The 55,627-nt window shown below is 62.7% G+C and carries 56 protein-coding genes and 1 pseudogene (2 of these 57 cut by a window edge); 25 read left to right on the top strand and 32 right to left on the bottom strand.

Annotated features, from left to right (window positions below; all coding sequences use genetic code 11):
* A protein-coding gene (gene gtdA / locus RX328_RS41990) for a gentisate 1,2-dioxygenase (RefSeq protein WP_213251246.1) crosses the window boundary here: on the bottom strand, positions 1–161 show its start. The gene continues 880 nt to the left of window position 1, outside the view; 161 of the gene's 1,041 nt are visible here — the first part of the coding sequence; it begins with the start codon at positions 159–161; the stop codon falls past the left edge of the window.
* A gap of 105 nt (positions 162–266) precedes the next feature.
* Between gtdA and maiA the strand changes: the two genes are divergently transcribed.
* Positions 267–899, top strand: a complete 633-nt coding sequence (gene maiA, locus RX328_RS41985; RefSeq protein ID WP_213251245.1) for a maleylacetoacetate isomerase — start codon at positions 267–269, stop codon at positions 897–899.
* Entirely contained in the window at positions 889–1,398 is a 510-nt protein-coding gene (locus RX328_RS41980; RefSeq protein WP_213251244.1) for a MarR family winged helix-turn-helix transcriptional regulator, read from the top strand. The genes maiA and RX328_RS41980 overlap by 11 nt, the downstream gene beginning before the upstream one ends.
* 108 nt (positions 1,399–1,506) lie before the next feature.
* Here the strand turns inward: RX328_RS41980 and RX328_RS41975 are convergent, their stop codons facing one another.
* The 4 genes and pseudogenes from RX328_RS41975 to RX328_RS41960 all read right to left on the bottom strand — a co-directional run bounded on the left by RX328_RS41975 (position 1,507) and on the right by RX328_RS41960 (position 5,283).
* Positions 1,507–3,120 (bottom strand): benzoate-CoA ligase family protein, encoded by a 1,614-nt coding sequence (locus RX328_RS41975; RefSeq protein WP_213251243.1) that lies wholly within the window; start codon positions 3,118–3,120, stop codon positions 1,507–1,509.
* A complete protein-coding gene (locus tag RX328_RS41970) occupies positions 3,117–4,256 on the bottom strand; it encodes an FAD-dependent monooxygenase (protein ID WP_213251242.1) in 1,140 nt (379 codons plus the stop codon). The genes RX328_RS41975 and RX328_RS41970 overlap by 4 nt, the downstream gene beginning before the upstream one ends.
* Positions 4,257–4,511: 255 nt before the next feature.
* Positions 4,512–4,862 (bottom strand): annotated as a pseudogene (locus RX328_RS41965) (hypothetical protein); the annotation flags it as partial.
* Positions 4,863–4,971: 109 nt separating this feature from the next.
* A complete protein-coding gene (locus tag RX328_RS41960; protein ID WP_249726331.1) occupies positions 4,972–5,283 on the bottom strand; it encodes a hypothetical protein in 312 nt (103 codons plus the stop codon).
* Between RX328_RS41960 and RX328_RS41955 the strand changes: the two genes are divergently transcribed.
* Positions 5,192–6,298: an efflux RND transporter periplasmic adaptor subunit gene (locus tag RX328_RS41955; RefSeq protein WP_249726307.1), complete on the top strand. Its 1,107-nt coding sequence runs from the start codon at positions 5,192–5,194 to the stop codon at positions 6,296–6,298. The genes RX328_RS41960 and RX328_RS41955 overlap by 92 nt on opposite strands.
* Positions 6,299–6,307: 9 nt before the next feature.
* Positions 6,308–9,463 (top strand): efflux RND transporter permease subunit, encoded by a 3,156-nt coding sequence (locus RX328_RS41950; protein WP_213251240.1) that lies wholly within the window; start codon positions 6,308–6,310, stop codon positions 9,461–9,463.
* 113 nt (positions 9,464–9,576) lie between these two features.
* On the opposite strand, the gene RX328_RS41945 is transcribed toward RX328_RS41950, so the two are convergent.
* The 3 genes from RX328_RS41945 to RX328_RS41935 all read right to left on the bottom strand — a co-directional run bounded on the left by RX328_RS41945 (position 9,577) and on the right by RX328_RS41935 (position 12,981).
* Positions 9,577–10,578, bottom strand: a complete 1,002-nt coding sequence (locus RX328_RS41945) for an NADP-dependent oxidoreductase (protein WP_213251239.1) — start codon at positions 10,576–10,578, stop codon at positions 9,577–9,579.
* A gap of 88 nt (positions 10,579–10,666) precedes the next feature.
* On the bottom strand, positions 10,667–11,983 hold the full coding sequence (locus RX328_RS41940) for a bifunctional folylpolyglutamate synthase/dihydrofolate synthase (protein ID WP_213251238.1): 1,317 nt from the start codon (positions 11,981–11,983) through the stop codon (positions 10,667–10,669).
* The gene (locus tag RX328_RS41935) at positions 11,983–12,981 is read right to left on the bottom strand and encodes a hypothetical protein (RefSeq protein ID WP_213251237.1); all 999 of its coding nucleotides are present in this window, start codon (positions 12,979–12,981) and stop codon (positions 11,983–11,985) included. Before RX328_RS41935 ends, RX328_RS41940 begins: the two co-directional genes overlap by 1 nt.
* 289 nt (positions 12,982–13,270) lie before the next feature.
* Between RX328_RS41935 and RX328_RS41930 the strand changes: the two genes are divergently transcribed.
* From RX328_RS41930 to RX328_RS41920, 3 genes are all read left to right on the top strand, one after another.
* Complete coding sequence (locus RX328_RS41930; RefSeq protein WP_213251236.1) at positions 13,271–14,044, top strand: ferredoxin--NADP reductase; 774 nt, start codon at positions 13,271–13,273, stop codon at positions 14,042–14,044.
* Positions 14,045–14,279: 235 nt separating this feature from the next.
* On the top strand, positions 14,280–15,152 hold the full coding sequence (locus RX328_RS41925; protein WP_213251235.1) for a patatin-like phospholipase family protein: 873 nt from the start codon (positions 14,280–14,282) through the stop codon (positions 15,150–15,152).
* Between the two features lie 174 nt (positions 15,153–15,326).
* A complete protein-coding gene (locus tag RX328_RS41920) occupies positions 15,327–16,958 on the top strand; it encodes an FMN-binding glutamate synthase family protein (protein WP_213251234.1) in 1,632 nt (543 codons plus the stop codon).
* A 184-nt stretch (positions 16,959–17,142) separates the two neighbouring features.
* Here the strand turns inward: RX328_RS41920 and RX328_RS41915 are convergent, their stop codons facing one another.
* The 3 genes from RX328_RS41915 to RX328_RS41905 all read right to left on the bottom strand — a co-directional run bounded on the left by RX328_RS41915 (position 17,143) and on the right by RX328_RS41905 (position 20,864).
* On the bottom strand, positions 17,143–19,056 hold the full coding sequence (locus RX328_RS41915) for a carbohydrate porin (protein ID WP_249726306.1): 1,914 nt from the start codon (positions 19,054–19,056) through the stop codon (positions 17,143–17,145).
* A 588-nt stretch (positions 19,057–19,644) separates the two neighbouring features.
* Positions 19,645–19,902, bottom strand: a complete 258-nt coding sequence (locus RX328_RS41910; protein ID WP_028351026.1) for a hypothetical protein — start codon at positions 19,900–19,902, stop codon at positions 19,645–19,647.
* Positions 19,903–20,054: 152 nt separating this feature from the next.
* On the bottom strand, positions 20,055–20,864 hold the full coding sequence (locus RX328_RS41905; protein ID WP_213251232.1) for a creatininase family protein: 810 nt from the start codon (positions 20,862–20,864) through the stop codon (positions 20,055–20,057).
* A 139-nt stretch (positions 20,865–21,003) separates the two neighbouring features.
* On the opposite strand from RX328_RS41905, the gene RX328_RS41900 reads away from it, so the two are divergent.
* The 7 genes from RX328_RS41900 to RX328_RS41870 all read left to right on the top strand — a co-directional run bounded on the left by RX328_RS41900 (position 21,004) and on the right by RX328_RS41870 (position 27,166).
* Positions 21,004–22,023, top strand: coding sequence for an ABC transporter substrate-binding protein (locus RX328_RS41900; RefSeq protein WP_213251231.1), 1,020 nt, complete (start codon positions 21,004–21,006; stop codon positions 22,021–22,023).
* Between the two features lie 4 nt (positions 22,024–22,027).
* Positions 22,028–22,840 carry an ABC transporter ATP-binding protein gene (locus RX328_RS41895; protein WP_213251230.1) on the top strand — a complete coding sequence of 271 codons (813 nt, stop codon included), beginning with the start codon at positions 22,028–22,030 and terminating at the stop codon, positions 22,838–22,840.
* Positions 22,837–23,625, top strand: a complete 789-nt coding sequence (locus RX328_RS41890) for an ABC transporter permease (protein WP_213251229.1) — start codon at positions 22,837–22,839, stop codon at positions 23,623–23,625. Before RX328_RS41895 ends, RX328_RS41890 begins: the two co-directional genes overlap by 4 nt.
* Positions 23,625–24,614, top strand: coding sequence for a 2-hydroxyacid dehydrogenase (locus RX328_RS41885; protein ID WP_213251227.1), 990 nt, complete (start codon positions 23,625–23,627; stop codon positions 24,612–24,614). Before RX328_RS41890 ends, RX328_RS41885 begins: the two co-directional genes overlap by 1 nt.
* Positions 24,614–25,315: an AprI/Inh family metalloprotease inhibitor gene (locus RX328_RS41880; RefSeq protein WP_213251225.1), complete on the top strand. Its 702-nt coding sequence runs from the start codon at positions 24,614–24,616 to the stop codon at positions 25,313–25,315. Before RX328_RS41885 ends, RX328_RS41880 begins: the two co-directional genes overlap by 1 nt.
* 143 nt (positions 25,316–25,458) lie before the next feature.
* On the top strand, positions 25,459–25,857 hold the full coding sequence (locus RX328_RS41875; RefSeq protein ID WP_213251223.1) for a YciI family protein: 399 nt from the start codon (positions 25,459–25,461) through the stop codon (positions 25,855–25,857).
* A gap of 31 nt (positions 25,858–25,888) precedes the next feature.
* Complete coding sequence (locus RX328_RS41870; RefSeq protein WP_213251221.1) at positions 25,889–27,166, top strand: RNA polymerase sigma factor; 1,278 nt, start codon at positions 25,889–25,891, stop codon at positions 27,164–27,166.
* 2 nt (positions 27,167–27,168) lie between these two features.
* Here RX328_RS41870 and RX328_RS41865 read toward each other — a convergent pair whose 3' ends face one another.
* Entirely contained in the window at positions 27,169–27,480 is a 312-nt protein-coding gene (locus RX328_RS41865; protein ID WP_213251219.1) for a putative quinol monooxygenase, read from the bottom strand.
* 177 nt (positions 27,481–27,657) lie between these two features.
* Here RX328_RS41865 and RX328_RS41860 point away from each other — a divergent pair, with 177 nt between their 5' ends.
* Positions 27,658–28,035: a hypothetical protein gene (locus RX328_RS41860; RefSeq protein WP_213251217.1), complete on the top strand. Its 378-nt coding sequence runs from the start codon at positions 27,658–27,660 to the stop codon at positions 28,033–28,035.
* Positions 28,036–28,047: 12 nt separating this feature from the next.
* On the opposite strand, the gene RX328_RS41855 is transcribed toward RX328_RS41860, so the two are convergent.
* On the bottom strand, positions 28,048–28,656 hold the full coding sequence (locus RX328_RS41855) for a TetR/AcrR family transcriptional regulator (protein WP_213251215.1): 609 nt from the start codon (positions 28,654–28,656) through the stop codon (positions 28,048–28,050).
* A 119-nt stretch (positions 28,657–28,775) separates the two neighbouring features.
* Here RX328_RS41855 and RX328_RS41850 point away from each other — a divergent pair, with 119 nt between their 5' ends.
* The gene (locus RX328_RS41850; protein ID WP_213251213.1) at positions 28,776–29,246 is read left to right on the top strand and encodes an ester cyclase; all 471 of its coding nucleotides are present in this window, start codon (positions 28,776–28,778) and stop codon (positions 29,244–29,246) included.
* Positions 29,247–29,274: 28 nt separating this feature from the next.
* Positions 29,275–29,772: a DUF3237 domain-containing protein gene (locus tag RX328_RS41845; RefSeq protein WP_249726305.1), complete on the top strand. Its 498-nt coding sequence runs from the start codon at positions 29,275–29,277 to the stop codon at positions 29,770–29,772.
* A gap of 11 nt (positions 29,773–29,783) precedes the next feature.
* On the opposite strand, the gene RX328_RS41840 is transcribed toward RX328_RS41845, so the two are convergent.
* From RX328_RS41840 to RX328_RS41790, 11 genes are all read right to left on the bottom strand, one after another.
* Positions 29,784–30,467 carry a DUF6064 family protein gene (locus tag RX328_RS41840; RefSeq protein WP_213251211.1) on the bottom strand — a complete coding sequence of 228 codons (684 nt, stop codon included), beginning with the start codon at positions 30,465–30,467 and terminating at the stop codon, positions 29,784–29,786.
* Positions 30,467–31,387 carry an aldo/keto reductase gene (locus RX328_RS41835; RefSeq protein ID WP_213251209.1) on the bottom strand — a complete coding sequence of 307 codons (921 nt, stop codon included), beginning with the start codon at positions 31,385–31,387 and terminating at the stop codon, positions 30,467–30,469. The genes RX328_RS41840 and RX328_RS41835 overlap by 1 nt, the downstream gene beginning before the upstream one ends.
* A gap of 165 nt (positions 31,388–31,552) precedes the next feature.
* Positions 31,553–33,007, bottom strand: a complete 1,455-nt coding sequence (locus tag RX328_RS41830) for a GntP family permease (RefSeq protein WP_213251324.1) — start codon at positions 33,005–33,007, stop codon at positions 31,553–31,555.
* A gap of 14 nt (positions 33,008–33,021) precedes the next feature.
* Complete coding sequence (locus tag RX328_RS41825) at positions 33,022–34,050, bottom strand: patatin-like phospholipase family protein (RefSeq protein ID WP_213251207.1); 1,029 nt, start codon at positions 34,048–34,050, stop codon at positions 33,022–33,024.
* A 50-nt stretch (positions 34,051–34,100) separates the two neighbouring features.
* A complete protein-coding gene (locus RX328_RS41820; RefSeq protein ID WP_213251205.1) occupies positions 34,101–34,319 on the bottom strand; it encodes a hypothetical protein in 219 nt (72 codons plus the stop codon).
* A 57-nt stretch (positions 34,320–34,376) separates the two neighbouring features.
* Positions 34,377–34,952 carry an HdeD family acid-resistance protein gene (locus RX328_RS41815; protein WP_213251203.1) on the bottom strand — a complete coding sequence of 192 codons (576 nt, stop codon included), beginning with the start codon at positions 34,950–34,952 and terminating at the stop codon, positions 34,377–34,379.
* A gap of 216 nt (positions 34,953–35,168) precedes the next feature.
* Complete coding sequence (gene radC / locus RX328_RS41810) at positions 35,169–35,882, bottom strand: RadC family protein (RefSeq protein ID WP_213251201.1); 714 nt, start codon at positions 35,880–35,882, stop codon at positions 35,169–35,171.
* A gap of 144 nt (positions 35,883–36,026) precedes the next feature.
* The gene (locus RX328_RS41805; protein ID WP_213251199.1) at positions 36,027–36,554 is read right to left on the bottom strand and encodes a hypothetical protein; all 528 of its coding nucleotides are present in this window, start codon (positions 36,552–36,554) and stop codon (positions 36,027–36,029) included.
* A 169-nt stretch (positions 36,555–36,723) separates the two neighbouring features.
* Positions 36,724–37,683: an MBL fold metallo-hydrolase gene (locus tag RX328_RS41800; RefSeq protein ID WP_213251197.1), complete on the bottom strand. Its 960-nt coding sequence runs from the start codon at positions 37,681–37,683 to the stop codon at positions 36,724–36,726.
* 239 nt (positions 37,684–37,922) lie between these two features.
* Complete coding sequence (map, locus tag RX328_RS41795; RefSeq protein ID WP_213251195.1) at positions 37,923–38,747, bottom strand: type I methionyl aminopeptidase; 825 nt, start codon at positions 38,745–38,747, stop codon at positions 37,923–37,925.
* 115 nt (positions 38,748–38,862) lie between these two features.
* On the bottom strand, positions 38,863–40,173 hold the full coding sequence (locus tag RX328_RS41790) for a mechanosensitive ion channel family protein (RefSeq protein ID WP_213251193.1): 1,311 nt from the start codon (positions 40,171–40,173) through the stop codon (positions 38,863–38,865).
* Between the two features lie 224 nt (positions 40,174–40,397).
* Here RX328_RS41790 and RX328_RS41785 point away from each other — a divergent pair, with 224 nt between their 5' ends.
* A complete protein-coding gene (locus RX328_RS41785) occupies positions 40,398–42,191 on the top strand; it encodes a potassium/proton antiporter (protein WP_213251191.1) in 1,794 nt (597 codons plus the stop codon).
* A 58-nt stretch (positions 42,192–42,249) separates the two neighbouring features.
* Here the strand turns inward: RX328_RS41785 and RX328_RS41780 are convergent, their stop codons facing one another.
* Both RX328_RS41780 and RX328_RS41775 read right to left on the bottom strand, forming a co-directional pair.
* Positions 42,250–42,477, bottom strand: coding sequence for a dodecin (locus RX328_RS41780; RefSeq protein WP_213251189.1), 228 nt, complete (start codon positions 42,475–42,477; stop codon positions 42,250–42,252).
* Positions 42,478–42,675: 198 nt separating this feature from the next.
* A complete protein-coding gene (locus RX328_RS41775; RefSeq protein WP_213251187.1) occupies positions 42,676–42,957 on the bottom strand; it encodes a hypothetical protein in 282 nt (93 codons plus the stop codon).
* A 276-nt stretch (positions 42,958–43,233) separates the two neighbouring features.
* On the opposite strand from RX328_RS41775, the gene RX328_RS41770 reads away from it, so the two are divergent.
* The 6 genes from RX328_RS41770 (at position 43,234) to RX328_RS41745 (ending at position 50,154) form a co-directional block, all read left to right on the top strand.
* Positions 43,234–44,163: a glycine/sarcosine/betaine reductase selenoprotein B family protein gene (locus tag RX328_RS41770; protein ID WP_213251184.1), complete on the top strand. Its 930-nt coding sequence runs from the start codon at positions 43,234–43,236 to the stop codon at positions 44,161–44,163.
* A gap of 151 nt (positions 44,164–44,314) precedes the next feature.
* Positions 44,315–45,508, top strand: coding sequence for a CaiB/BaiF CoA transferase family protein (locus tag RX328_RS41765; RefSeq protein WP_213251182.1), 1,194 nt, complete (start codon positions 44,315–44,317; stop codon positions 45,506–45,508).
* 135 nt (positions 45,509–45,643) lie between these two features.
* Complete coding sequence (ilvD, locus tag RX328_RS41760) at positions 45,644–47,488, top strand: dihydroxy-acid dehydratase (RefSeq protein WP_213251179.1); 1,845 nt, start codon at positions 45,644–45,646, stop codon at positions 47,486–47,488.
* Between the two features lie 449 nt (positions 47,489–47,937).
* Positions 47,938–48,720, top strand: coding sequence for a molybdate ABC transporter substrate-binding protein (gene modA, locus RX328_RS41755; protein ID WP_213251175.1), 783 nt, complete (start codon positions 47,938–47,940; stop codon positions 48,718–48,720).
* A gap of 2 nt (positions 48,721–48,722) precedes the next feature.
* A complete protein-coding gene (modB, locus tag RX328_RS41750; RefSeq protein ID WP_213251173.1) occupies positions 48,723–49,391 on the top strand; it encodes a molybdate ABC transporter permease subunit in 669 nt (222 codons plus the stop codon).
* Positions 49,384–50,154 carry an ABC transporter ATP-binding protein gene (locus tag RX328_RS41745; protein ID WP_213251170.1) on the top strand — a complete coding sequence of 257 codons (771 nt, stop codon included), beginning with the start codon at positions 49,384–49,386 and terminating at the stop codon, positions 50,152–50,154. Before modB ends, RX328_RS41745 begins: the two co-directional genes overlap by 8 nt.
* A 42-nt stretch (positions 50,155–50,196) precedes the next feature.
* Here the strand turns inward: RX328_RS41745 and RX328_RS41740 are convergent, their stop codons facing one another.
* The 3 genes from RX328_RS41740 to RX328_RS41730 form a co-directional block, all read right to left on the bottom strand.
* Complete coding sequence (locus RX328_RS41740; protein ID WP_213251167.1) at positions 50,197–50,721, bottom strand: Spy/CpxP family protein refolding chaperone; 525 nt, start codon at positions 50,719–50,721, stop codon at positions 50,197–50,199.
* Positions 50,718–51,698: a penicillin-insensitive murein endopeptidase gene (gene mepA, locus RX328_RS41735; protein WP_213251165.1), complete on the bottom strand. Its 981-nt coding sequence runs from the start codon at positions 51,696–51,698 to the stop codon at positions 50,718–50,720. The genes RX328_RS41740 and mepA overlap by 4 nt, the downstream gene beginning before the upstream one ends.
* Positions 51,699–51,845: 147 nt before the next feature.
* Positions 51,846–52,835 carry a Bug family tripartite tricarboxylate transporter substrate binding protein gene (locus RX328_RS41730; RefSeq protein ID WP_213251163.1) on the bottom strand — a complete coding sequence of 330 codons (990 nt, stop codon included), beginning with the start codon at positions 52,833–52,835 and terminating at the stop codon, positions 51,846–51,848.
* A gap of 134 nt (positions 52,836–52,969) precedes the next feature.
* Here RX328_RS41730 and RX328_RS41725 point away from each other — a divergent pair, with 134 nt between their 5' ends.
* Complete coding sequence (locus RX328_RS41725) at positions 52,970–54,154, top strand: FAD-dependent monooxygenase (protein ID WP_213251161.1); 1,185 nt, start codon at positions 52,970–52,972, stop codon at positions 54,152–54,154.
* Positions 54,155–54,475: 321 nt separating this feature from the next.
* On the opposite strand, the gene RX328_RS41720 is transcribed toward RX328_RS41725, so the two are convergent.
* From RX328_RS41720 to RX328_RS41710, 3 genes are all read right to left on the bottom strand, one after another.
* Complete coding sequence (locus RX328_RS41720; protein WP_213251158.1) at positions 54,476–54,955, bottom strand: DUF1801 domain-containing protein; 480 nt, start codon at positions 54,953–54,955, stop codon at positions 54,476–54,478.
* 79 nt (positions 54,956–55,034) lie between these two features.
* Entirely contained in the window at positions 55,035–55,421 is a 387-nt protein-coding gene (locus RX328_RS41715) for a hypothetical protein (RefSeq protein ID WP_213251155.1), read from the bottom strand.
* Positions 55,422–55,520: 99 nt separating this feature from the next.
* Positions 55,521–55,627, bottom strand: the end of a protein-coding gene (locus RX328_RS41710; protein ID WP_213251153.1) for an acyl-CoA dehydrogenase family protein. Its footprint extends 1,066 nt past the window's final position; 107 of the gene's 1,173 nt are visible here — the last part of the coding sequence; its start codon lies off the right edge, out of view — the gene reads right to left on this strand; it ends in the stop codon at positions 55,521–55,523.

Genomic DNA, 55,627 nt, shown 5'->3' with positions numbered 1-55,627 from the left:
TAGTCGCGGATGGAATCGAACTTCCACAGATGCGGCCGGCAGGCGCTGCGCGGCTCCGGCGTGACGAGATCGCCCAGCACGTTCCACAGCGCGGAGAGATTGTCGCCGTCGATCTTCTTGTAGAACGCCTCGCGTTCCGGCGTCTTCTGCACGGCTTCCATGGCAAGCCTCCCGTCATCTCTTATCGTAGATTGACAGTATACTTACAATATCGGTAGCGTCAATGTGGTAAACCCGAACAGGCCGGAAGAATCAGGGAGGTTCCGATGAAGCTGCATGGCTATTTCCGCAGCAGCGCGGCATACCGCGTCAGGATCGCGCTCAACCTCAAGGGGCTCACGGCAGAGCACCTGCCGCATCACCTTCGCAAGGGCGAACAGATTGCGCCGGACTATCTCGCGCTCAACCCGCAGGGGCTGGTGCCGACGCTGGAGGGCGATACCGGCGCGGTGCTGACCCAGTCGCTTGCCATCATCGAGTGGCTCGACGAGACTCATCCCAACCCGCCGCTATTGCCAAAGGATCCGCTGCGCCGCGCAAAAGTGCGCGCCTTTGCGCTGGCCATCGCCTGCGACATCCATCCGGTGCAGAATCTGAAGGTGCTGGCCCGGCTGCGTCAGCTCGGCCTGCCGGAAGAGAAGGTGACGGAGTGGGCGGCCTGGGCCAACCGCGAAGGTCTTGCCGCCTGTGAGACCCTGATCAAGGGCGAGAAGGGGCCGTTCTGCTTCGGCGACGCGCCGACGGTTGCCGATCTCTGCTTGGTGCCGCAGCTTGCCAATGCGCGGCGCTTCGGCGTCGAGGTTTCGGCCTTTTCCCGCCTGCTCGAGGCCGAGGCTGCGGCAAAGCAAATGAAGGCATTCACTGATGCCGCACCGGACAGGCAGCCCGATGCCGAGTAAACCCTCGCCCATCACCATGGACGCGGTCTATACCGCGCCTGGTTATCTGTTCCGGCGGATGCAGCAGATCGCGGTCTCGATCTTCGTCGAGGAGTGCAGCGCGTTCGACCTGACGCCGGTGCAATATGCGGCGCTGGTGGCGATCCACACCCATCCAGGCATTGACGCCACGCGGCTGTCGGCGGTGATCGCCTTCGACCGCTCGACCCTGGGCAACGTGATCGAGCGGCTGGAGAGCAAGGCGCTGATCGAGCGCAAGCCATCGCGCGAGGACAAGCGCGTCAAGCTGCTCTATCTCTCGAAATCGGGCGCAGCCGTGCTGCGCGACATCATGCCGTCGGTGGAGCGCGCGCAGTTAAGGATGCTGCAGCCGCTGAAGCCGGCTGACCGCAAGACCCTGCTGACGCTCCTGACGCAACTGGTCGATCTCAACAACGAGGCCTCGCGCGTGCCGCTGCGCGCGGAAGACGCGCTGGAGCATTTGGGAAAGGCGGAGTGAGGGGCGTGTGGAGATGGAGCAGTCGTCATTGCGAGCGCAGCGAAGCAATCCATAGCATCACAAGCGGAGGGATGGATTGCTTCGCTTCGCTCGCAATGACGGGTGGGGCTACATCTTCATCAACGCTTGTCGGTCGATCTTGCCCGTGCCGGTCTTGGGCAGTTCCGCAATGAACCTGATCTCGCGCGGATATTTGTAAGGCAATAGCTTTGCCTTGACGTAATCCTGCAGCTTTCTCGTAGCATCATTGGTGTCGAACTCGCCCTTGTTCATCACCACCACCGCCTTCAGCGTCATGCGCCGGTCCGGGAGTTCGGCGGCGAACACGGCGCATTCCCTGATGTCGGGGTGTTCGGCAAGGCAGAGCTCGACCTCGAGCGGGTAGACCCATTGTCCTGAAATCTTGACCAGGTCGTCGGCGCGACCGCGGAAGAAGTGGAAGCCGTCGGCATCGCGCATGAAACGGTCGCCGGTGTAGATCCAGCCGCCCTCGCGAATGGTCTCGGCGGACTTGTCCGGCCGGTTCCAGTACAGCGGCGTGTTGGAATCGCCGCGTACCCACAAGATGCCTTCCTCGTTGTCGGCGACCTCGCGGCCGTCCTTGTCCCTGAGCAGGAGTTCATAGCCGGGCACGCGCAAGCCGGCGGCGCCGAGCTTCTTCTTCTCGGGAAGATTAGAGAGGTAGATGTGCAGGACTTCCGTCGAGCCGAGCCCTTCGATGATCTCGAGCCCGGTCAGCTTTTTCCAGCCGTTGAACACTTCCGCCGACAAGACTTCGGCGGCCGAAAGCGCCATCCGCAGTGACGAGAAATCGGTGGCGGCCGCACCCTCGGCAGTGGTCAGCGAGGTGTAGAGCGTCGGCAATCCATAGAACACGGTGGGCCGGTATTTTTCGATCGCCGCGAAGATCGTGGCCGGCTTCGGTTGTCCCGGCAGCAGCAGCGTCGCCGCGCCGACCGAGAACGGGAAGGTGATGGCGTTGCCGAAACCGTAGGCGAAGAAAATCTTCGGTACGGAGAAACAGATGTCGTCGGTTGTCAGCTTGAGTACGCTGCGGGCAAACGCCTGCTCGCTATAGGCCATGTCGTGCTGCAGATGCACGATGCCCTTGGGGCGGCCGGTCGAGCCGGATGAATACATCCAGAACGCCATCTCGTCGCGGTGCGTGTCGGCTTCCGGAAGATCGGTGGCGAAGCCTTGCAGCCACTTCGCCGCGTCGACACTGTTCGGCACGGCGTGTTCGCCCGTTGCGCCATTGACGACAACAAGGGTTTGCAGCGGCGTATCCTTGCAGGCCTCCGCGTTGAACCGCGACGTAAACTCGGCCTCCGCGACCGCTACCGCTGCGCCGGCGTCCGAGAGATAGAACTGCAAGAGGTCCGGCGGCGTCAGCGTATTGATCAACAGCGGCACGAAGCCTGAGCGCACCGCGCCGAAGAACGCCGCCGGGTAGGCCGGCGTGTCGTCGAGGAACATCAGGATGCGGTCGCCGCGCTTTAAGCCTAGCGACTGAAAGCCGTGGCCCCATTGCGCGGCCTCGGCGCAGAGTTCAGCATAAGTGCGCGTGCCGCCGGGGGCGGTCAGCGCCATCCGGTCGCCGCGACCGGCCGCGAGATTATCGAACAGGATGCGGCTCGCATTATAGCGCTCCGGAATCGCAAAGCCGATCTCGCGCGCGCCGGGATTGTCACGGGGGACCAGATCGGAAATTTCTGACGTCATGCCTGGCTCCCGATTTTCTTCGCTGCCTCGTAACGCCTCATGAATTCCGGTGACATCGCGCGCAACCGCGCGTCGGCGATACGCCCGGAGCGGGTGATGTAGCTGTAGGCAAAATCCATCAGGTCGAGCTTCATGTGTTCAGGGAAGCGTTCGTACCAGTCAGCGCTGGTGCGCGCCGCCGTCACCAGCTTCTGCACGATCGGCTTGCGTTCGGCCTGGTAGCGGGCGAGGCCCGCGGGAAGATCGTTTTCCGCCTCCAGAGCTTTGGTAAGCGCGATCGCGTCTTCGATCGCGAGCCGGGTGCCCGAGCCGATCGAGAAATGCGCGGTGTGCAGGGCGTCGCCGATCAGCACCATGTTGCGGTGCGACCAATTCTCGTTCCAGATCCACGGAAAATTGCGCCACACCGATTTGTTCGAGACCAGCGGATGGCCGTCGAGGGTATCGGCAAAAATCTCCTCGCAGATCGCCTGCGACTGTTCGATCGTCTTGTGCTCGAAGCCATAGGCCTGCCAGGTCGCCGCGTCACACTCGACCAGGAACGTGCTCATGGCGGGTGAATAGCGGTAGTGATGCGCGTTGAAGAATCCCAGATCGGTCTTCACAAACGTCTGCGACAGCGTGGCAAAACGTTTGCTGGTGCCGTACCAGGCGAATTTGTTGGTCGAGTGCGAAACCGCGGCGCCGAATTCCTTCTCGAAACCGCGGCGCACCAGCGAATTCAGTCCGTCGGCGGCGACGATCAGGTCGTATCCGCCGAGTTCGTCGATCGACTGGATCGTGGTCTCGTATCGCGCCGTCACGCCTGCCCCGCGCACCCGCTGCTGCAGGATGGTGAGCAGTTCGAGCCGGCCGATCGAGGAGAAGCCGACTCCGTCGATCTCGACGCTCTCACCACGCAAATTGAGCGTGATGTTCTTCCAGCTCTCCATCCGCGGCGTGATGGCGTCGACCGTCTCGGGGTCGTCGGCGCGCAAAAATTCCAGCGCCTGTTCGGAGAACACCACGCCAAACCCCCAAGTCGCGCCTTCGGGGTTCTGTTCGAACAGATCGATATGTGCGTCCGGGTGACGGCGCTTCCAGAGATAGGCGAAATAAAGGCCGCCGGGACCTCCGCCAATGACGGCGATACGCACGTCTTCCTCCCAATCGACAGTATACTTACTAATTTGGGTGGAGACTAATCCGCGCCGTAAGTTTGCGCTAGAGGAAATATCGCCGGAACCGGTCTGCGGGCCCGATCCTGATGGCATCAGGACCGGGTTGCAGGCTCTACCTGTAGGTTAGCGCACGAACCGGTACCTGTCGCGCCATCAGGTGTTTCAGGTTTGAAGCCGGCTTTCGACCGAAGAGGCGATAGGCTCGGCTGCAATGGAAGATCGCCGCAGCATTTAGCGTGCCGCGAACTGCGACAGCACGTCCTTGCAGGCCGGCGAAAGCTGGGCAGCGTTGGTCGCAAGACACTGCACGATGCGGCCACCGCCAGCGGGCACGCCGCCGCAAATCGAACGGACGTCGGCACCGCGGGTCGACCGCAGCACGAACAGTTCTTCGCGAGGCCGCATCGGCCGCAGCACGATCGCTGTCGGCGCTGCTGCAGCGACCGGTGCGGCGCCAGCGGCTGCAGGCGCCACGGCCGCGGGAGCCGCGCCCGCTGCAGGTGTTGCTGCGGCCCCGCCACTCGCAGTAGCGACGGCCTTCTCGCAACCGGCCGAGAGTTTTGCCTTGTTCTTTTCCAGGCATAGCTTTCGCGCACGCGTCAACGTATTGATCATTTGAATAAATCCTTTGTCGTCGCCGGGAGCCGCCGCTTCAACCGACGTGAAATCTTGAATACGCCTTCAGAAAAAATCAGGACACATCGTTTTCGCTTTCCGGTTCCGCCGCAAGCGGATTGTTGCTATTTTCATGGGATGGCGGAATGCCGTTTTCTGAATAAAGCCTTTCTAGAACAAAACCTATTGGGGCTCCAAAAATGAAGGCTTCGCGTTCGCCTGCACGCTTGAGATCACACGGCACGGTCGCACAAAGAGGCACCGCTGCCTGCCGTGCAGCTTTCGCAATCGCGGCGATGGCTATCTTAAGTGCCTGCGAACAAAATACTTTTGTCCCGCCGCCGCCGCCGAAGGTCGAAGTCGCGGCGCCAGTGCAGCGGCCCTTCACGCGCTATCTGGAAGCGACAGGAAATACGGCCGCGATCAAGAATGTCGATCTGGTTGCGCGCGTGCAGGGCTTTCTGCAATCGATCAACTACACGGACGGCGCCTACGTCAAAGAAGGCACATCCCTGTTCACGATCGAGCCTGAAACTTACAAGCTGAAGCTCGAACAGGCGCAGGCGGCTGAAACCGGCGCGCAGGCATCGCTGCGGCAGGCCGAGGCGGACTTCAAGCGTCAGCAGGAATTGGTCCAGCGACAAGCCGTTTCGCAGGCCACGCTGGATACTTCCACCTCTAACCGCGACAACGCGCAGGCGAACCTGCTGCAGGCCCAGGTCAATACCAAGATCGCGGCGGTCAATTACGGTTACACCAATGTGGTCGCGCCATTCGACGGCGTCGTCAGCGCGCACCTCGTATCGGTCGGCGAACTGGTCGGCGCCTCGTCGCCGACGCAACTCGCCACCATCGTGGCGCTCGACCCAATCTATGTGAATTTCAACGTCAACGAACAGGACGTGCTGCGGATTCGCGAGGAAGCGCGCCGTCGCGGGATGACGCCTGATGATATTAGGCAGCTGCCGATCGAGGTGGGCCTACAAACCGAAACCGGTTTTCCGCACAAGGGCAAGCTCGACTATGCCGCCACGACGCTGAACCAGTCGACCGGTACGCTTCCGGTGCGCGGCGTGCTGCCCAATGCGGACCGTGCCCTGTTGCCGGGATTCTTCGTCCGCATTCGCGTGCCTTTGGACCAGGTGCAGAACGCGCTGCTCGTGCCTGACGTCGCGCTCGGCAGCGATCAGGCCGGTCGCTATGTGCTGGTCGTGAACGGCGAAAATGTCGTCGAGCAGCGCAAGGTGCGCGTCGGACCGCTGGAAGGGGAGCTGCGCGTCATCGAGGAAGGCCTCAAGCCCGACGACCGCGTGATTACCGCCGGACTGTTGCGTGCGATCCCCGGCCAGAAGGTCGACCCGCAACTGAAAACGGTCGAAGCGCAGCCGGCGTCGGCCAAGTAGGAGCCGGCCATGATTTCAAAGTTTTTCATCGAACGGCCCGTTCTTTCCAACGTGATCGCGATCCTGATGGTCCTGATCGGCGGCGTCTGCCTGTTCCGGCTCGCGGTTGCGCAATACCCAGATGTCGTGCCGCCAACGGTGCAGGTCACCACGCGTTATCCCGGCGCCAGCGCGAAAACCGTGATCGATACGGTGGCGCTGCCGATCGAGCAGCAGGTCAACGGCGTCGAGGACATGCTGTACATGCAGTCCTACAGCGGCGCCGACGGCTCCTATTCGCTGACAGTCACTTTCAAGATCGGCACCGACCTCAACTTCGCGCAGGTGCTGGTGCAGAACCGGGTCTCGAGCGCGCTGTCGCAGCTGCCGCAATCGGTGCAGAGCCAGGGCGTCACCGTGCAGAAGAGGTCGACGGCGATCCTGCTGTTCGTGACGCTGACATCGCCAAAAGCGACCTATGACAGCCTGTTCCTGAGCAATTACGCCACCATCAACATTCGCGACGAGCTGTCGCGTTTGCCCGGCGTCGGCAACGTGACCGTGTTCGGCGCCGGGCAATATTCGATGCGGGTCTGGCTCGATCCGAACAAGCTGCAGGCGCGCAACCTGATGCCGCAGGACGTGATCTCGGCGATCCAGCAGCAGAGCCAGCAGGTCACGGCCGGGCAGGTCGGCGCGCCGCCGGCGCCTGCAGGGCAGGCGTTTCAGTATACGTTGAACGTCAGCGGGCGGCTCGACGACACCAGCGAGTTCGAGAATGTGATCGTCAAGACCGGTACCAGCGGCGACGTCACCCGTGTGCGTGACGTCGGCTGGGTCGAACTCGGCGCCCAGACCTACAGCCAGGCGTTCTCGCTCAACAACAAGCCGGCCACCGGCATCGGCGTATTCCAGTCGCCCGGCGCCAACGCGCTCGAGGTCCAGCGTGCCGTTGAGAAGAAGATGCAGGAGTTGGCGAAGGCGTTTCCGCAGGACGTGACCTACGACACGCCGTTCGACACCACCAAATTCGTCTCGGAATCGATCAATGAGGTCTATAAGACGCTGATCGAGGCCGGTCTTCTCGTCCTGGTCGTGATCCTGATCTTCCTGCAGGACTGGCGCGCGATGCTGGTGCCCGCGACCACGGTGCCGGTGACGATCATCGGCGCCTTTGCTGCGATGGCAGCGCTGGGCTTCACCGTCAATATCTCGACCCTATTTGCGATCGTGCTCGCGATCGGCATCGTGGTGGATGACGCCATCGTCGTGGTCGAAGGCGCCGCGCACAATATCGAAAAGGGCATGTCCGGCCATGACGCCGCGATCAGCGCGATGAATGCGCTGTTTGCGCCGATCATCGGCATCACGCTGGTGCTGATCTCGGTGTTCCTGCCCTCGGCGTTTTTGCCGGGATTGACCGGGCAGATGTATGCGCAGTTCGCGCTGGTCATTGCCGCAACCGCGTTGCTCAGCGCCATCAATGCGGCGACGCTGAAGCCGACGCAATGCGCGTTGTGGCTGCGCCGGCCGGTGCCGCCGGAACAGCGCAACTTTTTCTACCGCGGCTTCAACGCGGTCTATAACCGTGTCGAGGCCGCCTATAGCCGGTTGATCGGCCGCCTGGTCGCACACAGCTATTTTTCTGTCATCTGCGCGCTAATCTTAATTGCCATCGGTGGCTACGGCCTGTCGCGGGTGCCGACCGGCTTTATTCCGATCGAGGACCAGGGCTATCTCTTGGTCGCCGTGCAATTGCCTGACGGTGCGGCGCTTGAGCGTACCCAGCGTGTGCTTACCCAGGTCAGCGAGATAACCGGCAAAGCCCCGGGCGTCGATCAGGTGATCACCATTGCCGGCATCTCCGCCCTCGACAATTCTTCCAGTCTCGCCAATGCAGGCGTGGCCTATCTGATCCTCAAAGAGTGGAGTGCGCGCGGCGAGGGCGAGGATCTGCGATCGCTGTTTGTCGGACTGAACGAGAAGCTGTCCGTGATCGAGGAGGCGCAGATCCTGGTGGTCCCGCCGCCGCCGATCCAGGGCATCGGCAACGCCGCCGGCTTTGCGATGCAGGTGCAGTTGCGTGACGGCAGTTCCGATTTCAGCAAGCTGCAGGCCATCACTGGCGCGATCATCGCCAATGCGTCGTCACAGAGCGCGCTGCAACGGGTGAGTTCGCCGTTCCGGTCGACGGTGCCGCAGTTCGACATCGAGGTGGATCGTATCAAGACCCAGACGCTGCATGTCACGACCGACCAGATCTTCTCGACGCTGTCGTCCTACATGGGCTCGACCTTCGTTAACCAGTTCAACAAGTTCGGCCGCACCTTCCAAGTCTATGCGCAGGCGGACGCGCAGTTCCGCCTGACGCCGCGTGACATCGCAAACATGATGGTGCGCAACAGCAATGGTGACATGATCCCGCTCGGTACGGTGGCGAAGATCACGCCCGCGGTCGGCCCCTCGCTGATCAGCCTGTACAATCTCTATCCTTCCGCAACCATCATCGGCCTGCCGGCCACCGGCTACAGCTCCGGCCAGTCGATGAATTTGATGGAAGAGATCGCCGCGAAGACCCTGCCGCCCGGCACCGGCTTCGAGTGGACGGCGATGTCGTACCAGGAGAAGGTTGTCGGCGGCCAGATCTACTGGGCCTTCGGCCTTGCCTTGCTGCTCGTGTATCTCGTGCTGGCCGGACAATATGAAAGCTGGTACGCGCCGATCTCGGTGATTCTCGCAGTGCCGTTGTCCTTGCTTGGCCCGATGATCGTGCTGACCGGGCTGAGGATCGAGAACAATCTCTATACTCAGATTGGCATCATCCTGTTGATCGCGCTGTCGGCCAAGAACGCCATCCTGATCGTCGAGGTGGCGCTGGAACTGCACGTGCGCGATCGCAAGCCGTTGCTGGAATCCGCCGTCGAGGCGGCGCGAGCCCGGTTCCGGCCGATCCTGATGACGTCATTCGCTTTCATCTTCGGCATGATCCCGCTGGTGCTTGCGACCGGCGCCGGCGCCAACGCCCGGAAGTCGATTGGCATCACGGCATTCTCCGGCATGCTGGCCTCGACCTGTCTGGCGGTCCTGTTCGTGCCGACGTTCTTTGTCGTGATCCAGCGGTTCGAGAACTGGCTGAAGGAGCGGAAGAAGAAGGCGGGAGTGCCAGCGACGGCGGCGACGCATTAAGATCCGTAGTCCGTAGGGTGGGCAAAGCGCAGCGTGCCCACCATGGCGTGGGGCGTGTCGATAGATGATGGGCACGGCGCAAGAGCGCCTTTGCCCACCCTACAAAAGCTGGCTTACACCTTCACCATCCGCTTGCCGCGGTTCTCGCCCGCAAGCAAGCCGATCAGTGCCTTCGGCGTGTTCTCGATGCCGTCGATCACGTCCTCCTGCACCTTCAATTTGCCGGAGGCGACCCAGGACTGCAGATCGGTCAGCGCCGCCGCGCTCTGATCCATAAAGTCCATCACAATAAAGCCCTGCATAACGAGGCGCTTCACCACGATCAGGCCGGGAACGCCGCGCGGGCCGTGGGCGGACGGCACGCCGTCATATTGCGAAATCGCACCGCAGCAGGCGATGCGGCCGCGGTTGTTCATCAGCGAAAGGCAGGCTTCGAGAATGTCGCCGCCGACATTATCGAAATAGACATCGATGCCCTTCGGCGCGGCTGATCGCAGCGCCTTGAAGGTGGCGCCGTCCTTGTAGTCGACCGCGGCGTCGAAACCGAGTTCGGACGTGAGCCACCGGCACTTGTCCTTGCCGCCGGCGATGCCGATGACGTTGCAGCCCTTGATCTTGGCGATCTGGCCGACGATCGATCCGACCGAGCCGGCGGCAGCGGACACGACGACGGTTTCACCTTCCTTCGGCTTGCCGACATGCAGAAGGCCAAAATAGGCGGTGAGACCGGCGATGCCGTAGACGCTGAGCAGATGCGTCATCGGCTCCATCTTCGGCATCTTGTTCAGATGCTTTGCGGGCACGGCGGCATAATCCTGCCAGCCGGTGTCGCCGAACACGAGATCGCCCGGCGCGAGGCTTGGAGCCTTCGAGGCGACGACCTCCGCGATGCTGCCGCCGGCCATCACCGTGTTGGCCTCGACGGCGGCGCGATAGGTGGCGCCGTGCATCCACGCCCGGTTGGCGGCATCCAGCGAGATATAGCGCGTCCGCACCAGCGCCTCGCCATCCTTCGGTTCGGGCACTGCGCCGTTGACCATCTTGAAATGCTCGGGTCCAAGCCTGCCGGTCGGTTTTTCGACCAGCAGGATCTGACGATTGACGGTGTTGCTCATGGCGTTTTCTCCCCTCGGTGTCGTATTCTGGTGCTTTTCGATGCAGTGCCGCGGACAAGGCGATCGACTGCGGGATTGTGCGCCACGTTCAGAAAAACTCCAAATCCTCCGCGTGGCCACCCTTTGCGACGGCCGCATACTCGACCGCCAGGAACAATCCGCCCGCCACATACACTTTTCGATTTTGTGCCCGAGCCATCTCCTGTGAAGCCCGCTCCGCATCCGCGATTGTCGCGGCGACATGAATGGTTGCTTTGGAATTGCCAAGCCGCGCGGCCGCGGCGATGGCTTGCGCGTCCGCGCCCTTGTGGTGCGCCGCCGTGCAGATGATCGTATCGAACGACGGTGCCAGCGCGCCGACGATCTCCTCGGCCTTCTTGTCGCGCGAGGCGCCGGTGACGAGGATCCAGCCGTCGGCCCCATGAATCGACGCGAGGCTCGCCAGCGACTGCCGGATGCCGTCCGGCGTGTGGCCGACATCGATCACCGTGAGCGGGTCCTGCTGGATGACCTCCAGGCGGCCGGGCCAGCGAACGTTGCGCAGGCCAGCGCGTATCGCGGCTTCAATCCGCTCGTGAGCCTTGCGCGGCTGCTCGCGTTGCAGCCAGAGCAGGAACAGTGTCGTTGCGATGGCGGCGTTGTTGAACTGGAACGTGCCGGGCAGGCTCACTTCGAGGCGGCGAAAATCATGATATCCGAACTGGAAATCGAAATGCTGCCCTGACGCGGATTGCGCCTCGTTGTCGACGGCGATCTCGTCACGGACGAACAGCGGGGTGCAGCCGCGCCAGCGGTTGTACTCGACGAGATGCCGCCGCAGGTCGCGACAGTTCTCACCATAGATAATCGTGCCGCCGGCGGCACAGGCGTCGCTCTTGTCGGACGCGATCAATTCAAGCGAGTTTCCGAGCAATTCGACATGCTCGTAATCGACCGACGTGACGCAGGTGTCGCGCGCGCCGATCAGGCGGACCGGATCGTAGCGCCCGCCGATGCCGGCCTCGAACACCGCGAAATCGCATGCGCTGTTCTGGAAGTGCAAGCAGGCGAGTGCGAACAGCGCCTCGAAAGCGCCGAATTGTTCACCGCGACGGCTTGAGACGTCGGCGAGCACGGCCTCGACCTGACGCTTCAGACGGGCGAGCGCGTCGTCGTCGATTTCGACGCCGTCGACCTGTATCCGTTCGTTGAAACGAAACAGATGCGGGGAGGTGAAGAGACCCGTGCGCAAACCGTATGCGCGGCCGATTTGAGCACACATCGCCGCCGTGCTGCCCTTGCCATTCGAGCCGGTCACCACCACTGAGATGCGCCGCAGCCGTGCGCGATCGATGGCCAGCATGTCCAAGAGGTCCGCCATGCGCGCGAGGCAAACGCCGTCGCCATATTTCGGCAGGTCGAACACTACAGCAGTCCCATGGCGGTGAAGGTGTGATTCCAGATCTTCAGGATCAGGTCGCCTCGGTTGGAATCTTCCAGCAGCCGGATGGCCGGGTTGGAGTTGACCTCGATGATTTGCATGGAATCCGGTTGCCCGCCGATGTCTACGAACATGTCGATGGCCGCTACACGAAGTCCGATCGCGCGCACAGCCTGCTGCGCCATGGCGATGGCCTGTTCGGAGGGCGCCTCTGCCAGCACCATCGTGCCGCCCGCGCTCAGATTCATGCGGCCGGGGATGTTGTGGCGTTCGCCGTTCGCCGGCACCGCGTCGAGCGATGGATCGCTGGTCGGCAGCGAGGCGGGCGATAGGCCGCGGGCGCGCAGGGCGTCGTTATGGGCGGCCAGCAGTTCACGCAAGGTGTGGACGCCGTCGCCCGTGACAGACGGAGGATATTTTCGCGCGCAGTAGAGCGCATCGTCGTCCAGCAGGAAAACGCGATACTCCGTTCCCTCGACGATCGGCTGGATCAGCACGGAGTCGTAATACTTCGCCACGTCATCGAGATAACGGACGAGCGCCGCTTCGCTATGAACCGCTTGCGCGAAATCGCCGCGCGACCCCGTGAGAGGCTTGAGGAAGGCCGCTCCACCCAATGCCTTGAAACAGGCAACCGCATCGCCGCGCTCATGACCCGCTGGGCGATGCGCGCGATGGCGCTCGTGCAGGAAGAAATATTCACCAGCGAGAGCCGGCACGCCGGCGTCTCGCAGAATTCTGCTGGCAAAATGCTTGTCCGACGCCAGCGTCGAAGCCGTCGCATTGTTCTGCGGATACCAGGAGCATCGGCCGGCGCCGAAATGAAGCAGCCTGTCGCGCGAGGCGATGCTGAAGATCAGTCCCGAGCCGCCGTCGAGATCGCGAAATGTCAGCCCGAATTCGGCAGCCGCAAACTCTGCATAGGCCGCCTGGTCCGGATAGAAGCCCGGTTTTCCCTTTCGAAACTCTGCTGGGCTTCGCATGCGATCTCTTTTGAAACGTTCTTAATTCGAGGTAGTCATTTATTGCCAGATCGGCGCTGAATTCAGCAAGTTAATTGCGCGAGAAAGCGTTAACGAAGCCAATCGAACCTTTTTGCATAATGGACCGACAGCCATTCCAAGTTCTCAATTGTGCTGCAGGTCATATTGACTATGTGTGTCCTGTGCGCAAATGAAGCGCCAAATCGCAGATGATTTCGCTGATTTTTGGCACTTCGAGGCCCGAAGACCGAAACGTTCTACATCGAGACGTCAGGAAAAACGAAAACACATGAGTGCGTTCTATAGAGAGAAAGTCCTTTCTGTCCGCCACTGGACCGATACGCTTTTCAGCTTCCGGGCCACCCGCGATTCCGGTTTCCGCTTCCAGAACGGCCAGTTCGCGATGATTGGCCTCGAAGTCGAGGGCCGGCCGCTGCTGCGTGCCTACAGCATGGCGAGCGCCAATCACGAGGAAGAGCTCGAGTTCTTCTCCATCAAGGTCGCAGACGGACCGCTGACCTCGAAGCTGCAGAAGATCCGCGAAGGCGACGAGATTCTGGTCGGCCGCAAGGCGACCGGCACGCTGATCACCGACAATCTGATTCCGGGCAAGCGCCTCTTGCTGCTGTCGACCGGCACGGGCCTCGCGCCGTTCGCCAGCCTGATCAAGGATCCCGACGTCTATGAGCGGTTCGAGACCATCGTGCTCGTCCACGGCTGTCGTCAGGTTTCCGAACTTGCTTATGGTGAAGAGCTGGTCGCCAAGCTGCGCGATGACGAGCTGTTCGGGCCGCTGCTGTCGGAGAAGCTCCTGTACTATCCGACCGTGACCCGCGAGCCGTTCCGCAATCGTGGCCGCATCACCGACCTGATCTCATCCGAGCAGTTGTTCAACGATATCCACCAGCCGCCGCTCAATATCGAGACCGATCGCATCATGATGTGCGGCAGCCCGGCGATGCTGGAAGAGCTGAAGCAGATGTTCGAATCCGGCGGCTTCGTCGAAGGCAGTCACAACACGCCCGGCCATTTCGTGATCGAAAAAGCTTTCGTCGAGCGGTGATCTTTCTTGTCCCGGACGCGGTGCAGCGCCTCTTCGGCGGTGCACCGCAGAGCCGGGACCTGCCATCTTGGATGGACCCCGGATTAGCAGCGCACCACGCCGCAAGTGCGGCGCGTTGCGCAGCATCCGGGGAATGTCACCTCCAATGTTGTTGGCTCCTCGCCCGCCCCCACTGCTATAACCATCCCCGAACGTCGCGCGGCTCGTTGCCGACGCAACGACTGAGGGAGCGCGCGTGGCTGTACGCGACGAGATTGGTCCCGAAAAAACCGCCTTCGTATTTGCAGGCGGTGGCAGCTTCGGCGCGATCCAGGTCGGCATGCTACATTCGCTTGCCGCGCACGGCGTGACCGCCGACATGGTGGTCGGCTGCAGCGTTGGCGCGCTGAACGGCGCATTCTACGCCGGCGATCCCACGCTAGATGGCGTGCAGCGGCTCGCCGCCATCTGGCGCGGGCTGCAGCGGCACGACGTCTTTCCGATGAGTTGGCGGACGGTGCTGAGCTTTATATGGCGCCGCGATTTTCTGATCCCGCATGATGGCATCCGCCAGCTGATCGACGGTCATATCGCCTATCGCAATCTCGAAGAGGCGAAGCTGCCGGTGCATATCGTCGCGACCGATATCATCACGGGCGACAGCGTGGTGCTGTCGGAAGGCTCCACGGCGGAAGCAATCGTCGCCTCCACCGCGATCCCGGGCGCGTTCTCGCCGATCAGATACAAGGACCACTATCTCGCCGATGGCGCGATCTCCAGCAACACGCCGATCCGGGTTGCGGTGAAGAAGGGCGCAAGGCGCCTGATCATTCTGCCGACCGGGCATGCCTGTGCGAACCAGGCGCCGCCGGTCGGCGCAGTCGCCAACGCGCTGCATGCGCTGACGCTCCTGATCGCGCGGCAACTGGTCAGCGAACTCGAAGTGCTGGCGCCGGATATCGAGTATTTCGTGGTGCCGCCGCTATGCCCGCTGGTGGGCTCGCCCTATGATTTCTCGCGAACCGCCGATCATATCGATCGCGCCATTCTCTCCACCGACGCCTGGCTGAACCAGCACGGCCTGCAGCAAGGCAGGATTCCCCACGAGATGCGGCTGCACGGCCACTGAGGAGGCGCCAGCGCGCCGTTACGCTGCGCTGCAAAAGCGGTCGACCGAGCCCGCCAGTATTTTTCGCCGCCCGTTGTCACATCCGCGATTGCCGGCCCGTATACCGTATGGGCTTGCCACATGGGTTGGACTAAGCTGCCGGCCGGCAAGAATAATTTGGGCTGAGGGGGTTCCATGGAAACGCTGCTGCTTCCGTTCTCGCCACGCTACATCGTGCTGACGATCTGTGCCGTCGTAACCGCCCTGCTGATCGGCATCGGGATTTTCGACCAGAACCTCAAGGTGTGGGAGTTGCTGCTGCTGCCGATCGTGATTTTCGGCGCACTCACAGTGCTCGGCATTCGCGATCTCCTGCAAAAGAACCACGCGGTTTTGCGCAACTATCCGATCTCGGCGCATATCCGCTTCCTGCTCGAGGAAATTCGGCCGGAGATACGGCAGTACTTCTTCGAGAGCGAGAAGGACGGCAAGCCGTTTTCCCGCGACACCCGCGCCCTGGTGTATCAGCGTGCCAAGATGGAGCTCGACAAGCGGCCGTTCGGCACCCAGGAGGACGTCTATCGCGACGGTTATGAATGGATGCACCATTCAATGTTGCCGAAGGCTCGTGCGGTCGAGCAGTTTCGCGTCACCATTGGTGGTCCGGATTGCACCAAGCCGTACTCGGCCTCGGTCTTCAACATCTCGGCGATGAGTTTTGGGGCGCTCAGCCCCAACGCGGTGCGGGCCCTGAATGCGGGTGCAAAGAAGGGCAGCTTTGCGCATGACACCGGCGAGGGCGGCGTCAGTCCTTACCACCGCGAATACGGCGGTGACATCATCTGGGAAATCGGCTCGGGCTATTTCGGCTGCCGCAACCGCGACGGCTCGTTCAACCCGGAGGAATTTGCCCGCGTCGCCAGCGACGATCAGATCAAGATGGTCGAACTCAAGGTCAGCCAGGGCGCCAAGCCCGGACATGGCGGGGTCCTTCCGGCGGCCAAGGTCTCTGAAGAGATCTCCAAAATTCGCGGTATCCCCATGGGCGAGGATTGCATTTCGCCGGCCACGCACCGCGCGTTCTCGACGCCGCTGGAAATGATGGTTTTCATCGGCGAGATGCGGCGACTATCCGGCGGCAAGCCGGCCGGGTTCAAGCTGTGCGTTGGTCATCCCTGGGAATTCCTGGCGATCTGCAAGGCGATGCTGCAGACCGGGATATATCCTGATTTCATCGTGGTCGACGGCAATGAAGGCGGCACTGGTGCCGCGCCGCTAGAATTCATGGACCATCTGGGCATGCCGATGCGGGAAGGCGTCAATTTCGTCCATAATGCACTGATCGGCATCAATGCGCGCGACCGCATCAAGATCGGCGCCGCCGGCAAGATCGCGACCGCATTCGACATGGCGCGTGCGATAGCGATCGGCGCCGACTGGTGCAATTCTGCGCGCGGGTTCATGTTCGCTCTCGGCTGCATCCAGTCGCTGAGTTGCCATACCGATAGATGCCCGACGGGCGTGAGCACCCAGGATCCGCTCCGCGCCCGCGCGCTGGTGGTGCCGCACAAGATCGAGCGAGTCTACAATTATCATCACGCCACCCTGCACGCCCTGTCCGAGCTTATCGCCGCGGCCGGGCTCGACCATCCGCGGCAATTGCGGCCGATCCACTTCTCGCAGCGATCCTCTACGAACGACACATTGTCATTCGCGCAACTCTACCCGTCGCTGCGTCCGGGCGAGTTGATTGAAGGCACTAACGATCCGCGCTTCCGCGACGCCTGGGCGATGGCGCGCGCGGAATCGTTCCAGCCGGTGGGATGAGCGGCGCGAACTCGGCCTGCGTAGCCCGGATGGAGCGAAGCGAAATCCGGGAATATCTCGCCTGCGGACAGGCTTACCCGGATTGCGCGGAGCCTGTCATCGGGCGCGCATTCGCGCGACCCGTTGGCTCCATCCGGGCTACGTCCCACTTTCGCAACGCTTTCGCAGGGACGACAGAGAATAGTTAAAACTCGCCGTGGAAGCGGCCCGAGAATATGTGGACCGGGCCGCGGTCGGCATTGTAGGCGGGATTGGTGATCAACTGGTAATCGGCGGTGAGCGTGAAGTTCTTGTCGATGGCATAGGCGTAGTAGGTCTCGAGGATTCGTTCGTTGCTGTAGTTGAGACGGCCATCGCCGATCAGCAGGCCGAGACCGCCGGCCGCAAGGAAATCGCGGTGTGCCCCGGAGAGCCCATTGATCGCGCCGCCCAGACCGAATGTATCGCTCGGCCGTCCCCAATAGCTGCCCTTGACCGACAAGCCTGCCGAGACGCTGCGGTCGATGTCGGTAAAGGACAGGATTTCGTTTCGTCCATCGTTCCAACTCGCGCGCGCGAACAGGCCGACATCCTTCATGAGCTGTTGCTCGGCGTTGACGTAGAATCCGTATTTGAAATTTTGGCGTCGGATGTCTGTCATGACGTTGTTGATATCGAGCGCCAGGTCTGCGGCGCTGATCGCCAGCGCGTTGCGATAGCTGCCGGTATTGCCGCGATTGGCGAAGATGCCGAGCCGCAATTTGCCGGGCTGGTCGAACACTGTGTGACGTTCTTCGAATTCGACAACAGCTCCGCCGGTCTTGAAGGTGAGGACATCGCTGTTCGGAGCAGAGGGCACTTGAAACAGGCCCGCGCGGACGGCCCAATCCTTGCGGTTGAGTTCGACGACGGCGCCGCGGGTAAATCCGGGAAGGTCGGCCGGAAAGTCGTAGGCCGCCGACGCCCACATCGACCAGTTCATGAAATCGACGCGCGGATCTTTTGCGTAGGAATTGCCGTCAAAGAAATCTCCGACGGCAAATCGCCCGACCGTCACCGTGACCCGGTCGATGTCGCGCTTGCCCGGCAACTGATTGGCCGCATCGGCCACTTCTTCCTGTTCGCCGCCCAGCCCGAACGTCTGCCGGAAGAAATAGCGCTGTGCACGGAATCTCGGATACTCGGCACCGCCTTTTTGCGCTTCGCCGTTTGAAAAACCTCCCAAGCCTAATGTGCCGCCGATTCCGAAGCCCTGCGCAAGCTCCGGACCAAAATAGAGCTCTCCGCCGTCCCACAACCGCCACCCGAGAAAGGCTCCGACCGTCCAGGTCTCCCTGACGCGTCCGGCGCCGGGCAGGCTGTTCGTGCCTTGATACGGCGAGCGAAAGCTCGGATAGCCCTGCGATATGAAGGTCGTCTGGACGTGGACGTTCCAGTCCTTGGACGCGGGAGGGGTAGGTGGCTTGATGGCGTAATCGCCTGACGTCGCCGAAGGCGGCCCGTCCCAGATCTTGTAGTTCAATCCGAGCTTGACGGTGTGGATCTTCGGGTCGATTGCGACGTCCGGCAGCGGTACATCCGCAAGCCCAAACGTTCGGGCACCCAGATCGATGTAGCCGTATTCGAGTTTTGCGCTCCATTTGGCGTCGGCGGCATATTCGACGCCAGCGCCTGCGGTCCAGCCGAGAGGTGTATGCCCGCGCTCGGATAACTGGCTGCCGTCGACATCATTGATGTCGACGCGGGTCCGGGCCCAGGCGACGCCACCGGTCACATAGGGCAGCAGCGCCCTGAATGCGTATCCGACGCGCCCCCTTGCCGTGGCAATGTAATCGAAGGTGGTGTTGAAAGGGGCCGGCACGAGCCTTGGACGATCAAGCGTGCTCAGAAACGAAACATCGGCCTCGGCACCCAATACCAGGTTGTTCGGGAGCTGAAAATTGTAGCCGGCCTGATAGCCGCCGATCAGGCCCGTGATGCTGTGGGGAAAAAACACGCCTTGGAGGGGCAGGGGATTGGTATCAGGGCCAAAGCTGCCGCCGCCGTAACCGACATGGCCGCCGAGATAGAAGCCGGTCCAGCTATGAACGACTCTAACAGCCGGTGCCTTCAGGGACATGTCGGCAGCGTTGGCAGCGCCATTCCATGCGAAGAGGGTTAATCCCAGGACCGCAAACACATGGTCTCGGGATAGCCTGCGGTGGGTCATCGTACGGTGCTCTCTGCGCGAACATTCCGGCAGTTTCTCTTATCCCTGCAAATTTTGCCGGCGGGCTGCCACCAGAGAATCGCACGGAATCATTGTATGTGGATCAATGCCTGGTTCCAGGCCGACGGCCGGATCAAGCAAGGCGCAGTCCACTTGCGAGCTTTCTTAGGAACAATTCGCAATTGCAAGAAGGATTGAGCCGTTTCGTCTAAATGACATCGTCACGTGACGTGCGCGCAACATTCCGGGTCCGCTCAGGGCGATGGCTCGCAAAAAGGTGACCCGCCCGGGGGGACAACCGGGCGGGTCGGGTGCAGCACGGGGGTGGATGAGGCGCCCGTGCCGGACGCTGATGCACGACAGAAGCCTTTTTCGAGCGAAGTGGCCTTCCGGTTCGCGTGAAGAAAACGCGTTAAACAAGAGAAGCGTTTTCAGGGTCTGAAGTGGTTTGCTCGCAAGAAATCGCTTCTCAAACAGCAACCAAGTCAGCCGCAGAAATCAGTAAGCGCAGGTCCGGACGCGGCCGATGTAATTGCCGAAAGCGTCGAACTGGCGAACCCAGCCGCAGCGGCGATAGCCGTCATAGTAGTAGTGCGGGCCAGAAGCTGCGATCGCGGTGCCGACGATGGCTGCGCCAACGAGGCCGGCTCCGACGCCCCAGTGCAGCGGCTTGGCCTGAGCCTGTGTGGAAGCCATGCCGCCGGTAACGGCAAGGGTAGCGAGAGCGAGAGCGGCGAACTTGGTCTTGATCGACATGGAAGTCTCCATCCTTGTGTTAAGCGGCCATTGTGGTCCGCATGCCAGTTGGACGGGGCGCGTTGAAAAGCGGTTCGAGGCGGCGGCCGGAAATATGGTTTCGTCGTTTATTTCTTAGATGTTTCAGCGAGTTACGAGAATAAATCGAGATTCTATGCTTTACGAAGAAACAATTCCGGATCGAATGTGTCGACGTCATCGAGTAATTCGCAGAACGCCTGCGCGCCGTGATCGAGCAGTTGTTCGCCCTTCTCCGCAGTGGCTTTGGTGGCGTCGCCCACTGCGCCGCTTTCGTTAAGGTCCTGCGCCTGCCAGGCGAACGGGACCGGCCGATGCGCCGAGAGCCAACGAAATCTTTTCTCCATCGCTATGCTGGCGGGGCGAAAATCGGCGATCGCCTCTCTCCGCACAGTGTGCGGATAGCGCGCCAGCATGATGGAGGTCTCGACCGCGCCGCCATGAATGCCGTGACGGAGCTCTTCCGCGGAAAACAATCCATCCGGCGCGCCGAAGCGCGACCAACTGGTGGTCACCACGAGCAGCCCGTGATGCGCGCGCAGATCCTGCGCGACCAGCGACATCGCCGCGCTGTTGCCGCCATGGCTCGTCACAACCACGAGCTTGCGGATTCCGCATCGCGCGACGCGCTCGCCGATCGCCATCCACTCCTTCAGCGCGACATCGGTCGGCAGTGTCAGCGTGCCCGGAAAATCGATGTGCTCGGTGGAAATGCCGACCGGCTGCAGCGGCAGAAAGGTGACGGGCAGCGCGACGGGCAACAGCTCGCGCACCCGCGCCAGATAGGCCTCGCCGATCAGGACGTCGGTTTCCAGCGGCAGATGCGGGCCGTGCTGTTCGGTGGCTGCCAATGGCAGCACCGCGATCCAGCGCGCGGCGTCGGCTGCGGCAATGTCGGGCCAGTGGATGTCGGTCCAGTCGCGGGGCGGAACGGTTGAGGCCATCGAGCGAAGCGTTTCTTTGGATGAATTTGCAGGGTAGTTTGTTAGATAGTCCGGGGATGGTACCGATCCCCGGATAATCCTCTTGGGGCATTGTCCTCGGCCTCTCATCATGGGCCAGAACGATCGACGGAGTCCAACCATGAACCCGGCCTTTTTGCTGCGAGCGTTAACCGCAGGTCTTCTGGCGCTGGCCGCAGGACCGATGCCAGCGCGCGCCGAAACCCTCGACAAGGTATCGTTCGGAACCAACTGGGTCGCGGAGGCCGAGCATGGCGGCTTCTTCCAGGCGGTCGCTGACGGCACCTACAAGAAATACGGCCTTGATGTTACCATCGTTCCCGGCGGGCCCAACACCAATAACCGCATTCTGCTGACCGCCGGCAAACTCGACTTCTTCATGAGCGCGAACACGCTGCAATCGTTCGACGCCGTCGCCAATAATGTGCCGCTGATTGCGGTCGCCGCGATCTTCCAGAAGGATCCGCAGGTATTCCTCACCCATCCGGAAACCAAGATTGCAAAACTCGAAGATCTCAAGCCGCTGACGCTGCTGGTCTCCAAGGAAGGCGTGGCCAGCTACTTCCAGTGGCTGAAGTCGGAATACGGCTTCAGCGAGAGCAAAGTAAAACCCTACACCTTCAATCCGCAGCCTTTCATCGTGAACAAGCAGAGCGCGATGCAGGGTTACGTTACCTCCGAGCCCTACGCCGTCGAGAAGGCGGCCGGCTTCAAGCCCGGGGTGATCCTGCTCGCCGATCACGGCTTTAACGCCTATTCGACGCTGATCGAGACCCGCCGCGAGATCGTCGACAAGAAGCCGGACCTGGTGCAGCGCTTCGTCGATGCCTCCGTGATCGGCTGGTACAATTATCTCTACGGCGACAATTCCGCCGGCAACGCGATGATCAAGAAGATCAACCCCGAAATGACCGACGAGCTGCTCAGCTATTCCGTCGCCAAGATGAAGGAATACGGCATCGTCGATTCCGGCGATACCTTGCGCGACGGCATCGGCGCCATGACCGACGCGCGCATGGCGAGCTTCTTCGACAAGATGGTGCGGGCCGGCGTGGTTCGCCGCGATATCGACTACCGTCAGGCCTACACGCTTCGCTTCGTCAACAAAGGCGTCGGTGTCGATCTGCGACCGAAGAACTGACGAGATGGCCGAGCCCGCTTTGTCGGAGACGGATAGCGATGCGGCGGGTCTTGCGGTGCGCCTGCGCGCGGTAACCAAGACTTATGACAACGGCGTGACCGCGCTCGGGCCGCTTGACCTCGATGTCGCAAAAGGCGACTTCGTCTCGCTGCTCGGGCCTTCCGGCTGCGGAAAATCCACCGCGCTGCGGCTGATCGCGGGGCTCGGCGCGCCGAGTGCAGGTACGGTGAACGTTTCCCATCGCGCCAGCAAGGCGGATGGGCGGCATCCCATTGGTTTTGTGTTTCAGGAGCCCACGCTGATGCCGTGGGCGAGCGTGCGCGATAACGTTCGCCTGCCGCTGAAGCTTGCGCACGCACCGGGGGCCGAAGCCGACCGGCGCATCGAGGAGGCGCTGGCGCAGGTCGGCCTTGCCGAATTTGCTGGTGCATACCCCCGCGAATTGTCGGGCGGCATGAAGATGCGGGTCTCGCTGGCGCGCGCGCTAGTCACCGATCCGGACATTCTGCTGCTGGACGAGCCGTTCGCGGCGCTCGACGAAATCACGCGCTTTCGGCTCAACAACGACCTGCTGGCGCTGTGGCGCAAGCTGCACAAGACCGTCATTTTCGTCACCCACTCGGTGTTCGAGTCGGTCTATCTGTCGCAGCGGGTGATCGTGATGACGGCGCGCCCGGGGCGCATCAGCGCCGAATTTCGCATCGCGACGCCGGAGCCGCGTGGGGAGGAGTTTCGCACTTCGGTCGACTATGCCGGCTATTGCCGCGAGGTCTCGAATGCGCTGGCGCCTTCCTATTCCGGGCAGCGTAGCGCATGAGTTCCCTGCAGAACATCGGCCGCATGCTGCTTCCTGTAGTCGTGCTCGCGGCGGGCCTGGCATTTTGGGAGTTCGTGGTCCGCGTCAACGATATCCAGCCCTATGTGCTGCCGAGCCCGACAACGGTATTTCAGACGCTTGTCAGCGACTGGCCGGTGCTGTCGGAATCGCTCGGCGTCACCTTGCTCACCACGCTGGAGGGTTTCATCGCCGCAGCCGTCGGCGGCGTCGCGCTGGCGCTAGTGTTCAACCAATCGAAATGGCTGGAATATTCGCTGTTTCCCTATGCGGTGATCCTGCAGGTCACGCCGGTGATCGCAATTGCGCCGTTATTGCTGATCTATCTGCCGCAGCAGACCGCGGTCATTGTCTGCGCCTGGATCGTCGGTTTCTTTCCGGTTCTGTCCAACACCACGCTCGGGCTGAATTCGGTTGACCGCAATCTGGCCGGGCTTTTTCAGCTCTATGGCGCGTCACGGCTTCAGACGTTGCGGTACCTGAAATTGCCGGCGGCGCTGCCGTTCATCCTCGGTGGCCTGCGGATCGCGGGCGGCCTGTCGTTGATCGGCGCCGTGGTCGCCGAAATCGCCGCGGGCACGGCGGGCGCCGGCTCCGGCCTTGCCTTCCGGATCGCCGAGTCCGGTTATCGCCTCAACATTCCCCGAATGTTTGCGGCGTTGTTGTTGCTGTCGGTGGCCGGGATTGTCATCTATGGGCTGCTGGCGCTAACTTCGCATCTGGTACTACGGCGCTGGCATGAAAGCGCGCTTGGAAAGGAAAATTGATGGCTGCCGCGAATATTTCGTCCGAGAAGATCGATCTCCTGATCTACGGACCTGTCAGGCCGATCCTGGAAAACGGCTTTCCGGATCAGTTCGTCCTGCATATGGCGGAGAGCCGTGCCGACCTCGAGCGGTTGACGCCCGATACGGCAGCAAAGATCCGCGGCATGGCGGTCACCTATCACATGGTGCCGGCGGACGCGAAGGCGCTGGCGCAATTTCCGAAGCTCGAAATCGTCGCGAGCTTCGGTGTCGGCTACGACCATGTCGATTCGGCGTATGCGCGCGAGCACAACATTGTTGTCACCAACACGCCTGATGTGCTGACGGAGGAAGTCGCCGACGTCGCGATGGGGCTTCTGATCGCGACCTTGCGCGAATTCGTCAAGGCCGACCGCTATCTGCGCTCCGGCCTGTGGCAGACGCAGAACTATCCGTTGAGCGCCGGCTCGCTGCGCGACCGCAAGGTCGGCATCGTCGGGATGGGCCGCATCGGACAGGCGATCGGCCGCCGGCTCGAGGCCTCGCGCGTGCCGGTTTGCTATCATTCGCGCAATCCGTCGTCGGCCGTGTCCTACCAGCATTATCCCGACCTGATGGAGATGGCGAAGGCGGTCGATACGCTGATCGTCATCGTGCCCGGCGGCGCCTCGACCGCCAAGATGATCAATGCCGACGTGTTGCAGGCGCTTGGTCCGCGCGGCGTTTTGATCAACGTCGCGCGCGGCTCCGTGGTCGACGAGCCGGCACTGGTCGCGGCGCTGAAATCCGGCACCATCCTCGCCGCCGGGCTCGATGTGTTTGCCAACGAGCCGAACGTGCCGGAGGAGTTGAAGGCCATGCAAAATGTCGTGCTGTTGCCACATATCGGCTCAGCTTCGGTGGTAACGCGGAACGCCATGGATCAGCTCGTCGTCGACAATCTGAAAAACTGGTTTGCCGGCAAGGCGCCCTTGACGCCTGTTCCGGAAACCCCGGTGAAGGGACGCTGATGTTGCTTGGGCGTTCAGGCATTACGGCAGCAGCGCTGACGGCGCTGCTCGCGCTTGCGCCGCAGGTCTCGGCGCAGGATGCCTCGACCCTGAAGAAGGAAATGATCGGGCAGTGGGAACTTGCGACCACCGAGCGCAGCAAGACTTGCGTTATCACGATGAAGGGCGATGCGACGCCGCAAGGGCTCAAGCTCGAGCTTGAGCCCGGCTGTGCCAAGGCGTTGCCGTTCACCAAAGAGATCACGGCCTGGAACATCAAGGGGCTGGATATCGTGCGGCTGCAGGATGCGGCGGGCCAGCCGGTGATCGATTTCACCGAAGTCGAGAGCGGCATTTTCGAGGGCCTGCGGACCGGCGAGGGCGTCTACATTCTGCAGAACCTCGCGGCCGCCCGCTCGCTCGCCAAGTCGATGGACCAGATGATCGGCGACTGGTCGATGGTTCGCGGCAATGGGCAGACGGTCTGCGGCCTAACGCTGACCAACACCGAGGCGACCGGCGACAATTTCCAGGTATTCCTGAAGCCGAGATGCGATCCGGCAGTTGTGGCGTTCGCGCCAAACCAGTGGCGGCTGGAGCGTGGACAGATGATCCTGATGTCGGCCAAAGGCGAAAGCTGGCAGTTCGAGGCCGACGACAATGCGCAGTGGCGGCGGGTGCCTGATACTGCCGATCCCCTGATCATGATCCGGGGACAGTAGCTCCCAGGACAGGCACGGCGGCGGGCGGAGTCTAAAATTTTCCGAACACCTGTCGATCCGGCGCCGTCCCGTTCGTCGTCTCCCATAGCGAGACAGTTTTGCGGGCGATTACCGCCGCAGCTCGCCTCCACGGGAGTCTTTCGATGCGCTTCATGTATATCGTTACTTCGCCCCAGCCCGATACAGGCCCGACGCCGGCGCTGATGGAGGCGATGGGCAAGCTCGCCGAGCGGGAGATCAAGGCCGGCCGCATGCTCGATACTGGCGGCCTGATGCCGATTGCCATGGCCGGAGCACAGGTCAGGATAACGGACGGCAAGCTCGGCGTGATCGATGGACCGTTCGTCGAGACCAAGGAGCTGATCGGCGGTTACGCGATCTTCGAACTCCGGGACGTGGAAGAGGCCGTGGCCGCCGCGAGGGAGTTCATGCAACTGCACCTCGAGCACATGCCGGGCTGGGAAGGTACCTGCGAAGTCCGCGTGCTTGCGACGTCTGGCGTTGATGGCGCTTGCGAGGTCGGCATTCGCGCCCACGCATGATGCGCACGTTCGATAGACGCAGTCGGCGGCGATGACGGCCGCCGACGTCAATCGCACCATCCTCGCGGTCTGGCGGATCGAACAGCCGCGCCTGATCACGGGGCTGTCGCGAATGCTGCGCGACGTGCCGCTGGCGGAGGACCTGACGCAGGAAGCCCTGGTCGCGGCGCTGGAGCATTGGCCCGCCAGCGGCGTGCCGGAGAAGCCCGGGGCGTGGCTGATGGCGCTGGCCAAACGCCGTGCGCTGGATCATCTGCGCCGCCGCAGCATGGTGGCGCGCAAGCATGAGATGCTGACGCGCGAGCTCGAGCAGGAGCAACTGGCGATGCCGGACCCGGACGCCGCACTCGACGACAATATCGGTGACGAGCTGCTGCGGCTGATCTTCACCGCCTGCCATCCGAGGCTGTCGCGCGAGGCGCGCGCGGCGCTGGCGCTCCGAATGATCTGCGGTCTGACCACGGAAGAGATCGCGCGCGCTTTCCTGCAGCCGGAGGCGACCATCGCCCAGCGCATCGTGCGCGCCAAGCGGACGCTGTCGGAATCCGGGCTTACTTACGAAACGCCGCGCGGCGAGCAGCTTTCGGAGCGGCTCGCTTCGGTGCTGGAGGTCGTTTATCTCATCTTCAACGAAGGCTATACGGCCGCCCGCGGCGACGAATGGTTGCGGCCGCAGCTCTGCAACGACGCGCTGCGCATGGGGCGGGTGCTGATGCTGGTCGCGCCGCAGGAAGCCGAAGCCCACGGCCTGCTCGCGCTGATGGAGTTGAATGCTTCGCGCATCGCGGCGCGCACCGATGCGGCCGGTGATCCGATTCTCCTGATGGACCAGAACCGCGCGCTGTGGGACCGGCTGCAGATCCGCCGTGGGTTGCTGGCGCTGGCGCGCGCGCACGAACTTGGCGGCGGGCGCGGTTTCTACACGCTGCAGGCTGCGATCGTCGCCTGTCACGCCAGAGCCGCCACACCTGATGAAACGGAGTGGCCGCGCATCGCAGAGCTCTACGCCAAATTGGGCGCGCTGGTGCGCTCGCCGATCATCGAGCTCAACCGCGCCGTGGCGGTCGGTATGGCCGAAGGGCCGGCGGCCGCGCTTGCGATCGTGGACGGATTGGCCGGCGAGCCCGCGCTGAAAACCTACCACCTCTTCCCAAGCGTCCGCGGCGACCTGCTCCGCAAGCTCGGCCGCGCTGCAGAAGCCCGCGCCGCGTTCGAGCTCGCGTCAACGCTTGCGACCAACAAGCGCGAACGCGAGTTGTTGCGGCGGCGGGCCGCCGAGACGAGCCGTGGCGCGCCGGAGCCGTCCTGAGTTCAAATGAACCGGAACTGCGACCGCTCGCGTTTGGCGAGTTTCGGAATCGCCTGCCCGAGAATGATGTTCTTGAAGTGGTCGGTCTGCTGATGCTCGGCAAAGGCCGCTTCGCCTGCGAATACCTCGTAAAAGAAGAATTCTCGTGGCTTTGCGATGTTCTGGTGAATCTGGAACGCCTTGACGCCCGGCTCACGCTGCGCCTGTGGCAGGAAATCTTTCAGAAGCTCCGCGACGCTAGCTTCTTCGCCCGAATTGACTTCCCAGAACGCAGTGACGACCAGGTTCTGGTTTGCGTTGTTGGTGGCAGCCATAACGTTCTCCCGTGAAATATCCAGCACGTGCTCGTTCGAGCGGCGATGCGGATCACAATGGCTGATCTTTCGACAGGAATGCTTCGATGTAGGCCGAATGATGATGTCAATGTCGAAGCCGGAACCAGCCTGGCGATGCGCGCGTTTCCCCGGTGATCACCTGCCTGGAGCATCCGCATGGCCAAAAAGACCGTGCTCGCCATTGGTATCGAGCCTTCCTTCGTCGACTTCAGCGCCTTCCCGGGGCTCACGGCAGAACTGGTGACGAGCCAAATTGGAGCTCAGATCGAGCAGCTTCGCGCGATGGGCTATGAGGTCGATAGCTGCCTGATCGATCTCGGCGATACCGCCGAAGCCGTCGCCGCGGCGGCGCTGGGCGCCAAGCATTATGATTGCGTGGTGATCGGCGCCGGGTTGCGCGAGCCGCGAGAGCGGCTGCACTTGTTCGAGCGGATCATCAATCTGGTTCATCTCGCCGCGCCGCAAACGCGCATCTGCTTCAACACCACGCCGGCCGACACCGCCGAGGCTGTGCAGCGATGGGTCGCGCCTTGAGCGCGCGTGTGTTCAAGTCGTGCGGAAGGCGCCGAGCAGGCTGCCGATGATCTTTTGCCCGCGAGCGCGGAGCCTCTTCGGATTCTCGGCCCCGGGCAGCAACAGCGCCACCTCGCAGATCATCGCATCGACCATCCGGCTCAAGAGCTCGATGTCCTCGAAATCGAGCTCGCCCTGGCGTTTTAGCGCGGCAAGCGTCGCGGTGAGCAGGGGCATCGGATGAGCTTCCTCGATCTCACGGTAGCGCGCATTGCCGAGCACGGCGGGCGCTTCCTGGATTACGATGCGCGCATAGGCCGGTTCGAGGCAGACGTCGAGATAGGCTTCGATGCCCTCGGTCAGGCGGTCCCATACCTTGCGCTGCGTCTTCGCCCGTGCCTCGATCTTCGCGGCGGCCTCGATCTGCAAGGCGACGACAACGGCGTCGAACAGCGCCTTCTTGTCCTCGAAGTGGTGATAAAAGGCGCCCCGCGTCACCCGTGCGGCGCGCGAGATCGCCTCGATCCCTGCCGCCTGATAGCCCTCACTCGCAAAAATGTCCCGGCCGGCCGCCAGCAGCGCCTGCCTCGTGGCCTCCGTGTATTCCTCGCGGCGGGTTCGGTCGCGTCCGGTTTCCTGCATGTCCCGACATACCACTTGACGCTTGTGATCCTATCAACATATAACATACATATGGTATGTGAAAAACTTCAGGTATGTATTCGAGGCTGTTGCGCCTGTTAATGGTTTGAGGAGAGGTCATGAACAGCGATCGAATGTTCGAACTGGCGCAGGCATTGGCGGTCGCAAAGAGCCGCCAGGACGTGCCGGCAGCGTTAAAGGTCCTCCACGACGATATGGTGTTGGAAACCCCGGCCTTTGGCACCAGCGCCTCCGGCCTTGCCGAGAACGAGAAAGTGTTGACCCGGTTCTTCGCTTCGTTTCCCGATTACAATGTCGTCCTGCAGGGCCACGCGGCCAATGACGAGACGCTCGTCTGCTGGGGCCGCGTGCAGATGACCATGACTGGCGACCGTTTCGGCGAGGTGCCGAACGGCAGGCGCGCTGATCTTCCCGTGTTCATCCAGTTTGCATTCAAGGACGACCGGATCGTCCGCGAACGTTTCTTCTTTGACCTCGCCGAGCTCTGCGCCCAATCCGGCGTCTCGACCGACACGGTACGCCGCAAGATCTTTGGCGATGCCGGCGTCCGGCAGCTCGCCGCCGAATGACACTCAATCCAGCGAACCAGGACCCCAGATGATGACACTAGATCCGCGCGTGAAACCCGCAGCCGCGATCAGGACGGCACCCTTGTTCGACATCGTCGTCGATCTCAATCCGAGGCTGAACATCGGCGATGGTCCACTTGGCCGCCGCATCCTGTTCGGAGCGGCCGGTGGAAGCTTCGAAGGTCCCAGGCTGCGCGGTGAGGTGGTCCCCGGCGGCGGCGACTGGGCGCTATTTCGTGCCGACGGCGCGATGACGCTCGACGTCCGCCTGACCCTGCGCACACACGACGGCGCGCTGGTGCACATGACCTATGGCGGCCGCTGGATCACGCCGCCCGAATTGCGGTCAGAAATGGCTGATCCGGCCAAACGATATCAGGTTGATCCGTCGCGCTATTACTTCCGCACCAACCCGCTGTTTGAAACCGGGGCCGAACAATATGCCTGGATGAACGACATCGTCTGCGTCGGCTCGGGATATCTGGTCGAAGGCGGCATCGCCTACAATGTTTCCCAGATCGTCTGACACATGTGCCTTCACGCGGCTGGAAGCGATGCGCGCTGGCGGATGATCGTCCAGATCCATGTCAAAGCGGCGAGCGCCACGGCAGCAAGAGGGGCGCAGGCCTGCGGTTCTCCCATCGTCCGCAGGGTTATGCCGCTCAGGAGGCACCAGAGAACAGGGATTGGGAGCAGCAATGGCAAAAGCCTGCCGCGGGCGAGCAGCAGAACGCCGAGCGTCGCGATCGCCGTCGGATCCGGCGCGATGCCAAAGAACTCGGATGAGGCCCAGCCGCGCTCCTGTAGCGGCGCAAGCAGCGGCTGTACGGCAAGTGCGAAGCCAAGGATGAGATATCCGATCCAATCGGCAGGCCGGGGGCGGTCGAAGGCGAGGGCGTCGCGCAGGAAGGCGAGGAGGAGCAATACGCCTTCAACGAAAAAAGCCGGCGCAACATAGACGGCAGCCCAGTTGATGGCCGCGTAGCGATTCCACAGGAACGACCATCCGACGAAGGTCCAAAGGATCGCCAGAATGAGCGCTATCCAGCGTGCCCGGATTTCCGGCCGCCGCGCGATCAGCAGGACGATGAGGAGGCCGGCGGCAAGCGTCACGATGTGCAAAGGCCAGAGCGCCGCATTGTGCGTTTCGAACATGCGCCAGTAGACGCGCGGCGAAAACAGCAGGAAATCCTCCGCGCGGTAGGTCCACCACTCCGACATCAAAGGGCCTGCACGTGAGCCGAGATGCGCTGCCGCATGGCCGGATCAGGCAGCGGTCCGGCGGCGGCCGAGAGGTTTTCCCGCACGTGGTCGACGCGCGTGGTCGCCGGAATTGCGACGGTGACAGCCGGGTGAGACAGGATGAACTTCAGCATGAGCTGCGCCCAGCTCGATACCCCGAGCTCGGCCGCCCACTCTGGCAGCGGCTTATTTTTGAGACGGTTGGTCAGCGCGCCCTGCCGGAACGGCCGATTCACGATCACCGCAATCCCGCGCTCTGCCGCCAGCGGCAGCAGCCGCGTCTCCGCCTCGCGATCAACGACATTGTAGGAGAACTGCACGAAATCGATCGGCTCGCTTCGCATGATCTGTTCGACAAGATCATGACGGCGGCCTTCGGACGTGGTGATTCCGACATAACGCACCGTACCGGCGGCTTTCATCTGGAGGAGCGTCTGCAGATGCGCCTTCCAGGCGAGCAGATTGTGAACCTGAACGAGGTCGAACTTCGGCACGCCCCAGAAGCGACGCGATTGCTCGATCTGGGCTGGGCCGGCCGTCGCCGAGGAGGTCCAGACCTTCTCGGCCGAGAATAGCGCAGGCGGCCGCCCGAGTTTTTGATGGCCGTAGCCGACCACCGGTTGCGACGAGCCATACATGGGGGAGGAATCGATCATGCGGCCGCCGCTCTCGAAGAAGGCCGCCATGACATTAGCGCATTCGTCCCTGAGCGCCCGATCATTGCCGACATTGAAGGTGATCCAGGTCCCCAGTCCGACAATCGGCATCTCCTCGCGGGTTGAGGGGATGGCACGGCGGGTGGGCGAGCCCTGCTGGGCGCGCAGAGAGACTGGCAGGAGTGTCGCGGCGGCCGTCGCCGCCAAGGAGGCCTGCACGAACGTTCGGCGTGTTGTCCGCATTCGATGCTCCATGTCAGCGGCGGGCAGACTCTTGCGCAAGAAATGCGCGGGAGTAACGGGGCGCCGCCGCCAGCTTCGCAATACGAAATTGCCGATTAAGGCACTGATCCAAATATGCAGTCGCGCGCCTGCGCGCAACACTTATTGAGACGCAGTGCCGATGGCTCAGAACGATCCCGCCACCGAGCCGAGCGCGATGACGGCAGCGAGGGCGACGAGTGCGCCGACGATACCGACCATGACGACGTCGCGATAGCTCTCCCGGTGCGTCGATCCGCAGACGGCGAGCAGCGTGACGACCGCGCCGTTATGCGGCAGGCTGTCGAGCGTACCCGAACTGATCACCGCCACGCGATGCAGCAGCGCGGGATCGAGTCCGATCTCCGCCGCGCGCGCCATGTAGGTCGCTCCGAGCGCGTCGAGCGCTATGGTCAGCCCGCCCGACGCCGAGCCGGTCAGGGCTGCGAGCACGTTGGTGGCAACCGCCAGCGACACCAGCGGTCCGCCGCCGATGCCGAGCACGGCGTCGCGCACCACCGTGAAGGCCGGCATCGCCGCTACCACGGCGCCGAAGCCGACCAGGCTCGCAACGCTCACAGCCGGTAGTACGGCGGCGTTGGCGCCGGCGTCCATGGTTGCGCGCAAGGCCGGCAATCGCCGATGGCTGACGGCGAGGACCGTCACGATCGCACAGGCGAGGGCCGTGATGACAGCCCAAACGCCGCCGACCGCTGCGAGCGACGTTCCGCCCCAGCGAGCTTCGGCGAGAAAGCGGGTGTCCAGCGCCGGCAGGATGAGCAGCGACATCGCGAGATTGACGATAATCACCACAATGAGCGGCAGTGCGGCGAGTGCAACCGACGGCGGAGCGTCGGTCACCGCACCGTGTGCGATCTCCGCCGGATCGAACTCCCGCGCGGTGGTGGCGCGTTCGCGCAGCTTTTCGTCAGTGGCAAGACGGGCTGAAGTCATCGGCGCGCCGTCGCCGAAGCCTTCGCCGCTCTTTCTTGAGTTGGCCTCCTCGTGGTTGAGCCACCACAGGCCGAAGCCGAGCATGATCAACGATGCCAAAAGGCCAAGGCCGGGCGCGGCGAACGGCGTGGTGCCGAAGAACGGCATCGGGATCGCGTTCTGGATCGATGGCGTGCCGGGCAGCGCCGACATGGTGAAGGTGGAGGTGCCGAGCACGATCGCCGCCGGCATCAGCCTCCGCGGGATGCCGGCGCTGCGAAACAGCTCGTGCGCCATCGGTGCGAGCACGAAGAAGGCGACAAACAGACTGACACCGCCATATGTGACGAGCGCTCCGGCGAGCACCACCGCGAGCACAGCCCGCCGCGTGCCCAGCCGCTGCGTCATGAAGGCCGCGATCGCGGCGACTGAGCCGCTGTCTTCCATCAGTTTGCCGAACAGGGCGCCGAGCAGAAACAGCGGAAAGAACTGGGCCAGAAAGCCTGCCGCACTGACCATGAAGGTCTGGGTCCAGTGGGCCAGCATCGGCTCGCGGGAGAACAACGCGGCGACCAGCGCGGCGAGCGGCGCGAGCAGCAACACGCTCCAGCCCCGGAAGGCGAACGCGATCAAAAGACCGAGCCCAATCAGGATGCCGAGAAGGCCCAACAGAGTCATCGCCCTCAGCACTCCGCAAGCAGTGCATCGATATCGGCGGTGGAGCACTGGCCGAGGTCGTCAGCATGCGCCTTAAGGAATGCGTCGGCGCTCTTGCGTCCCTCTTCCTTAAGCAGCGAAACGAACTCCCATTCAGCGTTGAGTTTCGATGATGCGCCGAATTCCGTGAGTGCGTCGGTCATGATCCGGTGCGTGCGCATTCCGGCCCAGCGCGCGCCCTCGCCGTGTCCGGGGTCCGCCACCTGCCGTAGCAGTGCGATCATGCGCAATTCCTTCATTAGCGCCGAGTTGAAGGAGATCTCGTTGAGGCGGTTGAGAATTTCGTTCGCCGTACGCGGCGGTTTTGGTCGTTCGCGCGGATTGATCTGCACTAGGATGGTGTCGTGAGCGTCGCTTTCGCGCACCAGCGGCGTGAGGGTCGGATTGCCGGCATAGCCGCCATCCCAATAGGGTTCGCCGTCGATCTCGATCGCCTGGAACATGGTCGGTAGACAAGCCGAGGCAAGCAGGACGTCGGCCGTGATCTCCGCGTTGCGGAAGATGCGGCCGCGGCCGGTGCGCACACTGGTCGCGGTGACGAACAGCCTGATTGGTGCCCGGGCCAGTCGGTCGAAATCGATGCTTTCGGCGAGGATGGCACGCAGCGGGTTGAGGCCGAGCGGATTTAGATCATAAGGCGAAAGCACACGGGCCATCAGGTCCATGGCGACATAGGCGGGTGACGTGTCGAGCGTCCAGCGGCCCATCAGCCGGTCGAGCGGCGAGCGCTGCAGCGGGCTGAACGCCGCAGCGCGCGACACACCTCGCCAAAAGGCCGCGAGCGCCACCCGCGCGCCATCGGCACCGCCTTGCGTCCACCCGTCGGCCACCAGGGCTGCATTCATTGCGCCCGCCGACGTGCCGGAGATTGCTTCGATCCGCAGCCACGGCTCCTCGATCAGCCGGTCGAGCACGCCCCAGGTGAACGCGCCGTGGGAGCCTCCGCCCTGCAAAGCGAGGTCCACCAGGACAGGTTCGCGCGCTGTTTCGTCCATCATCACCCTCGTTGATCGGAGATGAAACGACACTCAACCCCGGGACGCTGCTATAGCCCCCTCGACCCTTCGTAGGATCGACGCAGCAATGCGAACAGGCTGCCACCCGTTGCCGCGCCCAAGAGGTAGGCGACGGCGGCCAGCAGCGCGAGCGGCACGCGGGCATTGATGCCGAGGAAAGACATGGTGACGACCTCGAAGTTCTGCAGCGCGAAGATAACTGTCGCAGCGACGAACAGAATGATGACGGCGAGGTAGATCCAGCGCATGGCGCCTCCTTTTCGTCGATCAAGAGACTGCGCTACGCGCAGCCCGCTAACCACACCTCAGCGAGCGCGGCGCAGGCCGAAGCCGAGTCCGATCCAACCAGCGCCGGCCATGAGGAGGTCGATGGAGAGGAACAGGCCGAGGATATAGAGACTCGAAACCGGCCAGCGCGCCAGGATCAGTACGCCGAGCAGTAGCGTGATTACGCCTGATAGCGCCACCCAGATCCAGGGCGTTTCCCGTTTCATGCTGAAGGCCAGCACGATTCGCATGATGCCCGAGACCAACAGCGATGCGCCGAGAACGAGGGTCAGTAGCACAGCGGCTAGCAGCGGATTCTGGAACGTGACGAAGCCGGCGATGATGTAGAGCACGCCGAGGAGGGCCCAGAGCAGGAATTTGCCCCAGCTCTTGATCTGGAAGGCGCCAAACACTTCTGCGACGCCGGCGATGATCATCATCACGCCGACCACGAGGACGCTCACGACAGTGGCCATCGCGACGCTGCCAAGCGCGATAAGCCCGGCGAGCAGATAGACGACGCCGAGCGCGACGATCCAGCCCCACTTGGCGCGCAGCGGCGCCGTATCCGAACCGGCCTGAGGGCTTTTTACGGTGTCTGAAGTGCTGGTCATGACGGTCCTCCGATGCGAAAACCTATCCGACGTTATTTGTCGGTCCGTCGATGCGACAGTGCGCGGCGCGGGACATTCGACACGTGAAGACTAGCACAACTGGCCATTGTGATCACCTGATTTCGATATCTTCGGTCGTAGTTTGTGCGAGGTCTTGCCACGCCGCGGTGCTGGTCGTCCCGTTGGGATAAGCGACTATTGAGCGGTAGCGGTAGGCTAGATCAGCCGCATCCCCTTCAGGCTCGAATGCCCGTTCTTGCCTACGATGATGTGGTCGTGCACGGAAATGCCGAGCGGAGTCGCGATCTGGATGATCGCTTTGGTCATGTGGATATCGGCCTGCGACGGCGTCGGATCGCCGGAGGGGTGGTTGTGCACGAGGATCAGCGCGGTCGCCGATAGTTCGAGTGCCCGCTTGATCACCTCGCGCGGATAGACCGGGGTGTGGTCGACGGTGCCGGTCTGCTGCACCTCGTCGGCGATCAGTTGATTACGCTTGTCGAGGAACAACAGGCGGAACTGCTCCTTGTCGGCAAACGCCATGCCGCTCCGGCAATAATCGATCACATCGTTCCAGGAGGAGAGCGCAATCTTGCGCCTGATCTCACCTTTCGCGACCCGGCTCGCAGCCGCGGCGAGCAGCTTGATCTGGTTGATCGAGGCTTCCCCAATGCCATCGACCTCGCGCAGGCGTGCCACCGGCGCGTGAATGACCTCGGCGAACGAGCCGAATTTTTTCAACAGCGCTTTTGCCAATGGCTTGGTGTCGCGCCGGGGCAGGGCCGGAAACAGCGCCATCTCCAGCAGCTCGTAGTCGCTCAGCGCCTCCGGCCCGGCGCCGTAAAACCGCTCGCGCAGCCGCTCGCGATGGCCGTGGTAGTGCGGCTTGTCGCTGTCCGGGCTTTCCGTTGGATCAATCTTGGCGGGCATCGGCACCAAATGTGCCGTGGGAGAGAAATTTTGCAACCACGAAAATCGCAGTGATTGATCCTCTAGGCGTCTACGCCAGCCGGTAGAGGCCGGTGAAACGCTGCCGCCGGGACGCGCTATCGCGCGATGGGCCCGATGATTGAATCACGCCCTGCGTCTAAGATGGAATTCGCCGGTCAGCCGCCACGTCTTCCGCTCGTCCGTCGATTCGCGGCTGATCCAGTGCAGCGAGTTGGCTTCGATCTCGGTGAAGCACCACTGGCAAATCGTGCCCGAGGCATCGCGATACTCCTGCACGATGTCGTCGCCGACCTGACGACCGGTCATCCGGTTGTAGGATTGCCTCACCGGGTCGACGAACATGATCTGCCAGTTGTCCTGTTGCGGGTCGTAGATCCGCAAGGTGGTGCCGTACATCCTGTCGCCCTCGCCGGTCGCGCGTCCGGTGCGCGAGGGCACGATCCAGACGTCCTGGATTGCCCGGCCTTGCAGCGCCCAGCCGAAATGCACCTCGCAACTGGAGCCGAACGGCTCGCCTTTTGCGGGGTGCACCGTCACGGTGCCGTCCCAGGCGCCGACGAAGCGGCCGTATAGCATCATCTTGTCGGCGCGGTCCGCCGCCGGACCGTTGCTGCACAGTGCATCGATGAATGAAAACAATTCGCTGGCCATAGATGTTCTCCCGCTGATGTTCGTGATCTTCGGAAGACTTGCCAAATGAGGGGCTCAGCGCTTGGAAAAAATTGCGGTTGACGGCGCTTGCCGGTGTGGCCGATTTCGGATGGAGAAAAGGCGCCGCGCGAAGCACGGCGCCTTCGATCCATTTCAGATTATCGCGCCGTCAGGCCTTCACGGCCGCGAACGCATAGCCGTTGCCGTCCTTCGTCAGCGTGCCGACGTTCGGGAATCCGAAATGATAGCCCGCGATCATGCCCTTTTCGGCGATCACGCGATCGAAGAACGCGCGCCGCGTGGCTTCCGCCTTGGGTCCATCCGAGTCGAACATCGAGAACCATCCGGGATTGCGGACGAACAACTGGTGGATACCCGTCACGTCGCTCTGGATGAACAATTGCTGGCCGCCCGATGCGACCAGGAACGACATGTGCCCGATGGTGTGGCCGGGCGTGGCGATGGCCTTCACGCCGGGCGCGAGCTCGGCGCCGTCATTGTACTGTTTGATGTTCTTCCAGGTCGGGAAGGTCGCCTGAATCCGTTTGACGTGGGGGCGGAAGGATTCCGGCATCTTCTCTACCAGCGCCGGATCGGTCCAGAACTTGTACTCCACCTCTGGCATCAGGATTTCCGCATTCGGAAATACTTGCGCGTTGGTCTCCTTCACCCACAGGCCGGAGATGTGATCGGGATGGAAATGCGAGATCACCACCGTGGAGACGCTAGCCGGGTCGAGGCCGGCCGCCTTCATGTTGTCGGCGAGCTTGCCCACAGTCGGCGGCCCGTTGCTGCCGAAGCCGGTGTCGAACAGCACGACCTTGCCGCCGGTCCGGATCGCGGTGACGGTGAATGGATTGTCGAATTTGTCCGGACCGATCCCGCCGGCCGTCAGCGCCTTCTTGACGTCGTCGAGCGAGGCATTCTTCACGAAGCCTTCATTGAGGACGCGCTCGACACTGCCCTCATGCAGGCTGAAGGCCTCGATCTCGCCGACCTTGAATTTGAGGCTGTCAGCGGCGCGCTGTGCATGCGCCGCGCCGATGAATGAAACCGGTCCCTTGAGGCCGAAAACGAGCGCTGCCGCCGTGCTCCCGAGGACCAGATCGCGACGTGAAATTTCGAACATTGCCCTTGCTCCCTTGGTTGCTCTTTTGCCCGCCAGAGACTTCCGTTCCGAAGGGCTCGCGGTAGATGCTACCCCGCACAACCCGGGATATTCCGGTGCTATTGCAGCTCAATGACAAGGCGTGTTGCCGCAATGCGGCGTGGCTCTCGGCAAGGCAGGGCTTTCAGCACATGCGAGGCATTTGCAAGCAAGACTCGCGGCCGGGACGGATGGCCGGTTGAAGCGAGCCTCTGACCCAGTTAGGCCGGAGCCAGCGGCTTCTCGCCGTTGCGCTCCGACAGCGTAAAAATCTCGACGCCGGTCGCGGTGACGCCGACCGAATGCTCGAACTGCGCCGACAGCGAGCGGTCGCGGGTCACCGCGGTCCAGCCGTCGGACAGGATTTTTACATGCGGCTTGCCGAGATTGATCATCGGCTCGATGGTGAAGAACATGCCAGGCTTGAGCATCACGCCTTCGCCGGGCCGGCCGATATGGATGATGTTGGGCTCGTCGTGGAACATGCGCCCGAGGCCATGGCCGCAGAAATCGCGCACCACGCTCATGCCCTGCGGCTCGACAAAACTCTGGATGGCATGGCCGATGTCGCCGGTGGTGGCCCCGGGCTTCACCGCGGCGATGCCGCGCATCATCGCCTCATAGGTGACCTCGATCAGCCGCTCGGCCTTGCGGGCGATCGGAGCGATCACATACATCCGGCTGGAATCGCCATACCAGCCGTCGACGATGAAAGTGACATCGATATTGACGATGTCGCCTTCCTTCAGCGCGCGGTCGCCCGGCATGCCGTGGCAGACCACGTGATTGATCGAGGTACAGGTCGAGTAGCGGTAACCGCGATACATCAGCGTCGCCGGATAGGCACCGTGGCTGAAGGCGAAGTCGCGCACGAATTCGTCGATCCGCGACGTCGGAACGCCCGCCTTGACGACGTCGGTGAGTTCGTCGAGGCATTTGGCCACCAGCGCGCCGGCCTTGCGCATGCCGGCGAAGCCGCTGGCGCCATGCAGCTTGATCTGGCCGGTTTTTCGCAAGGAGGTGTCGGTGGCTTCGATATAGCTCATGGGTGGGTCATGCTTCTGGAACGGAAAAAGGGCTGATTTTGACTGCCTAATTTAATGATCCGACCGGTCAGCGCAAGCCGAGTTGGACCACGGCGCGGCCTTAAAAGGCTTGCATCTAGCCAGAAACTTCCACCACGGGCTCGACCGGCAGCGCGCCGCCGCGCACGCGGATTTCGCGGACCGGATAGGGAACACGGATCCCCTCCCGCTTGAACGCGTCCCACAGCGCCAGCATCACGTCGCTCTTGACGTTGTCGAGGCCGTCAGGATCGGGCAGCCAGAAGGTCAGCGAGAACTTCATACCGGCCTCGGCGAATTCGGTCAGGATGCAGTTCGGAGGCTTGTTCTTGATGGCGCGCGGCACTGCGTCGGCAATGTCGATGGCCAGTTTGCACACCGCCCGCGGATCGGCATCGTAGTTGGTGCTGAACAGCACCTTCACCAGCGTGTTCTTGTCGGTGTAGGTCCAGTTCACGACCTTCTGCGTCACCAGATCCTCGTTCGGGATCAGGAACTCGCGGCCGTCGCCGGCGGCAACCGAGATGTAGCGCGTCTTCATCGTACTGATGCGCCCGGTGTTGTCGCCGATGGTGACGAGGTCGCCCGGCTTCACCGACTTGTCAACCAAGAGGATGATGCCGCTGATGAAGTTGGCGACGATCTTCTGCAGGCCGAGGCCGATACCGACGCCGGCCGCGCCGGTGAACACCGCGAGCGCCGCGAGGTTGATGCCGACCGCGCTCAGGGCAATCGCGATGGCAAATACCATCAGCGTGAAGCGGACGATCTTGACCAGCAGCACCTGGATCGACGGCGTCAGATCGCCGGACCGGGTGATGCGGCCTTCCACGAAATTGCTGGCGATGTTGGTCAGCCACAACGCCACGATCAGGAGCGCGCCGAGCTTGATCAGGAGCAGCGGCGTCAGCCTGAGATCGCCGAGCACGATCGAGACCGAGTCGAGCGCCTCGACCACCGGCTCGAGTTGGCCCAGGATGCTCAGGGCCACCACCAGCCAGGCCGATATCGACACCAGCCGCACCACGAAGGTGTTGCGGATCACCGAAGTGATGAGATTGATGACCAGCCACGCGAAGGCGAGCTTGGCGGCAACCGCCAGCAGATAGCTGCGGCTCGGCCAGGTCGACGCAATCATGATCCCGCGCGCCAGCGTCATCAGGAGTGCGAACACCGCCGTCGATGTGCTGCCGACCAGCACGCGGACGAACAGCCGGAACGGCGCCGGCCAGCCCATTGCCACAGATGAAACGTCTATCCTGGAGCGCACGGCGGCAGCGCTGGCCCAGGCGATGCCTGCGGCCGTCAGGATCAGTCCGAGTTGCAGATAGAACCAGGGCGAGGTGACCTCCGCGCCGACCGAACGCGCGGCGTTGTGCAGGATCTCGATGATCTCTTTCAGGTCCATCGGAAAATTCTCGTTCGAGGCTCTGGCCTCATCAGACAAAGGTGATTCGCGAATAGCAGGCAGATTCTCACAGGCGACGTGCGGATGCCATCGACACGCAGCTACGGGCGAAGGTCAGGCCGGTAAATCGGGCACATTGCCGCGATCGCAGAAAATGGGTTGGCGATCAAGTGTGGCAACGATAAGGATGCAATTGCAAGTATTTGCGACGATATCGGAGGTTCATGGCTTCTCTCGACTCGGTCAGCATCGCCATCTTTCTGGGCGCCATTCTGGTGATGGCGGGCATCCTGTCGAGCCTGCTTGCGTTGCGCTTCGGGGCGCCCCTGCTGCTGGTGTTCCTCCTGATCGGCATGCTGGCGGGCGATGCCGGACCGGGCCAGCTCAGCTTCGATGATGTCCGCACCACCTATCTGGTCGGCTCGGTGGCGCTGGCGCTGATCCTGTTCGACGGCGGTTTGCGAACCAAATTTCAGAGCATTCGCACGGTGCTTGCCCCATCGATGGTGCTGGCGACCATCGGCGTATTGCTCACCGCGCTGATATCAGCGCCGGTCGCCAAATACGTGCTCGACTTGAACTGGTCCGAGTCGCTGCTGGTCGGCGCGGTGGTGGCGTCGACTGATGCCGCTGCGGTGTTTCTGCTCGTCCACACCCAGGGCCTGCGCCTGCGTCCCCGTGTGGGGGCGACGCTGGAAGTGGAATCCGGCACCAACGATCCGTTCGCAATCTTCCTCACCCTGATGCTGGTCAAATTCATTTCCATCGGTCAAAGCTCGCTCGGCCATGTCGCATTCGAACTCGCCCGTGAAGGCCTGCTCGGCGCCATCTTCGGCGTGGTCGGCGGTCGTCTGGTGGTGCTGGCGCTCAATCGCATGGCGCTGCCGCAGGGCTTGCATGCGCCCTTCGTCACGACCGCTGCATTGGTGGTTTTCGGTGTAGCGCAGATTGCACACGCGTCGGGCTTTCTCGCGGTCTATCTCGCGGGAATCATCGTCGGCAACCGGCCGACGCGCGCCCATAATTCGGTGGTGACGTTTCTCGATGCCGCGACCTGGCTGGCACAGATCGTGATGTTCGTCCTGCTCGGGCTGCTGGCATCGCCGCAGCGCCTGCTGGATAGCGTCGGTCCGGCCGTGATCGTGGCGCTGGTGCTGATGCTGGTAGCGCGGCCGATCGCGGTGTTGCTGTGCCTGGTACCGTTCCGGTTCAACTGGCGGGAAAAGATCTTCATCGCCTGGACCGGCCTGCGTGGCGCGGTCGCGATCTTCCTCGCCTCGATCCCGATGCTGGTCGGATTGCCAAAGGCCTATCTCTATTTCGACGTCGCCTTTGTCGTGGTCATCATCTCGCTCTTGCTGCAGGGCTGGACACTGGCGCCGGCGGCGCGGTGGCTGCACGTGGCGCTGCCGCGCGTCGAGCGCGGTCCGCGGCGCGTCGAACTCGATCTGCCCGGCCAGCTCGAGCAGCAACTGGTCGGCTATCCGGTACGGGCAAAGAGCCTGTATTTCCGGCGTGGCCTTACGCCATCCTGGTCGAAGCCGACGCTCGTCATCCGCGACGAGCGGATTCTCTCGCCCGCCGAGGCCGATCCGATCGAAGCCGGCGATTACGTCTATCTGCTGGCGCCGCCTGAGAAGGCCGAGGCGCTGGATCGTTTCTTTGTCGATATGCCGCCGAGCACGGCGCCCGACCCGCATCTGCTCGGGGATTTCATAGTGTCGGGCGAGCACACGCTGGGCGAGCTGGCGGAGGTCTATGGCGTCGCCATCAGCGAGGATCAGGCGAAGCTGACGTTATCGGATTATTTCGATGTCCATCTCGACCACGCGCCGAAAGAAGGCGCGGAGCTGGCATTGGATCCCATCGTCCTTGTCGCGCGCAATATCAGTGGCGGCCGCGTCAACGTGGTTGGCCTGCGGCTGCCGGAAGAGGAGGAGAAGGTCGTGCCCCTGACAAGCTGGCAGGCCTTCAAGCGCAAGCTTGCGGAGATCTGGTCGTCGGTGGCAGGCGTTTGATTCCGTCGGCGCCGCTCCTCCAAGTCCGCTAGCGCTGGCGCCGCCACTTCACCGGGACTTACTCCTCCAGCGTAAACCCGACCCGCAAGGTGACCTGGTAATGACGAACAGATCCATTTTCGATATGGCCTCTGGTCTGCACGACTTCGAACCATTTCATTTCGCGAATGGTTTTTGATGCGCGGGTGATGGCGTTCTGAATTGCTTCCTCGATGCTCTTTTCGGAAGATCCGACGAGATCCAGGATCTTGTAGACGTGATCCGTCGTTCCAGCGGTATGCGGCATTGCTAACCTCCGTTGCGGCGATTGGTGCCTGCGCCTGCATCCTCCTGTTCAAAATTCTGATGCGATCAGGAGCGTGTCCATTCTGAACGAGTTCTCAAGCTCTTCAGTTCCATCGAAAGCTGGCGGCTGAGGAGCGTTTCAACAAACAAAAAGGCCCCAGCCGTCGGCTGAGGCCTTCCCGTCATCTGCAATGCGCCCTCAATAGATGTAGGGAGCGCAGACGTACACGGTACGCGGACCATACTTGGTGAAGATGGTCTTGTAGCAGCTCCCGCCAACATAGAACGATGTTCCAAAGTGGCGATGGCCCCAGTGACCATGCCCATGATGGCCATGCCCATGGTGACCGTGGCCGTGATGACCGTGACCGTGGCCGTGGCCGTGATGGCCACCATGCTTGCCGCCGGCGGACGCCGGTGCGACCGCAGCCGCGGTCATGGCAATGGCGGCGACGGCAGCGAGGGTAATCTTGCGAAGCATTTACATTCTCCAATCCAGGCGTGATTGCCTGATATGCCTGTGAGACGCGGCCGGGGTGGAGAAAGTTCGAGGGATTTTTGTGAACGCGCGTTCACGTGTGACCTGCAGCACGCAGCAATCGTTCAATGCCATCCAGCCTGCATTCGTGCGCTCAGGAACCGATCCCGCGCAGGTCTGATGCAATATCCGCAGTTGAGGAATGAACGGAGTGTCATTAGCTTGCGGGACAAGGCCCGCTTCACGGCCGCACGGTGGAAACGCAGGAGAGACACAACAATGTCCGGCCCCTCTGACGACCAGCTCGGTTTTGCGCCCGATTATGATTCTGCCGTTCCCTATATGCAGCGGACCCGCGACTACTACGCGGCGATCGGCTACACCACGCCCTACCGCTGGGCGCATTATGTCGACGCGCCGTTCCAGCCGCTGAAAAAGCCGCTGGCGCAATCGCGCGTCACCATCGTCACCACGGCGGCCCAGTATGATCCCACCAAGGGCGATCAGGGACCGGGCGCGGCGTACAACGGCAGCGCCAAGTTCTACCAAGTCTATGACGGCGACACCTCGAAAGAGCACGATTTGCGCATCTCGCATATCGGCTATGACCGCAAGCACACTACGGCCACCGACAGCGGCACCTGGTTTCCGCTGCCACAGCTTCTGAAGGCCAGGGCCGCCGGGCGGATCGGCGAAGTCGCGCCGCGCTTCTTCGGCGCGCCGACCAATCGCAGTCACCGCGTCACCATCGACGTCGATGCGCCCGACATCCTAGCCCGCTGCCTCGCCGACAAGGTCGATGCCGCCGTGATCGTTCCGAACTGCCCGGTCTGCCATCAGACCTCCGCGCTGGTCGCGCGCCATCTCGAAGCCAATGGGATCGCCACCGTGGTAATGGGCTGCGCCAAGGATATCGTCGAACATGCGGCCGCGCCGCGCTTCCTGTTCTCGGATTTCCCGCTCGGCAATTCCGCCGGCAAGCCGCACGATTTGGAGTCGCAGGCGCTGACGCTCGAACTGGCGCTGCGGCTGCTCGAATCCGCGCCCGGCGCGCGCACCACGATGCAGTCGCCGCTGCGCTGGAGCGAAGATGCTTCCTGGAAGCTCGACTACAACAACGTCTCGCAGATGAGCCCGGAAGAACTGGCGCGGCGTCGCGCCGAGTTCGACAAGCAGAAGGAAATCGCGCGCGGTAACCGGGCGGCGTGACGCCCTTTCTCCCTTGTGGGAGAAGGTGGCGCGAACGAAGTCCGCGCCGGATGAAGGGTTCTCTCCGCGGAGACAAACCCGTCCGCGACGCTCCGCGCGTCGCGTCCACCTTCTCCACAAGGGGAGAGGGAAGAATCAGGAGGAAATAGACGTGACCCGACCGTTTGAAGGCGTGAAGATTCTCGACTTCACGCAGGTGCTGGCTGGCCCCTATGCGAGCTACCAGCTCGCGCTGCTCGGGGCCGACGTCATTAAGGTGGAGCGGCGCGAGGGCGAGGACATGCGCCGCACGCCGCTGAGCCGCGAATGGGCCGAGCGGGGGCTGGCTCCCGGCTGGCAAGCGATCAACGGCAACAAGCGCAGCCTCACTCTAGATCTCTCGAGGCCGGAGGCGATCACCATCGTCAAACAGCTCGCAACCCAAGCCGATGTGGTGATGGAGAATTTTCGCCCCGGCGTGATGGACAAGCTCGGCATCGGCTACGCTGCGCTCTCGGCCATTAATCCGCGGCTGATCTATTGCGCCATCTCCGGCTTCGGCCAGACCGGTCCCGAGCGGCTGGGCGCCGGCTATGATGGCAAGATCCAGGCGCTGTCGGGCATCATGTCGATCACCGGCCATCCTGAGACCGGGCCGACGCGCGCGGGCTTCGCGGTCTGCGACGTCCTGTCGGGCGCGACCGCAGCCTTCGGCGTGTCGAGCGCGCTGTTCCAGCGCACCCATACCGGCAAGGGCCAGTTGGTCGACGTCTCCATGCTGGAGGCGACGCTGGCGTTCCTGTCCGGGCAAGTCGCGGACTATTCAGTCGCTGGCCACCGCCAGCAGCTTTCCGGCAATCAGGCCGTGAGCCGAAGGCCGACCGCCAATTTGTTCAAGGCCGGCGACGGCTATCTGCTGCTCGCAGTCAACAGCGAGAAGCAATACCACGCGCTGATGACGGCGCTCGGCCGCGCCGATGCGCTGGAGGATCCGCGTTTCGTCGACTGGTTTGCCCGGCAGGAAAACGAGCCGGCGCTGCGGGCCATCATCGAGGAGGCGCTATCGAAGAAGGACCCGCGCGAGTGGGAAAAGCTCCTGGAAGCCGCAGGCGCGCCCTGTGCCAGCATCTGGAAGATTGAGGAGGTGATCGACCACCCGCAGATCGCCGCGCGCGGTGCCATTCAGGAGATCGATACGCCCTATGGCCGCCTGCGCTTTGCCGGCAGCGGCTTTCAGCTCGCCCATGGCGGCGGACGGCTCGACCGCATGGCGCCCGCGCTCGGCGCCCACACCGACGAGGTGCTGGCCTCGCTCGGCTACGACGTAGCTGCGATCGCGGAACTGCGCACGCGCGAGGTCGTCTAGCGGTAGCCGGGGCAGGGGCGTTGGCTCCTGTCCCGTTTTGAGCATGCCTGCGCATGGCGACCCTGCACCAAGCCGCTTTGAGCGGCCGGGCTTACCGTCTAAAAGACGCCTTTCCCGATCCAAGAAGGATAGATCATGCCCGCCTATCGTTCCCGAACCACGACCCACGGCCGCAACATGGCGGGCGCCCGCGGGCTCTGGCGCGCCACCGGGATGAAGAACGAGGACTTTGGCAAGCCGATCATTGCGGTGGTCAACTCCTTCACCCAGTTCGTGCCCGGCCATGTGCACCTGAAGGATCTCGGCCAACTCGTCGCACGCGAGATCGAGAAGGCGGGCGGCGTTGCCAAGGAGTTCAACACCATCGCGGTCGACGACGGCATCGCGATGGGCCATGACGGCATGCTCTACAGCCTGCCCTCGCGCGAAATCATCGCCGACAGCGTCGAGTACATGGTCAACGCGCATTGCGCCGACGCGATGGTCTGTATCTCCAACTGCGACAAGATCACGCCCGGCATGCTGATGGCGGCGCTGCGCATCAACATCCCGACCGTGTTCGTCTCCGGCGGCCCGATGGAATCCGGCAAGGTCAACCTCAAGGGCAAGGTCCGCGCGGTCGACCTGATCGACGCCATGGTCGCCGCGGCCGATACCAGCGTCAGCGACGCCCATGTGGAAGTGATCGAGCGCTCGGCGTGCCCGACCTGCGGCTCGTGCTCGGGCATGTTTACGGCCAATTCCATGAACTGCCTCACCGAGGCGCTGGGCTTGGCGCTGCCTGGCAACGGTTCGGTGCTGGCGACGCATGCCGACCGCAGGGGATTGTTCGTCGAAGCCGGCCATCTGATCGTCGATCTGGCGCGGCGCTACTACGAGCAGGAGGACGAAACCGCGCTGCCGCGGACGATCGCAAACTTCAAGGCGTTCGAGAACGCGATGACGCTCGACATCGCCATGGGCGGATCGACCAACACGGTGCTGCACCTGCTGGCGGCGGCTTACGAAGGCAAGGTGCCGTTCACGATGCTGGACATCGACCGGCTGTCGCGCCGCGTGCCGGTGCTGTGCAAGGTGGCGCCATCGGTAGCGGACGTGCATCTGGAAGACGTTCACCGCGCCGGCGGCGTGATGGCCATCCTCGGCGAACTCGATCGCGCCGGACTGTTGAACCGCGGCCTGCCGATGGTTCACAGCAAGACGCTGGAAGACGCGCTCGGCCGCTGGGATATCGTGCGCACCAAGAGCGAAAGCGTTCGCAAATTCTTCACGGCGGCGCCGGGCAACGTGCCGACGCAGGTCGCGTTCAGCCAGGAGCGCCGGTTCGAGGAACTCGATACCGACCGCGCCACCGGCTGCATCCGCGACGCCGCGCACGCCTTCTCCAAGGACGGTGGCCTCGCAGTGCTCTCGGGCAATCTCGCGCTCGACGGCTGTATCGTGAAGACCGCCGGCGTCGACGAGAGTATTTTGAAGTTCGAAGGACCGGCGCGGATTTTTGAAAGCCAGGACGCGGCGGTCGAGGGCATTTTGGGCGGCAAGATCAAGGCCGGCGACGTCGTCGTTGTCCGCTATGAGGGACCGCGCGGCGGGCCCGGCATGCAGGAGATGCTGTATCCGACCAGCTATCTGAAATCGAAGGGACTCGGAAAGGTCTGTGCGCTGATCACCGATGGCCGCTTCTCCGGCGGCTCCTCGGGCCTGTCGATCGGCCACATCTCGCCAGAAGCCGCCGAAGGCGGTCTGATCGGCCTCGTGGAAGACGGCGACCTGATCAAGATCGACATCCCCGCGCGCTCGATCAGCCTCGTGGTCGATGACGCCACGCTGGCGAAGCGCCGCGAAGCCATGCTGGCCCGCGGGGCGGACGCCTGGAAGCCCGCCAAGAAGCGCAGCCGCAACCTGACGATGGCGCTGAAAGCCTACGCGGCGCTGACGACGAGCGCCGCCCGCGGTGCGGTGCGGATTGTGCCGGAGTGACGAACTTCTTCACCTCTCCCGCTTGCGGGGGAGGTCGGATCGCATCGTAGATGCGATCCGGGTGGGGGAAGCTCTATCCACACGGGCAGTGTGACTCGTGGCGACACCCCACCCCGGCCCTCCCGCAAGCGGGAGAGGGAGGGCAGTCTCGTCGCGGTTGCCCTTATCTAGCTCAGGACGCGCTACGTCAGCACCTTGACGCTGCCGAGCGCGGTGACGCGGCCGCGCTTGAGCATCACGATCTGCGTCGCGAACTGACGCAGCTCCACGGCTGCAACGCAGATTTGCTCAAACCGAACAAACTTGCCTCTCGCGCTCCCATTTCTATATGCTAGGATTGTATGCATCCGCACGGTGAGCCGTAAGCCGCCGTGCTGTCTCGTTACGATGGCAACGAGCGCACTCAATCCCGTCGATTGAACACGTACGCGCTTGCGCAGGGAGCCATCATGCCTCACTTCCTCTCACGCCTTCTGCTGATCCTATTTGGAACGATTGCCGCAAGCGGAGTTCACGCGCAAGAGACTCCAACTATCGCTGCTGCGTCGGATCTAAAGTTTGCATTGGAGGAGGTCGCTGCCAAATTCAAAGCCGAGACTCACCAGGAGGTGCGACTGAACTTCGGGTCATCGGGCAATTTTGCGCGCCAGTTGCAACAGGGCGCGCCATTCGAAATGTTCATGTCGGCTGACGAAGGTTTTGTTTTCCAGCTCGCAGACGCAGGCAAGACAATGGATCGTGGCATCCTCTACGCGGAGGGCCGCATTGTTCTCTTCGTTCCGAAGGGCTCTCCCGTTAGAGCAGACGGTCAGCTCGATGATGTTAGCGCGGCAACCGTAGATGGTCGCATACAGAAATTTGCAATTGCTAATCCCGAGCACGCCCCCTACGGGCGCGCCGCTGAACAGGCGTTGAGGAATCGAGGTCTGTGGGACGTGATCAAGCCAAAGCTCGTGTTGGGAGAGAACGTTTCACAAGCGGCGCAGTTCGCGACATCGGGGGCGGCGCAAGGCGGCATCTTTGCCTATTCGCTCGCGCTTGCGCCGGCCGTCAGCTCGCTCGGCTCATTTGTTCTGATTCCTGCCGAATGGCATCAGCCGTTGCGACAGCGGATGGTCTTGATGAAAAACGCGACCCCTGTAACCAGAGAATTTTATCGCTACGTCCAGATGCCAGCAGCCCGCGTGGTATTCCGCAAGTTTGGGTTCATCCTGCCTGGCGAAGCGTCCTAAATATGGATTGGTCGGCCCTTGCTGTATCGCTCAAGCTGGGAGCTTTGACGGTGCTCGTCCTTCTGCCGTTGGGAATCATCTGCGGCCGGGCGCTCGCCTTCAATCGGTTCCAGGGCAAGGGCTTTGTTGAGGCGTTGTTGGCGCTGCCGCTGGTCTTGCCGCCGACCGTTCTTGGCTACTACCTGCTGGTAGCCTTTGGCGGCAATTCTCCCTTGGGACAGCTCTGGCAAGCCATCAGCGGTCATCCGCTCGCCTTCAGCTTCGAAGGGCTGTTGCTTGCTTCGTTGATCGCAAACATTCCCTTCGTCGTGCAGCCTGTGCAACGAGGGTTCGAGGCTATTGCGGTCGAGATACGAGAAGCCGCCGCCTGTTCGGGGCTTTCGCCATGGCGAGTATTTCTCACGATCGATCTTCCGTTGGCTTGGCCCGGAATCGTTACCGGTATGGTGCTCGCATTCGCCCATACGCTGGGGGAGTTCGGAGTAGTGCTCATGGTCGGGGGCAATATCACGGGGGAGACCAGGACCGTTGCTGTTGCCATCTACGATCGAGTTCAGGCATTCGACAACAACGCAGCGGGTATCATGTCGGTGTTGCTGCTTGCGCTCTCGTTACTTGCACTTTCGGTCACCTACTTTCTTTCTGCTCGGATCGGACGTCGCTATGCCTGACAGCGGATTGCAAGTTCGGTTGCGCCAGGAAGGGCCCATTCCTCTTGATGTCGAGTTCTCATGTGCGCCAAATCAGCTACTGGCCTTGGTGGGACCGTCGGGGGCCGGCAAGACCACTATTCTTCGTTCAATCGCAGGTCTCTACCGGCCTCGCGAAGGGCGTGTTAGCTGCCAAGACAATGTTTGGCTTGATGCTGCAAACGGCGTGCATGTCCCTCCGCACGAGCGTCCGGTGGGTTTGGTTTTTCAGGGCTATGCCCTGTTTCCACATATGACAGTGCTTCGAAATGTGACGACGGCGCTGGGACGGAGCCCGAAGGCAGCGCGAGACGCAAAGGCGCAAGAGCTGCTGTCTCTTGTGCACCTTCAAGGATTCGATAGTCGATATCCCGCTTCATTGTCCGGGGGAGAACAGCAGCGTGTTGCCGTTGCCCGCGCGCTCGCACGTAGCCCCGCAGTGCTGCTTATGGACGAGCCCTTCTCCGCTGTTGATCGTCGCACCCGGCGCAAGCTCCGCGACGAACTTGCCGAGCTACGGAAGGTCATGCAAATCCCGATTGTTATGGTCACACATGATCTCGATGAAGCGGCATCCCTCGCGGATCGAATGTGCGTCATCGATAAGGGAGAAACCCTGCAAGTTGGGACACCCGCAGAGCTGATGAAAGCTCCCGTGAACCAGCGAGTAGTCGAGGCGCTAGACCTGCCAGATCAGCTAATAGAGCGGATCAGTACTCGCTCCACGGGATCGCAGTCGAGGTAACGGGCTCAGACGTGGATTTACCAATTGAAGCTGCCGGCCCTATCAATGATGATGGTGTCGCTTGTGCCCGCCGCTCCCGTAACCGCGCAACTCTGCATACTTGGTCATTTGCGACGGGGTCAAAATGCTGCCGGTCGACAAATGATATTTCAGATGGGTCTCGCGCAGCATCCCTTGCGTGGCGGCAACGGCCGCGGTGGACGCCTTCAAGCTTTCGGGCGTGACCGTGCGGGTGGCAAACTGCTTGTCGAGTTCGGCTTCCTGCTCGATCAGCTTGGCGCCCAGCGGCATCGCTTCGGCCTTCATGGAATCGAACAGGCGCTGCATGCTGGCGCGTTGCTCGGTGGAGAGTTCGAGCTTGTCGGCAAGCTCGAGAACGTGCAATGGCCCCGGATAGCCGTTCAGCTCGGCTGCGAGCGCCAGGCCCATTCCGCGGCCGGCGCCGAGGTCGGCAATCTGCTGATCGGAAAGCGCCTTGATCGGGCGCGCCTGCATCCCGGCATACGGCGTCTGTGCGTGTACGCTCGTGACGAATGCGATCGATGCAATCAGTGGCCAAATCTTCATCGTCGTTCTCCGGTGGGTCGGCTTGATACTTCGTGTTTGGCATCCGGTGCGTTCAGCACCGACTTGCAGGCGGGCGGCAGCGCAGCCATCGTCATCGGCGGCTTCGGCTTCGGCGGCACTTTCGGCGGCTTCGGATGCAGCACCGCGTCGCTGAACCAGTAGGCAAGATCGCCCGCGCTGCAGCCTTCGCCCTCGTTCGGATCGGGCTGGCTTTCGCATTCGCTCGCGCCGGGCGGGCATTTGATGCGGATGTGGAAGTGATAGTCATGGCCGTACATCGGCCGCACCTTGTGGAGCCAGGAGCGGTCGCCCTTGGCTTCACGGCACAACGCTTTCTTGATCGCGGCATTAACGAAGATGCGCTGTACGGTCGGCTCCTGCGCGGCGGCGCGGATCACCGCAAGATGCGTCGGCGTCCAGGCGTGCGGATCGATATCGAGCCGGTCGCTGCGCACCATCATCACCGCGGACATCTCCTCGCGTTCGTTGCGCGATAGCTGCCGGTTCGGCATCGGCGTCAGCCAGATGTCGGCGTCGAGCCCCACCTGATGGCTGGCATGCCCGGTAAGCATCGGTCCGCCGCGCGGCTGCGACATGTCGCCGACCAGGATGCCGGGCCAGCCCGCATCCCGGCGCGCTCTGGCGGCCAGCCGTTTGATCAGCGCGACCAGATCCGGATGGCCCCAATAGCGATTGCGCGACAGCCGCATCACCTGCCAATTGTCGCCGTCGATCGGCAGCCCTTCTGCGCCCGCGATGCAGCCATGGGCGTAAAACCCGTGCACGCGCGTCGGCATCGCCGCGGGCAGAACCTTGCGGCCGAACAGCTCCTTGGCGGCGATGTTGGGATCATCGGGATTGGCAAGCGGCGGCAGCGGTTTTGGATGGACCGTGCCCTTGTCCTGCGCCCATGCACTCGCGGCATTGGCGGCGGCTATCAAGGCTATGAGGGGGATCAGAAACAGGCGGGGGTTCATCGGACCAGAGAGTTCAGGGATCGCTCGATTGGCAAACTTAGCATGAAACCGGTAAGAGAGGACAGGCGCCGCAAGCGCAATTGCGTGACCCCACTCCAGCGCAACTATCCGCGCAACACCCGCATCGTGATCAATTAACGCCGGCCTTCACTGCAACTCGATGTTGGCGGACTTGATCACCGCGGCCCACCGGTCGATTTCCTCGCGCATGTAAGCGGATGACTTGTCGACCGGACCGCCGAAAATGCCTGCGGACAGTTTCTTGAGCTGATCCTGCACCTGGGGCTGGCGCAAGGCCTCGTTCACATCGGCATTGATCTTCTCGACGATGTTTTTCGGAGTTTTGGGCGGCGCCACGATGCCGTACCAGGCGACCGCTTCGAAACCCGGCAACGTCTCGGCGATCGTCGGCACGTCCGGCAGCGCCGGGAGCCGTTCGGACGAGGCCACCGCCAGCAATTTCAACTTGCCCGCCTGAACGAGCGCGAGCGAGACGCCGAGATTGTCGAACATGACGTCGACGTCGCCGGCGACAAGCCCCTGCAGCGCGGGCGCCGAGCCGCGATAGGGAATGTGCCGCAGCTTCACCTTCGCCATCGATTGGAACAATTCCGACGTCAGATGCGAGGTCGTGCCGTTGCCCTGCGTGGCACAGATCGTCTTGTCGGAATTGCCTTTCAGATATTCGATAAGCTCGGGCACGCTCGATGCCTTGACGTTGTTCGGATTGACGATCAGCGCGTTCGGTACCTGGGCCATCACGACGATCGGCTCGAATTTCGTCGGATCGAAGCCGAGCCTTGGGTACAAATTCTGGTTGATGACGAGCGGCGGCGGCGGCGACGAGAGCAGGGTGTAGCCGTCGGGCGCTGAATGAAAGACCTGTTCGGCACCGATGTTTCCTGCGGCGCCCGTACGGTTTTCGATCACCACCGGCTGGCTCCATTTGCGTGACAGCCAGTCCGCGACGATCCGTGGAATGGCATCCGCCGTTCCTCCAGCGGGGAAGGGGACGACGATCTTCACGGGGCGGTCCGGATAGTCGGCTGCCGATGCACGCGCACAAAAAAGCGCGGACAAGATCAGAACCAGCGGCAGCAGCGCCAGTTTACGGCGGGCGAGAAGCAGAGCTGGCATGGAGCCTTGCATTGAAACTCCTCCCGCTGTCGTTCTTCGTCCGGTCTAAAACTGTCCGCGCCGGCACTTGGTGTTTGCAGCAAGTGAGGATAGCTTGAACGAGCAAGCTTCCGAAGCTTTTTTCGCGTGGGATGATGACGCAGCCGCAGCTCACCGTTGTGATCATTGGAGGTGGCATCGGCGGATTGTTCGCCGCGAACGCGCTGATCGCTCACGGCTTCAATGTTTCCGTCTATGAGCAGGCGCCCGCGCTTGGCGAGGTCGGGGCAGGGGTATTTCTGACACCCAACAGCGTGCGGCAATTGCAGCGGGTGGGGCTCGGATATCAGGTGGAAAGACGGGGAGCCAGGGTCGGTCCCGCTTCTCACTATTTTCGCCACGACGGCGCGCCGATCGCCCCGGTTCAGGTGACGGACTCCGCGGGCTGGAACGCGACGTTCGGCATGCATCGCGCGGACGTGGTCGAGATTCTGGCTAGCGCATTGCCGCCCGCGGTGGTTCGCACGGGCCATCGCGCCACGGGCTTCGAGCAGGCCGATCAGGTTGCGCGTGTGACATTCGCCAATGGTGCGGTCGTCCAAGGCGACATCGTCGTTGCCGCGGATGGCATCCATTCGGAGCTCCGGCGCTATGCGGCGCCGCCGTCCCGTCCGGTCTTTCACGGCTCCGTCGCCTATCGCGGCGTGCTGCCGCATCGGCGCATTCCGCACTGGCCGACCGATCGCTGGCAGATGTGGCTGGGCCAGGGTAAACATTTCCTCAGCTTCCCGGTCCGATCGGGCGAACTCATAAACTATGTCGGCTTCGTGCCGGCCGATGCGGAAATGAAGGAGTCCTGGTCTGCGCCCGGAGATCCCGACGTGCTTCGCCGCGAGTTCGAGGGCTGGGACCCGCGCATTGGCGCGTTGTTGAGCCAGGTCGACAGGACGTTCCGTTGGGCGCTGTACGATCGGGAGCCGCTGCCGGCCTGGACGCGTGGGCGCTTGACGCTGCTCGGCGATGCCGCGCATCCGATGCTGCCGCATCTCGGCCAGGGCGCCAACCAGTCGATCGAGGACGGCATGGCGCTCGCAACCATTCTGGCGCGGGCGTCGCGCGCCAACGTACCGGCGGCGCTGCTGGCTTATGAGCGGTTGAGGCGCGAGCGGGTAGCAGCGGTTCAGCGCGGTGCGCGCGAGAATGGGATGCGCTACGATTCGTCCTACGCCGATCTCGGCGTACGCGATGCCGAGATATCAGCGCATGCGGCGTTCCGCAGGCGGCTTTACGATCACGACGTCGTGCCCGAAGCGCAAGCGGCGGCATCTTCGCTGTGCTGAGCGGGCGTTCCCGACGCTCAGGATCACGGCGGAAGTTGTCGAGAGCGAGGCCGAGGTAAACTGCCTGCGCAAGAGGGATGCCAGGAGGGGCAGGATTCCTGTTCAGCCGCGCGCGGCCCAATGCGGAGATCGTCGGTCTGTTGAAGATGCAAGGCAACTCGAGCGCGCCGGCAGGTGCGGCGCTGGTGGCGTAGGCGCAGCCGTAGCCCGGATGGAGCCAACGGGTCGCGCGAATGCGCGCCGATGACAGGCTCCGCGCAATCCGGAACAGGCTGGTTCGCTGCACGATAGGCCCCCGGATTTCGCTTCGCTCCATCCGGGCTACGCGCGCCTGTTCGCCGCCTTCCGCTTCCGCGCATGATACGTCAGCGCCAGCGCGATGCAGTGCCGTAACTCTTTCTCGGGCAGCTTTTCATCGGCGTCGAGCAGGATGCTGCGGTTGTCGCCGTAGCACAGTTCCGGATAGAACTCGCGAAAGGTCTCGACCAGATTGGTCTGGCAGTGGAAATAGACCGCGTAGCGGCCGGCTTCCGCCTTCACCTGGTCGATCCGGATCGTGCTGCCGCTCTTGCTCTCGGTCGTGAGATAGCTCGGCTGCCCCCATTTCAGCGTCTCTTCCAGGGTGCCGACGCCCTCGGTGGTCTTTGCGGTATCGAAGATCAGGCGGCGCAGCGCAAGTAGTTTTGCCCTGACCGAGCTAGGATAGGCCGCGAATACGGCTTCCACCGCAGCGTCCCGGGTGTCAGCGCTCGCCCGTTTGGCGATGCGCTTTGCAGCTTGCTTCCGTGCCGCCTTCTTCATTGCGATGTCAGCGTATCCTGCCAGGCTCCATTGAGAACCTAAAGCAGGATGCAAGCCGTCGGAAGCGAAAACGAAGCGCCTATCTCTTGCGCGTGCCTGATCGCGACGTCTTTGCTGTGCTGGATCGTGACGTCTTGCGCGCACTGGACCTTGACGCTGCTTTTCGCTTGCGCGTGGCGGCTGCTTTCTTGGCCGAGCGTGATCGCGCCGCTGCGGGCCGGCTGGCCGCGGCCTTGCCGCCGCGCGGACCGCCGATGCGGCCGCCTCGCTTCGCCGCGACATTGGTGTCTTTCACGCCGCGACCGGAGCCGCTCTTGTTGCCGCCACCGGTTTCCTTGTTGACGGTGGCCCAGGCGCGTCGCTCGGCCTCCTTCTTGCCGATGCCGCGCTTCTCATAACCTTCCTCGATATGCTCGGCCTTGCGTTTCTGCTTGGTCGTGTAGCTGGACTTGTCACCGCGGGGCATGTGGTATCTCCCTCGTTGTTGCGGTTACCGGCAAGCAACGCGCGCCTTGCGTGGGGGTTCCTAGCCGAGTCCGCGGCGTGCCGGGCGGGCCGGCCGCTTTCATCGCGTCGTCGGCGATCCGTCGAGATTGCCCGAGAGGATCGCCCGGCCGGCATCCTCGTAGTGGGCGTCACGGCCCTGGATCTGCTGCGCGATGGCGTGCATGT

The sequence above is a fragment of the Bradyrhizobium sp. sBnM-33 genome, assembly GCF_032917945.1.
Taxonomy (GTDB): domain Bacteria; phylum Pseudomonadota; class Alphaproteobacteria; order Rhizobiales; family Xanthobacteraceae; genus Bradyrhizobium.
This window is presented reverse-complemented; position numbering and strand designations above follow the sequence as displayed.

Bases quoted from the DNA above. Each gene is read 5' to 3' on its own strand.
- RX328_RS41730 (WP_213251163.1), bottom strand. From the start codon at position 52,835: ATGCCAGCTCTGCTTCTCGCCCGCCGTAAACTGGCGCTGCTGCCGCTG.
- mepA (WP_213251165.1), bottom strand. From the start codon at position 51,698: ATGAACCCCCGCCTGTTTCTGATCCCCCTCATAGCCTTGATAGCCGCC.
- RX328_RS41815 (WP_213251203.1), bottom strand. From the start codon at position 34,952: ATGACCAGCACTTCAGACACCGTAAAAAGCCCTCAGGCCGGTTCGGAT.
- RX328_RS41910 (WP_028351026.1), bottom strand. From the start codon at position 19,902: ATGTCGATCAAGACCAAGTTCGCCGCTCTCGCTCTCGCTACCCTTGCC.
- RX328_RS41900 (WP_213251231.1), top strand. From the start codon at position 21,004: ATGAACCCGGCCTTTTTGCTGCGAGCGTTAACCGCAGGTCTTCTGGCG.
- RX328_RS41950 (WP_213251240.1), top strand. From the start codon at position 6,308: ATGATTTCAAAGTTTTTCATCGAACGGCCCGTTCTTTCCAACGTGATC.
- RX328_RS41930 (WP_213251236.1), top strand. From the start codon at position 13,271: ATGAGTGCGTTCTATAGAGAGAAAGTCCTTTCTGTCCGCCACTGGACC.
- radC (WP_213251201.1), bottom strand. From the start codon at position 35,882: ATGCCCGCCAAGATTGATCCAACGGAAAGCCCGGACAGCGACAAGCCG.
- RX328_RS41885 (WP_213251227.1), top strand. From the start codon at position 23,625: ATGGCTGCCGCGAATATTTCGTCCGAGAAGATCGATCTCCTGATCTAC.
- RX328_RS41875 (WP_213251223.1), top strand. From the start codon at position 25,459: ATGCGCTTCATGTATATCGTTACTTCGCCCCAGCCCGATACAGGCCCG.
- RX328_RS41840 (WP_213251211.1), bottom strand. From the start codon at position 30,467: ATGTCGGAGTGGTGGACCTACCGCGCGGAGGATTTCCTGCTGTTTTCG.
- RX328_RS41800 (WP_213251197.1), bottom strand. From the start codon at position 37,683: ATGTTCGAAATTTCACGTCGCGATCTGGTCCTCGGGAGCACGGCGGCA.
- modA (WP_213251175.1), top strand. From the start codon at position 47,938: ATGCCTCACTTCCTCTCACGCCTTCTGCTGATCCTATTTGGAACGATT.
- RX328_RS41785 (WP_213251191.1), top strand. From the start codon at position 40,398: ATGGCTTCTCTCGACTCGGTCAGCATCGCCATCTTTCTGGGCGCCATT.
- RX328_RS41745 (WP_213251170.1), top strand. From the start codon at position 49,384: ATGCCTGACAGCGGATTGCAAGTTCGGTTGCGCCAGGAAGGGCCCATT.
- RX328_RS41895 (WP_213251230.1), top strand. From the start codon at position 22,028: ATGGCCGAGCCCGCTTTGTCGGAGACGGATAGCGATGCGGCGGGTCTT.
- RX328_RS41835 (WP_213251209.1), bottom strand. From the start codon at position 31,387: ATGCGGACAACACGCCGAACGTTCGTGCAGGCCTCCTTGGCGGCGACG.
- RX328_RS41850 (WP_213251213.1), top strand. From the start codon at position 28,776: ATGAACAGCGATCGAATGTTCGAACTGGCGCAGGCATTGGCGGTCGCA.
- map (WP_213251195.1), bottom strand. From the start codon at position 38,747: ATGAGCTATATCGAAGCCACCGACACCTCCTTGCGAAAAACCGGCCAG.
- RX328_RS41725 (WP_213251161.1), top strand. From the start codon at position 52,970: ATGACGCAGCCGCAGCTCACCGTTGTGATCATTGGAGGTGGCATCGGC.
- RX328_RS41920 (WP_213251234.1), top strand. From the start codon at position 15,327: ATGGAAACGCTGCTGCTTCCGTTCTCGCCACGCTACATCGTGCTGACG.
- RX328_RS41890 (WP_213251229.1), top strand. From the start codon at position 22,837: ATGAGTTCCCTGCAGAACATCGGCCGCATGCTGCTTCCTGTAGTCGTG.
- RX328_RS41845 (WP_249726305.1), top strand. From the start codon at position 29,275: ATGATGACACTAGATCCGCGCGTGAAACCCGCAGCCGCGATCAGGACG.
- RX328_RS41945 (WP_213251239.1), bottom strand. From the start codon at position 10,578: ATGAGCAACACCGTCAATCGTCAGATCCTGCTGGTCGAAAAACCGACC.
- RX328_RS41790 (WP_213251193.1), bottom strand. From the start codon at position 40,173: ATGGACCTGAAAGAGATCATCGAGATCCTGCACAACGCCGCGCGTTCG.
- RX328_RS41775 (WP_213251187.1), bottom strand. From the start codon at position 42,957: ATGCTTCGCAAGATTACCCTCGCTGCCGTCGCCGCCATTGCCATGACC.
- RX328_RS41780 (WP_213251189.1), bottom strand. From the start codon at position 42,477: ATGCCGCATACCGCTGGAACGACGGATCACGTCTACAAGATCCTGGAT.
- RX328_RS41860 (WP_213251217.1), top strand. From the start codon at position 27,658: ATGGCCAAAAAGACCGTGCTCGCCATTGGTATCGAGCCTTCCTTCGTC.
- RX328_RS41820 (WP_213251205.1), bottom strand. From the start codon at position 34,319: ATGCGCTGGATCTACCTCGCCGTCATCATTCTGTTCGTCGCTGCGACA.
- RX328_RS41825 (WP_213251207.1), bottom strand. From the start codon at position 34,050: ATGGACGAAACAGCGCGCGAACCTGTCCTGGTGGACCTCGCTTTGCAG.
- RX328_RS41915 (WP_249726306.1), bottom strand. From the start codon at position 19,056: ATGTCCCTGAAGGCACCGGCTGTTAGAGTCGTTCATAGCTGGACCGGC.
- RX328_RS41905 (WP_213251232.1), bottom strand. From the start codon at position 20,864: ATGGCCTCAACCGTTCCGCCCCGCGACTGGACCGACATCCACTGGCCC.
- RX328_RS41880 (WP_213251225.1), top strand. From the start codon at position 24,614: ATGTTGCTTGGGCGTTCAGGCATTACGGCAGCAGCGCTGACGGCGCTG.
- maiA (WP_213251245.1), top strand. From the start codon at position 267: ATGAAGCTGCATGGCTATTTCCGCAGCAGCGCGGCATACCGCGTCAGG.
- RX328_RS41805 (WP_213251199.1), bottom strand. From the start codon at position 36,554: ATGGCCAGCGAATTGTTTTCATTCATCGATGCACTGTGCAGCAACGGT.
- RX328_RS41855 (WP_213251215.1), bottom strand. From the start codon at position 28,656: ATGCAGGAAACCGGACGCGACCGAACCCGCCGCGAGGAATACACGGAG.
- RX328_RS41740 (WP_213251167.1), bottom strand. From the start codon at position 50,721: ATGAAGATTTGGCCACTGATTGCATCGATCGCATTCGTCACGAGCGTA.
- RX328_RS41935 (WP_213251237.1), bottom strand. From the start codon at position 12,981: ATGCGAAGCCCAGCAGAGTTTCGAAAGGGAAAACCGGGCTTCTATCCG.
- modB (WP_213251173.1), top strand. From the start codon at position 48,723: ATGGATTGGTCGGCCCTTGCTGTATCGCTCAAGCTGGGAGCTTTGACG.
- RX328_RS41720 (WP_213251158.1), bottom strand. From the start codon at position 54,955: ATGAAGAAGGCGGCACGGAAGCAAGCTGCAAAGCGCATCGCCAAACGG.
- RX328_RS41715 (WP_213251155.1), bottom strand. From the start codon at position 55,421: ATGCCCCGCGGTGACAAGTCCAGCTACACGACCAAGCAGAAACGCAAG.
- RX328_RS41955 (WP_249726307.1), top strand. From the start codon at position 5,192: ATGGCTATCTTAAGTGCCTGCGAACAAAATACTTTTGTCCCGCCGCCG.
- RX328_RS41865 (WP_213251219.1), bottom strand. From the start codon at position 27,480: ATGGCTGCCACCAACAACGCAAACCAGAACCTGGTCGTCACTGCGTTC.
- RX328_RS41975 (WP_213251243.1), bottom strand. From the start codon at position 3,120: ATGACGTCAGAAATTTCCGATCTGGTCCCCCGTGACAATCCCGGCGCG.
- RX328_RS41870 (WP_213251221.1), top strand. From the start codon at position 25,889: ATGACGGCCGCCGACGTCAATCGCACCATCCTCGCGGTCTGGCGGATC.
- RX328_RS41770 (WP_213251184.1), top strand. From the start codon at position 43,234: ATGTCCGGCCCCTCTGACGACCAGCTCGGTTTTGCGCCCGATTATGAT.
- RX328_RS41980 (WP_213251244.1), top strand. From the start codon at position 889: ATGCCGAGTAAACCCTCGCCCATCACCATGGACGCGGTCTATACCGCG.
- ilvD (WP_213251179.1), top strand. From the start codon at position 45,644: ATGCCCGCCTATCGTTCCCGAACCACGACCCACGGCCGCAACATGGCG.